The sequence below is a fragment of the Giesbergeria anulus genome, from assembly GCF_900111115.1.
Lineage (GTDB): Bacteria > Pseudomonadota > Gammaproteobacteria > Burkholderiales > Burkholderiaceae_C > Simplicispira > Simplicispira anulus.
Genome location: NZ_FOGD01000003.1, coordinates 56149 through 112424 on the forward strand (window position 1 = coordinate 56149; position 56276 = coordinate 112424).

56 protein-coding genes and 1 pseudogene (2 of these 57 only partly in view) are annotated in these 56276 nt (G+C 58.8%); 46 read left to right on the plus strand and 11 right to left on the minus strand.

The window, feature by feature from the left end; all coding sequences use genetic code 11:
* The 10 genes and pseudogenes from BMX55_RS07130 to BMX55_RS07170 all read left to right on the plus strand — a co-directional run.
* On the plus strand, positions 1-53 hold the final stretch of the coding sequence (locus BMX55_RS07130) for a cobalt-precorrin-5B (C(1))-methyltransferase (RefSeq protein ID WP_091455101.1). 1090 nt of this gene lie to the left of the window's left edge; 53 of the gene's 1143 nt are visible here — the last part of the coding sequence; the start codon falls outside the window, past its left edge; its stop codon occupies positions 51-53.
* Positions 53-1372, plus strand: a complete 1320-nt coding sequence (gene cbiE / locus BMX55_RS07135) for a precorrin-6y C5,15-methyltransferase (decarboxylating) subunit CbiE (protein WP_091455104.1) — start codon at positions 53-55, stop codon at positions 1370-1372. The genes BMX55_RS07130 and cbiE overlap by 1 nt, the downstream gene beginning before the upstream one ends.
* A complete protein-coding gene (cobI, locus tag BMX55_RS07140) occupies positions 1365-2165 on the plus strand; it encodes a precorrin-2 C(20)-methyltransferase (RefSeq protein ID WP_091455108.1) in 801 nt (266 codons plus the stop codon). Before cbiE ends, cobI begins: the two co-directional genes overlap by 8 nt.
* Positions 2162-2944: a cobalamin biosynthesis central domain-containing protein gene (locus BMX55_RS07145; RefSeq protein WP_091455112.1), complete on the plus strand. Its 783-nt coding sequence runs from the start codon at positions 2162-2164 to the stop codon at positions 2942-2944. Before cobI ends, BMX55_RS07145 begins: the two co-directional genes overlap by 4 nt.
* A pseudogene (locus BMX55_RS16555) lies at positions 2941-3342 on the plus strand (cobalamin biosynthesis protein); the annotation flags it as partial. The gene BMX55_RS07145 and the pseudogene BMX55_RS16555, both read left to right, overlap by 4 nt.
* Positions 3343-3405: 63 nt before the next feature.
* Positions 3406-4422, plus strand: coding sequence for a precorrin-3B C(17)-methyltransferase (gene cobJ / locus BMX55_RS16560; RefSeq protein WP_425432060.1), 1017 nt, complete (start codon positions 3406-3408; stop codon positions 4420-4422).
* Complete coding sequence (locus BMX55_RS07155; RefSeq protein ID WP_091455118.1) at positions 4419-4763, plus strand: (2Fe-2S) ferredoxin domain-containing protein; 345 nt, start codon at positions 4419-4421, stop codon at positions 4761-4763. The genes cobJ and BMX55_RS07155 overlap by 4 nt, the downstream gene beginning before the upstream one ends.
* The gene (gene cobA, locus BMX55_RS07160) at positions 4760-5536 is read left to right on the plus strand and encodes a uroporphyrinogen-III C-methyltransferase (RefSeq protein WP_091455120.1); all 777 of its coding nucleotides are present in this window, start codon (positions 4760-4762) and stop codon (positions 5534-5536) included. The genes BMX55_RS07155 and cobA overlap by 4 nt, the downstream gene beginning before the upstream one ends.
* Positions 5529-6074 carry a DUF2946 family protein gene (locus tag BMX55_RS07165; protein ID WP_091455123.1) on the plus strand — a complete coding sequence of 182 codons (546 nt, stop codon included), beginning with the start codon at positions 5529-5531 and terminating at the stop codon, positions 6072-6074. The genes cobA and BMX55_RS07165 overlap by 8 nt, the downstream gene beginning before the upstream one ends.
* 1 nt (position 6075) lies before the next feature.
* Positions 6076-6528 carry a DUF1877 family protein gene (locus BMX55_RS07170; RefSeq protein ID WP_177172847.1) on the plus strand — a complete coding sequence of 151 codons (453 nt, stop codon included), beginning with the start codon at positions 6076-6078 and terminating at the stop codon, positions 6526-6528.
* Positions 6529-6571: 43 nt separating this feature from the next.
* Here the strand turns inward: BMX55_RS07170 and BMX55_RS07175 are convergent, their stop codons facing one another.
* The 3 genes from BMX55_RS07175 to BMX55_RS07185 form a co-directional block, all read right to left on the minus strand.
* Positions 6572-7048 (minus strand): HIT family protein, encoded by a 477-nt coding sequence (locus BMX55_RS07175; RefSeq protein ID WP_245751319.1) that lies wholly within the window; start codon positions 7046-7048, stop codon positions 6572-6574.
* Positions 7045-10950 carry a DUF3683 domain-containing protein gene (locus tag BMX55_RS07180; RefSeq protein WP_091455692.1) on the minus strand — a complete coding sequence of 1302 codons (3906 nt, stop codon included), beginning with the start codon at positions 10948-10950 and terminating at the stop codon, positions 7045-7047. The genes BMX55_RS07175 and BMX55_RS07180 overlap by 4 nt, the downstream gene beginning before the upstream one ends.
* A 118-nt stretch (positions 10951-11068) precedes the next feature.
* On the minus strand, positions 11069-11491 hold the full coding sequence (locus BMX55_RS07185) for a hypothetical protein (RefSeq protein ID WP_091455124.1): 423 nt from the start codon (positions 11489-11491) through the stop codon (positions 11069-11071).
* A gap of 45 nt (positions 11492-11536) precedes the next feature.
* Here BMX55_RS07185 and BMX55_RS07190 point away from each other — a divergent pair, with 45 nt between their 5' ends.
* The 3 genes from BMX55_RS07190 to BMX55_RS07200 all read left to right on the plus strand — a co-directional run bounded on the left by BMX55_RS07190 (position 11537) and on the right by BMX55_RS07200 (position 15379).
* Positions 11537-11764, plus strand: a complete 228-nt coding sequence (locus BMX55_RS07190) for a hypothetical protein (protein ID WP_177172848.1) — start codon at positions 11537-11539, stop codon at positions 11762-11764.
* Positions 11765-11841: 77 nt separating this feature from the next.
* The gene (locus BMX55_RS07195) at positions 11842-14073 is read left to right on the plus strand and encodes a diguanylate cyclase (protein ID WP_091455127.1); all 2232 of its coding nucleotides are present in this window, start codon (positions 11842-11844) and stop codon (positions 14071-14073) included.
* A 178-nt stretch (positions 14074-14251) separates the two neighbouring features.
* Positions 14252-15379, plus strand: coding sequence for a GNAT family N-acetyltransferase (locus BMX55_RS07200; protein WP_091455130.1), 1128 nt, complete (start codon positions 14252-14254; stop codon positions 15377-15379).
* 99 nt (positions 15380-15478) lie between these two features.
* Here BMX55_RS07200 and BMX55_RS16110 read toward each other — a convergent pair whose 3' ends face one another.
* Positions 15479-15664: a P-loop NTPase family protein gene (locus tag BMX55_RS16110; RefSeq protein WP_143059589.1), complete on the minus strand. Its 186-nt coding sequence runs from the start codon at positions 15662-15664 to the stop codon at positions 15479-15481.
* A gap of 368 nt (positions 15665-16032) precedes the next feature.
* Entirely contained in the window at positions 16033-16965 is a 933-nt protein-coding gene (rsmI, locus tag BMX55_RS07205; protein ID WP_091455134.1) for a 16S rRNA (cytidine(1402)-2'-O)-methyltransferase, read from the minus strand.
* On the opposite strand from rsmI, the gene BMX55_RS07210 reads away from it, so the two are divergent.
* Genes BMX55_RS07210 through BMX55_RS07220 form a run of 3 tightly spaced genes read left to right on the plus strand, consistent with a single transcriptional unit; the run spans position 16965 to position 18637 of the window.
* A complete protein-coding gene (locus BMX55_RS07210) occupies positions 16965-17366 on the plus strand; it encodes a YraN family protein (RefSeq protein ID WP_091455137.1) in 402 nt (133 codons plus the stop codon). The genes rsmI and BMX55_RS07210 overlap by 1 nt on opposite strands.
* A gap of 36 nt (positions 17367-17402) precedes the next feature.
* Complete coding sequence (locus tag BMX55_RS07215) at positions 17403-17981, plus strand: SIS domain-containing protein (RefSeq protein ID WP_091455140.1); 579 nt, start codon at positions 17403-17405, stop codon at positions 17979-17981.
* On the plus strand, positions 17981-18637 hold the full coding sequence (locus tag BMX55_RS07220) for a BON domain-containing protein (RefSeq protein WP_091455142.1): 657 nt from the start codon (positions 17981-17983) through the stop codon (positions 18635-18637). The genes BMX55_RS07215 and BMX55_RS07220 overlap by 1 nt, the downstream gene beginning before the upstream one ends.
* A 35-nt stretch (positions 18638-18672) precedes the next feature.
* Here the strand turns inward: BMX55_RS07220 and BMX55_RS07225 are convergent, their stop codons facing one another.
* Genes BMX55_RS07225 through coq7 form a run of 5 tightly spaced genes read right to left on the minus strand, consistent with a single transcriptional unit; the run spans position 18673 to position 23236 of the window.
* Positions 18673-19590, minus strand: coding sequence for an NAD(P)-dependent oxidoreductase (locus BMX55_RS07225; RefSeq protein ID WP_177172849.1), 918 nt, complete (start codon positions 19588-19590; stop codon positions 18673-18675).
* A gap of 47 nt (positions 19591-19637) precedes the next feature.
* Positions 19638-20774 (minus strand): PilT/PilU family type 4a pilus ATPase, encoded by a 1137-nt coding sequence (locus BMX55_RS07230; protein ID WP_091455149.1) that lies wholly within the window; start codon positions 20772-20774, stop codon positions 19638-19640.
* 47 nt (positions 20775-20821) lie between these two features.
* Positions 20822-21466: a Crp/Fnr family transcriptional regulator gene (locus BMX55_RS07235; RefSeq protein ID WP_091455151.1), complete on the minus strand. Its 645-nt coding sequence runs from the start codon at positions 21464-21466 to the stop codon at positions 20822-20824.
* A 54-nt stretch (positions 21467-21520) separates the two neighbouring features.
* A complete protein-coding gene (locus tag BMX55_RS07240; protein WP_091455153.1) occupies positions 21521-22564 on the minus strand; it encodes a type IV pilus twitching motility protein PilT in 1044 nt (347 codons plus the stop codon).
* Positions 22565-22618: 54 nt separating this feature from the next.
* A complete protein-coding gene (gene coq7, locus BMX55_RS07245) occupies positions 22619-23236 on the minus strand; it encodes a 2-polyprenyl-3-methyl-6-methoxy-1,4-benzoquinone monooxygenase (protein WP_091455157.1) in 618 nt (205 codons plus the stop codon).
* 227 nt (positions 23237-23463) lie between these two features.
* Between coq7 and BMX55_RS07250 the strand changes: the two genes are divergently transcribed.
* From BMX55_RS07250 to BMX55_RS07265, 4 genes are all read left to right on the plus strand, one after another.
* Positions 23464-24435, plus strand: coding sequence for a porin (locus BMX55_RS07250; RefSeq protein ID WP_091455161.1), 972 nt, complete (start codon positions 23464-23466; stop codon positions 24433-24435).
* A gap of 114 nt (positions 24436-24549) precedes the next feature.
* Positions 24550-25419 carry an acyl-CoA thioesterase gene (locus BMX55_RS07255; RefSeq protein WP_091455698.1) on the plus strand — a complete coding sequence of 290 codons (870 nt, stop codon included), beginning with the start codon at positions 24550-24552 and terminating at the stop codon, positions 25417-25419.
* A 5-nt stretch (positions 25420-25424) separates the two neighbouring features.
* Positions 25425-26201, plus strand: a complete 777-nt coding sequence (locus BMX55_RS07260; RefSeq protein ID WP_091455164.1) for an enoyl-CoA hydratase — start codon at positions 25425-25427, stop codon at positions 26199-26201.
* A gap of 139 nt (positions 26202-26340) precedes the next feature.
* The gene (locus tag BMX55_RS07265; RefSeq protein WP_091455165.1) at positions 26341-27426 is read left to right on the plus strand and encodes a CobW family GTP-binding protein; all 1086 of its coding nucleotides are present in this window, start codon (positions 26341-26343) and stop codon (positions 27424-27426) included.
* 107 nt (positions 27427-27533) lie between these two features.
* On the opposite strand, the gene BMX55_RS16685 is transcribed toward BMX55_RS07265, so the two are convergent.
* Positions 27534-27809 (minus strand): hypothetical protein, encoded by a 276-nt coding sequence (locus BMX55_RS16685; RefSeq protein WP_245751335.1) that lies wholly within the window; start codon positions 27807-27809, stop codon positions 27534-27536.
* Here BMX55_RS16685 and dksA point away from each other — a divergent pair.
* The 26 genes from dksA to BMX55_RS07390 form a co-directional block, all read left to right on the plus strand.
* Positions 27757-28356: an RNA polymerase-binding protein DksA gene (gene dksA, locus BMX55_RS07270; protein WP_245751331.1), complete on the plus strand. Its 600-nt coding sequence runs from the start codon at positions 27757-27759 to the stop codon at positions 28354-28356. The two genes, BMX55_RS16685 and dksA, sit on opposite strands and share 53 nt — an antisense overlap.
* A gap of 53 nt (positions 28357-28409) precedes the next feature.
* The gene (locus BMX55_RS07275) at positions 28410-30191 is read left to right on the plus strand and encodes an STAS domain-containing protein (RefSeq protein ID WP_091455172.1); all 1782 of its coding nucleotides are present in this window, start codon (positions 28410-28412) and stop codon (positions 30189-30191) included.
* A gap of 55 nt (positions 30192-30246) precedes the next feature.
* Positions 30247-30810: an ATP-dependent protease subunit HslV gene (gene hslV, locus BMX55_RS07280; protein WP_091455175.1), complete on the plus strand. Its 564-nt coding sequence runs from the start codon at positions 30247-30249 to the stop codon at positions 30808-30810.
* A gap of 12 nt (positions 30811-30822) precedes the next feature.
* The gene (gene hslU / locus BMX55_RS07285) at positions 30823-32139 is read left to right on the plus strand and encodes an ATP-dependent protease ATPase subunit HslU (protein ID WP_091455178.1); all 1317 of its coding nucleotides are present in this window, start codon (positions 30823-30825) and stop codon (positions 32137-32139) included.
* A gap of 272 nt (positions 32140-32411) precedes the next feature.
* The gene (gene rsmH / locus BMX55_RS07290; RefSeq protein ID WP_091455702.1) at positions 32412-33368 is read left to right on the plus strand and encodes a 16S rRNA (cytosine(1402)-N(4))-methyltransferase RsmH; all 957 of its coding nucleotides are present in this window, start codon (positions 32412-32414) and stop codon (positions 33366-33368) included.
* Complete coding sequence (gene ftsL / locus BMX55_RS07295; protein WP_091455181.1) at positions 33365-33643, plus strand: cell division protein FtsL; 279 nt, start codon at positions 33365-33367, stop codon at positions 33641-33643. Before rsmH ends, ftsL begins: the two co-directional genes overlap by 4 nt.
* On the plus strand, positions 33640-35385 hold the full coding sequence (locus tag BMX55_RS07300) for a peptidoglycan D,D-transpeptidase FtsI family protein (RefSeq protein ID WP_091455183.1): 1746 nt from the start codon (positions 33640-33642) through the stop codon (positions 35383-35385). Before ftsL ends, BMX55_RS07300 begins: the two co-directional genes overlap by 4 nt.
* 29 nt (positions 35386-35414) lie before the next feature.
* Positions 35415-36887 carry a UDP-N-acetylmuramoyl-L-alanyl-D-glutamate--2,6-diaminopimelate ligase gene (locus BMX55_RS07305; protein WP_091455187.1) on the plus strand — a complete coding sequence of 491 codons (1473 nt, stop codon included), beginning with the start codon at positions 35415-35417 and terminating at the stop codon, positions 36885-36887.
* Between the two features lie 5 nt (positions 36888-36892).
* Positions 36893-38323 carry a UDP-N-acetylmuramoyl-tripeptide--D-alanyl-D-alanine ligase gene (locus tag BMX55_RS07310; protein ID WP_091455704.1) on the plus strand — a complete coding sequence of 477 codons (1431 nt, stop codon included), beginning with the start codon at positions 36893-36895 and terminating at the stop codon, positions 38321-38323.
* Positions 38317-39495 carry a phospho-N-acetylmuramoyl-pentapeptide-transferase gene (gene mraY, locus BMX55_RS07315; RefSeq protein ID WP_091455190.1) on the plus strand — a complete coding sequence of 393 codons (1179 nt, stop codon included), beginning with the start codon at positions 38317-38319 and terminating at the stop codon, positions 39493-39495. The genes BMX55_RS07310 and mraY overlap by 7 nt, the downstream gene beginning before the upstream one ends.
* Before the next feature lie 5 nt (positions 39496-39500).
* Positions 39501-41018, plus strand: coding sequence for a UDP-N-acetylmuramoyl-L-alanine--D-glutamate ligase (murD, locus tag BMX55_RS07320; RefSeq protein ID WP_091455191.1), 1518 nt, complete (start codon positions 39501-39503; stop codon positions 41016-41018).
* Entirely contained in the window at positions 41018-42292 is a 1275-nt protein-coding gene (ftsW, locus tag BMX55_RS07325) for a putative lipid II flippase FtsW (protein WP_091455707.1), read from the plus strand. The genes murD and ftsW overlap by 1 nt, the downstream gene beginning before the upstream one ends.
* Entirely contained in the window at positions 42289-43353 is a 1065-nt protein-coding gene (gene murG, locus BMX55_RS07330; protein ID WP_091455194.1) for an undecaprenyldiphospho-muramoylpentapeptide beta-N-acetylglucosaminyltransferase, read from the plus strand. The genes ftsW and murG overlap by 4 nt, the downstream gene beginning before the upstream one ends.
* Entirely contained in the window at positions 43350-44780 is a 1431-nt protein-coding gene (gene murC / locus BMX55_RS07335) for a UDP-N-acetylmuramate--L-alanine ligase (RefSeq protein ID WP_091455197.1), read from the plus strand. The genes murG and murC overlap by 4 nt, the downstream gene beginning before the upstream one ends.
* A 4-nt stretch (positions 44781-44784) precedes the next feature.
* The gene (locus BMX55_RS07340) at positions 44785-45786 is read left to right on the plus strand and encodes a D-alanine--D-alanine ligase (protein ID WP_091455199.1); all 1002 of its coding nucleotides are present in this window, start codon (positions 44785-44787) and stop codon (positions 45784-45786) included.
* A complete protein-coding gene (locus tag BMX55_RS07345) occupies positions 45783-46568 on the plus strand; it encodes a cell division protein FtsQ/DivIB (RefSeq protein WP_091455203.1) in 786 nt (261 codons plus the stop codon). The genes BMX55_RS07340 and BMX55_RS07345 overlap by 4 nt, the downstream gene beginning before the upstream one ends.
* A 33-nt stretch (positions 46569-46601) precedes the next feature.
* Positions 46602-47831 (plus strand): cell division protein FtsA, encoded by a 1230-nt coding sequence (gene ftsA, locus BMX55_RS07350; RefSeq protein ID WP_091455207.1) that lies wholly within the window; start codon positions 46602-46604, stop codon positions 47829-47831.
* A gap of 106 nt (positions 47832-47937) precedes the next feature.
* The gene (gene ftsZ, locus BMX55_RS07355; RefSeq protein WP_091455211.1) at positions 47938-49173 is read left to right on the plus strand and encodes a cell division protein FtsZ; all 1236 of its coding nucleotides are present in this window, start codon (positions 47938-47940) and stop codon (positions 49171-49173) included.
* 114 nt (positions 49174-49287) lie between these two features.
* The gene (lpxC, locus tag BMX55_RS07360) at positions 49288-50211 is read left to right on the plus strand and encodes a UDP-3-O-acyl-N-acetylglucosamine deacetylase (RefSeq protein WP_091455214.1); all 924 of its coding nucleotides are present in this window, start codon (positions 49288-49290) and stop codon (positions 50209-50211) included.
* A gap of 15 nt (positions 50212-50226) precedes the next feature.
* The gene (locus tag BMX55_RS16410; protein WP_177172850.1) at positions 50227-50403 is read left to right on the plus strand and encodes a hypothetical protein; all 177 of its coding nucleotides are present in this window, start codon (positions 50227-50229) and stop codon (positions 50401-50403) included.
* A gap of 202 nt (positions 50404-50605) precedes the next feature.
* A complete protein-coding gene (locus BMX55_RS07365) occupies positions 50606-51496 on the plus strand; it encodes a glutamate/aspartate ABC transporter substrate-binding protein (RefSeq protein WP_091455218.1) in 891 nt (296 codons plus the stop codon).
* 58 nt (positions 51497-51554) lie between these two features.
* On the plus strand, positions 51555-52292 hold the full coding sequence (locus BMX55_RS07370; protein ID WP_091455222.1) for an amino acid ABC transporter permease: 738 nt from the start codon (positions 51555-51557) through the stop codon (positions 52290-52292).
* 1 nt (position 52293) lies between these two features.
* Positions 52294-52974, plus strand: a complete 681-nt coding sequence (gltK, locus tag BMX55_RS07375; protein WP_091455225.1) for a glutamate/aspartate ABC transporter permease GltK — start codon at positions 52294-52296, stop codon at positions 52972-52974.
* Positions 52975-52997: 23 nt separating this feature from the next.
* Entirely contained in the window at positions 52998-53726 is a 729-nt protein-coding gene (locus tag BMX55_RS07380; RefSeq protein ID WP_091455228.1) for an amino acid ABC transporter ATP-binding protein, read from the plus strand.
* 37 nt (positions 53727-53763) lie between these two features.
* Positions 53764-55065 carry a Glu/Leu/Phe/Val family dehydrogenase gene (locus tag BMX55_RS07385; RefSeq protein ID WP_091455231.1) on the plus strand — a complete coding sequence of 434 codons (1302 nt, stop codon included), beginning with the start codon at positions 53764-53766 and terminating at the stop codon, positions 55063-55065.
* A gap of 48 nt (positions 55066-55113) precedes the next feature.
* A protein-coding gene (locus BMX55_RS07390; RefSeq protein ID WP_218144467.1) for a sensor histidine kinase crosses the window boundary here: on the plus strand, positions 55114-56276 show its 5' portion. Its footprint extends 757 nt past the window's final position; only the first 1163 of its 1920 coding nucleotides appear in the window; its start codon is at positions 55114-55116; the stop codon falls past the right edge of the window.

Genomic DNA, 56276 nt, shown 5'->3' on the forward strand with positions numbered 1-56276 from the left:
ACAAGGTGGCCGATGTGCTGTGTGCCCCTGCCGCCTCGACTTTGGATACCTGATGGAACCCCGCGACAAAGACCCCAACCCCTGCCGCGTGATTGGCGTGCTTGATGACGGTATCGCCAGTCTGAACGCTACCGCTTTGGCCCATGTGCGCAGCGCCGATGTGGTGATTGGTGGCACCCGTACCTTGGCGCTGCTGGCGCAAGAGTTCAAGCCCGGTGCCGTGTTGCACGACTTGACCGGCCAACTGCGTGCCGTGCCAGATTGGGTGCGTAGCGCCCGCCAAGCTCACCAGAGCAGCGTGGTGTTGGCTACGGGTGATCCCCTCTGCCACGGTATTGCACCGTTTTTGGCGCAGCACCTGTGCGTGCAAGCGCTGGATATTCTGCCCAATCTTTCTACCTTGCAATTGGCTTGTGCTCGCATTGGGCTGGCATGGCAAGATGCGCGCATTGTCTCGGTGCATAGCCAAGATGCCGGGGAGTGGGTGCGCGGCAGCACCCCCGCACATGGCCTGTATGCACTGGCGCAGGCTTTGCGCGCCCACCAGCGCCTGCTGGTGCTCACCAGCCCGGCCAATAGCCCGGATCGCATTGCCCGCTTGCTGCTGGCCGAAGGTTTGGGCGAAGACTTCCAGATGGCCGTGGCCGAAAATCTGCTGCAACCTACCGAGCGGGTGTTGGCCGAGCTATCGCCAGAGGCGGCGGCCCAGATGCAGTTTGCCCCGCTCAATGTGGTGCTGCTGTGGCGCACCCGGTTACAGCCGGAGCCAGTGCGTTTTGGGCTAGAAGATGCGGCCTACCAACAACGCCAACCCGACAAAGGCTTGATTACCAAGCAGGAAGTGCGCGCCGTCAGTTTGGCGCGGCTGCAACTGCGCGCCAACAGTGTGGTGTGGGACATCGGTGCAGGTTCTGGTTCGGTGGGGTTAGAAGCAGCGCGGCTGTGCCCACGCGGCCATGTTTATGCGATGGAGAAAAACGAGGCCGACCACGCCATTGCCGCACGCAACCATGCCGCCTTTGCTGTGAGCAACTACAGCCTGCATTGGGGCAAAGCCCCGCAAGGCTTAGAGAGCTGGCCCGACCCCGACGCGGTGTTTATCGGCGGCTCTGGTGGAGAGCTGGCCGAACTCATCACCTTGGTGCTGCGCCGCCTGCGCCCCAGCGGGCGCTTGGTGATGAACTTTGTCACGCTGGAAAACCTGAGCACCGCCATCCAAACGCTGGAATCTGCGGCCAACGTAGCGTGGGATGTTCTGCAATTGCAGGCTGCCCGCAGCAAACCGATTTTGCACATGCATCGCATGGCGGCAGAAAACCCAGTGTGGCTGGTTTGCGCACAAGCAACAACTCAGGAGGCCGTTCATGGTTGAAACCCCTACCGCAGGCCGAGGCACCTTGTGGGGCATCTCGCTCGGCCCCGGTGATCCGGGCCTTATCACCCGTGCGGCTTGGGCGGCCTTGCAACGCCGTGACACCGTTTGGGTCTATCCGGCCCGCAGCGGCAAAACCCCCAGCTACGCCTTGGACATCGTGCAGCGGGCAGAACTAGCCCCGCCCACAGAGCACGCGCTGCTGCTGTTCCCCATGACCCACGATGCCGAAAAGCTGGGCCGCGCTTGGCTTAAGGCGGCGCAGACGGTGCTGCCTTGGTTGCAAGCGGGCCGGGATGTGTTGTTTCTGGTCGAGGGCGACGCCAGCACCTACGCCACCTTTGGTCATTTGGCACGCACGGTGCGCGGCTTGGATGAGCTGGTGCCCGTGCAGGTGATTGCGGGTGTCAACTCCTTCACGGCGGCCTGCGCCGAGGTGGGCGAGCCTTTTGCCGAGCAAGACGATACCGTGGCGATTGTGCCTGCGGCCTATGGTGTCAGTGCGGTGGATCGGCTGTTGCCCGACTTTGACACGCTGGTGCTCATGAAAATCAAACCCCTGCTCGACGAGCTATTGGACTGGCTGGAGCGCAAAGAGCTGTTGGCCGGTGCTCACTTTATTGAGCGTGTCGGGGCATTGGACGAGCGCCGCCTGTCTGGCACCGATCTGCTGGCCTTGCGCGGCAGCAAAGTGAGTTATTTGTCATTGTTGATCGTAAAAAACCCGCACCGGGTGCGTGGCGAGCGCATCAAAGGCTGCCTGAAAAAAACCTCCCCGGAGAACATGGCATGAGCGTTGAAAATCCCACGGTAGTAGTGTCTGCCCCCGCCAAAGCGCAGCCCCGCATTGGCATCATTGCCATCACCAAACATGGGGCGGCACTGGCTGCCCGGCTGGCGCAAGACTTGCCCGAAGCCCATATTTGCACCGCTGGCAAGTTTGCCGCAGCCTTTGCCCACCTTTCCCAGCCGGTGCATTCCTACGAAGGCGCTTTGCGCGATGAAATAGCGCGGCTGTTTGCCGAGTACGACCAGTTGGTGTTTTTTGTCTCGCTGGGGGCGGTGGTGCGCTTGATTGCGCCGCACCTCAAAAGCAAGGACGAAGACCCCGGCATCACCGTGGTGGATGATGCGGGCCAGTTTGTCATTCCGGTGCTGTCGGGCCATGTGGGCGGTGCCAATGCCATGAGCGAGCGCGTCGCTGACCTGATGGGTGCAACGCCAGTGCTAACCACAGCGTCTGATGTGGGCAAAACCATTCCAGTGGATATTTTGGGCCGCCATTTGGGCTGGCGCGTGGAAGCGCCCAAAATCAACATCACCCGTGTCTCGGCCCATGTCGTCAATGGCGAACCGATTGCCGTGGTGCAAGAGGCAGGCCGCCACGATTGGTGGACACGCCCGACACCGCTGCCCGCCCATATCGAACTGCTAGAGCGCTTTGACCAAGTGCGCCCCGAACACCACCGCGCTGTGCTGTGGATTACCCATGCCGATATTGCCCCAGCGCAATGGCAACAATGGGCCGAGCGCTTGGTGGTATACCGCCCTCCCACCGAGGCCACACCATGACCCAGCCCACAGCATCGGCCCTAGTGTTGGGCTTAGGCTGTGACCGGGGCACGGCTTTTGCCACCTTGCAAGAGGCGGTAAGCCAAGCGCTGCACCAAATAGGCGCTCAAGTGGGCAATGTGGTGGCTTTGGCCAGCATTGACCTCAAAGCCGATGAGCCTTGTTTGCTCGCTTTAGCGCAGCAATGGGGCTGCCCTATCCATTTCTACCCCGCCGCTGTACTGGCCCCGGTGCCAGTGCCCAACCCCAGTGCCACCGTGTTGCGTTACACCGGTACGCCCTCGGTCAGTGAGGCCGCTGCCCTGCTGGCCGCAGGCACAGCGGGACAGCCCGCCCCCATCCACGCCTTGTGCCTAGAAAAACACAAATGGCGCGGCGCTGATGGCAAAAATGCCACCGTGTCTATCGCCCGCCTGCACCCTCCTATGTCGCCATCCATGCCCCCAGAAAGCCACTCCAGCATGACCACCTCCCCCACTCCAGACACCACCACGGCCCCAGCCACGGCGGGCAAAATCATGCTGGTGGGCATTGGCCCCGGCAGCGCAGCCCACATGACCGCCCGCGCCCGCGAAGCCATCATCGAGGCCGACACGGTAATTGGCTATGTCACCTATATCAAGCTGGTGGCCGATCTGCTCGATGGCAAAGAAGTCATCCGCAAAAGCATGACCGAAGAGCTAGACCGGGCCGTGACGGCGCTGGAATCGGCGCGCCAAGGCAAAAAAGTGGCGTTAATTTCTTCGGGGGATGCTGGCGTGTATGGCATGGCTGGCCCCACCTACGAAGTGCTGTTTCAAGCCGGTTGGACGCCCGATGACTCCGTGCAGGTAGAAATCATTCCGGGGGCTTCGGCGCTCAATAGTTGCGCCGCGCTGGTGGGTGCCCCGCTGACGCACGATTTTTGCGCCATCTCTTTGTCGGACTTGCTCACGCCGTGGCCCACCATTGCCCGGCGGTTGGATGCCGTGGCAATGGCCGATTTTGTCGTGGCACTCTACAACCCCAAAAGTGGCCGCCGCACCCGCCAGATTGTCGAGGCCCAGCGCCTGTTTTTGCGCCACCGCCGCCCAGATACCCCGGTGGCTATCGTTAAAAGTGCCTACCGCCGCCGCGAGAGCATTGTTTTTACTACGCTAGACCAGATGGCCGAGGCCGATATTGGTATGTTGAGCACCGTGCTGATTGGCAACAGCAATACCGTTGTCCGCCACGGCTTGATGGTCACGCCACGCGGCTACGCCAACAAATACGATTTGGAACAAAACGGCGAAACCCGCGATGGCGAAAAACGCGGGCGCTCGCTGTCCACCGGGCTGCTGGGCTGGCTAGAGACTTTGCAGGCGCAATATGCCGAGGGCATAGCCATCGAGACCTTAGCGCAACAATACCGGCTGCCCACCGACTATATTCGCGCCACCTTGTTGGAGCCGATTTCTGAGCTTGCCAGCACCGATACCGCTGAGGATGAAGTATGAGCACTGAGAGCGTAGAGAAACCCAAAATTGGTGACTACCGCCGCCACCTGCTGGTGTGTACCGGCCCGCGCTGCACCCAAGATGGCGCGGCGCAAGCCCTGTTTGATAGTTTGGGCGATAAATTCAAGGCGGCAGGTTTAGACAAGGGCGATTTGCGCGTCAAGCGCAGCCGGGTCAGTTGCTTTGCGGCTTGCAAAGGCGGCCCGGTGATGTGCGTGCAGCCCGATGGCACTTGGTACTACAACGTCACGTCCGAGAACATGGATCGCATCATTGCCGACCATCTGGTGGGTGGGCAGCCGGTGCAAGAACTCGTTTTCCATCAGGGGCCAGCGGCATGATGCCCGTGCTGTCAGAACAAGCGCCGGGCACGGTATCGCTGGTCGGGGCCGGGCCGGGCGATTTGGAACTGCTCACGCTGCGCGCTTGGCGGCGCTTACAACAAGCCCAAGTCGTGGTTTATGACAATCTGGTCGGCCCCGGCATTGTGGATTTGGTGCCCGCGCAGGCACAGCGCATCTATGTCGGCAAATCTGCTGGCAACCATACGCTGGCCCAAGAAGAAATTTGCCAGTTGCTGGTCGATTTGGCCCGCCAAGGCTTGCGCGTGGTGCGGCTCAAGGGTGGCGATCCCTTCGTTTTTGGCCGGGGCGGCGAAGAAATGGATGTGCTGTTGCAACAGCAAATTCCGGTCGAAATCGTGCCCGGCATCACCGCCGCTTTGGGGGCCGGGGCCAGTTTTGGTTTTCCGCTCACGCACCGCGACCATGCGCAAAGCTGCACCTTTGTCACCGGGCACCTCAAAGACCATACGGTAGATTTGAACTGGCAAACGCTGGCGCAACCGCACCAGACCGTAGTGATCTATATGGGCATTACCGGGCTTGCTACCATTGCCCGCGAGTTGCAAGCGGCGGGGCTGGCGGCGGATACCCCAGCCGTGCTGATCTACAAAGCCACTTGGCCGCAACAGGCCATTTACACCACTACCGTGGCCGAGTTGGACGCCACCGCCCGCCGCTATGGCATCAAGCCGCCCACGCTGTTGGTGATTGGCACCGTGGTTTCCTTGATACCGCCTTCTGCACTCGGTGCAGAATCGCAGCATGGATGATATTGTTCAACAAGCTTTGGTCAAATGGCCCCATGTGCCCCACTGCTATGGTTGGTTAGGGCTGGATGCGCGTGGGCGCTGGTTTATGCGCGACGATGCTGCCCAAGCTTTAGGCCCGTTTGTGCAGAGCAAAGGCTCGCTGTTGCAACACGAGAAGCTGATCGAGTTTATAGGCCGCAATTACGAGGCCGATGCTTTGGGGCAATGGTTCTTTCAGAATGGGCCGCAGCGCGTGTATGTGGAGTTGGAATGCACGCCGTGGGTTTGGCGTTTGCAGCCCGACCTGAGCGTGCGCAGCCACACCGGGCGTTTGGCCGAGCCGCAAGCCTGCCTGCTCGATGAAGAAGGCAAAGTCTATCTGGTGACCGATTTGGGCCTAGGGCTGGTGCATACCCAAGACGTGGCGGCACTGGCAGAAGCCCTAGAGCAATGGCAATGGGAGCCGCTGCCGGTGCAAGCCGCAGAACTGGCGCAGCACTATGGGTTTGTGCGCAGCCCCGTGGCTCCCGCTGGAGCGGCATTTTTTGAAGGACGATGAGATGAGCATTGCCGGACAATTTGTGGTCGTACCTGTCGATGTATTGCGCCAGCATTTGGCGGGGGAACAGGATTTATGTCTGTTTGTGCATGGCGAGCTGCTGGGCCACCCTCCCTTGGTGCTAGACATCGGAGACCACTGGCATGGTGTTAATGCCCTTTGCGATGCACTTGATATTGCCTATGTGACGGGCGAGCACGACATCGCGCTGGACTGCTGCGAAAGTGCTTTCTGGGTGTCAGAAACCCGTGTGCCCCTGATTGCCCATCAGCTTCAAGATGTATCTGTCGAGGATTTGCAGTCGGCCATAGACACCCTCGATTACGACAGCCTCTACCACGGCGACTATTTGCAAGAGCACCCGCAAGAAGTGGCCGACACCTTCCGCCAGATTGCTGCGTTGTATGAAAAAGCAAGCCAGTCTGCGCAGGCGGTGCTGTTTATGATTTGCTGATCTGCATTCAGCCCACTGGACGGCTATTTGTCCGTTGGTGTGCTCAGGCCAGCGGCAGTTGAATCCGCAGCACGGCTTCTATTTCCGGCAATCGCGCCCGCACGGCTTCTTCCTGCTCTAGCGCTCGCTCGCGCTGCGCGACTGCCCAGACCGGGGCGGGAAAATGGCTGTCCCAATCAAACCGGGCAATCACATGCCAATGCAGGTGCGGCACCATATTGCCCAGTGCCGCCAGATTGATCTTGGTGGGCTGCAACTGCTGGCGCAGCGTGCGCTCCACCGTAGTCACCACCTCTAGGCAATGCAGGCGCTCAAAGGTGGACAGATCCGACAGTTCAGGCAGGTGCGAGTTCCACACCACCCGGTAAAAGGCCGGAAAGCCGGGCTCGTCGGTGCGAATGACGCGCAAACGTTCATTGCGCCAGACCACCTCACCGCCATCTTGGCTGCACAGCGCACAGCGGGGCTGAAACACTGGGGGCCGGGAGGGTGGTATGGTGGACATAGCGCGTTCGGTCATACTAAAACTCTTTCTATACCGCCCTGATTGGCTTTAGCCACATACTCGGGCAACCAGTTTTCGCCCAGCAGTTCGCGGGCCATTTCAATCACGATGTAATCGGCTTCGAGCAGGCCGTTTTGCAGGTCATCACCGTAGCGGGTCAGACCTTGCAGGCAGCTGGGGCAGCTGGTCAAGATTTTGACATTGTCCTGCGCACCCACGGCACCGCTGGCGCGCAGTGCAGTTTCGCCTTTGCGAATTTCTTCTTCCTTACGGAAGCGCACTTGCGTCGACACATCAGGCCGTGTGACACCCAGCGTGCCCGATTCGCCGCAGCAACGCTCGCTCTTGAGCACCTGTGGCCCGACCAGCGCTTTCACGGTCTTGAGCGAGTCTTGCAACTTCATCGGGTTGTGGCAGGGTTCGTGGTAGAGGTAAGCACCCTTGCCTTGCAGGGTGAGGCCCTTTTCTAACAGATATTCGTGAATGTCGATGATGCGGCAGCTGGGGAAAATCTGCTCGAATTCGTATTTTTGCAACTGATCGTAGCAGGTGCCGCAACTGACCACCACGGTTTTGATGTCCAGATAGTTGAGCGTGTTGGCGACGCGGTGGAACAGCACCCGGTTGTCGGTGATCATCTTCTCGGCCTTGTCAAACTGGCCGCTGCCGCGCTGTGGGTAGCCGCAGCACAGGTAGCCTGGCGGCAGCACGGTTTGCACCCCGGCATGCCAGAGCATAGCTTGGGTAGCCAGCCCCACTTGGCTGAACAGGCGCTCAGAGCCGCAGCCCGGAAAGTAGAACACCGCCTCGGTCTCAGAGGTGGTGGTTTTGGGGTTGCGGATGATCGGGACGTAATCCTTGTTCTCGATGTCCAGCAGCGCACGGGCAGTCTGTTTGGGCAGGCCACCGGGCAGCTTTTTGTTGATAAAGTGGATCACCTGCTCTTTGATGGGTGCGGTGCCCACGGTGGCGGGGGGCTTGGCCGTTTGTTTGCGCCCCATCTTACGCAGCAAGTCCACCGCCATGCGTTGGGCCTTAAAGCCCACGCCCACCATCGCCGAGCGCATCAGCTTGATGGTGTCGGGGTTGGTGGCATTGAGCATGGCCATCGCGGCGGCATTGCCGGGGCGGAAGCTCTTTTTGCCCATTTTGCGCAGCAGGTTGCGCATGTTCATGGTCACATCGCCAAAGTCGATTTTGACCGGGCAGGGGCTTTCGCAGCGGTGGCAGACCGTGCAGTGGTCGGCCACGTCTTCAAACTCTTGCCAGTGCTTGATGCTCACGCCCCGGCGGGTTTGCTCTTCGTACAAAAAGGCTTCGACCAGCAGCGAGGTAGCCAAAATCTTGTTGCGTGGGCTGTACAGCAGGTTGGCGCGTGGCACATGGGTGCTGCACACCGGCTTGCACTTGCCGCAGCGCAGGCAGTCTTTGACCGAATCAGCAATCGCGCCAATGTCGCTTTGCTGCATGATGAGCGATTCATGCCCCATCAGGCCAAAGCTGGGGGTGTAGGCATGGGTCAGGTCAGAGAAGGCGACCTGCTCGCTCAGTGCATCGCGGTTGCCTTGTGGGGCGGTGGGCTGGTCTTGCGGGCGCAGCAGTTTGCCCTTGTTAAAGCGCCCTTGTGGGTCAATTTTGGCCTTGTATTGGGCAAAGGGCAGCAGCTCCTTGTCGGTCAAAAATTCCAGCTTGGTAATGCCAATGCCGTGTTCGCCAGAGATCACACCATCCAAGCTGCGCGCCAGCACCATGATGCGCTCTACGGCACCGTGCGCGGCTTGCAGCATCTCATAGTCGTCGCTGTTGACGGGCAGGTTGGTATGCACGTTGCCATCACCCGCGTGCATATGCAAGGCTACCCACACGCGGCCCTTGAGCACGCGCTGGTGGATGGCATTGCACTCGGCCAGAATCGGCTGAAAGGCTGCGCCGGTAAAGATGTCTTGCAGGCGGGCGCGGATTTGCGTTTTCCAGCTCGCGCGCAGGCGGTGGTCTTGCAGTTGCGGAAACAGGTTTTCCACGTCCAGCAGCCAGCCTTGCCACAGGTCGCGCACTTCTGCCAATACTGCCACGGCTTGGGCCACGCGGTCTTCGAGCATTTCTGCGGCAGGGATCTCGCTGGTCTCGTCGTGCTTGCCCAGTGGCAGATTGCCACGCAGGAAGAAGGCTTCGAGCGCATCGACCAGCTTGAGCTTATTGCGCAGGCTCAGTTCGATATTGATGCGCTCGATGCCATCGGTGTACTCGGCCATGCGCGGCAGCGGAATCACCACGTCTTCATTGATTTTGAAGGCGTTGGTGTGCTTAGAAATGGCGGCAGTGCGCTTGCGGTCGGCCCAGAACTTTTTGCGCGCTTCGGGGCTGATGGCAATAAAGCCTTCGCCGCTGCGCGAGTTGGCAATGCGTACCACTTCGCTGGTGACGCGGGCCACATCGTCGGCGTTGTCACCGGCAATGTCACCAAACAGCACCATTTTGGGTAAGCCGCCGTGCTTTTTGCTCTTGGTGGTGTAACCCACCGCTTTGAGGTAGCGGTCGTCCAAGTGCTCTAAACCGGCCAGCAGCACGCCCGAGCGCTTTTGCTCGGCAAACATAAAGTCTTTAATTTCGACAATGCTGGGCACGGCGTCTTTGGCATTGCCAAAGAATTCCAGGCACACGGTGCGGGTGTGTTCCGGCATGCGGTGGACTACCCAGCGGGCGCTGGTAATCAATCCGTCACAGCCTTCTTTTTGGATGCCCGGCAGGCCACTGAGGAACTTGTCGGTCACGTCCTTGCCCAGTCCCTCTTTGCGGAAGGTCTTGCCCGGAATATCGAGGCGCTCGGTGCGAATAAAGGTTTTGCCGTCGGCTTGGTAGTAGTTCAGCTCAAAGCTAGCCATGTCGGCATCGTGGATTTTGCCGAGGTTGTGGTCTAGGCGCGTGACTTCTAACCACTGCGCATCCGGCGTGACCATGCGCCAGCTGGCCAAATTGTCCAGCGCTGTGCCCCAGAGTACGGCTTTTTTGCCACCGGCATTCATGGCGATGTTGCCGCCAATGCACGAGGCTTCGGCGCTGGTCGGGTCTACCGCAAACACAAACCCGGCGCGTTCGGCGGCATCGGCCACGCGCTGCGTGACCACGCCCGCTTCCGTCCAAATTGTGCCCACTTCGCGCTCGACGCCGGGGAGCTTGCGCATCTCCACCTCGGTCATGGCTTCGAGCTTTTCGGTATTGATGACGACGCTCTTCCAAGTGAGGGGGATGGCACCGCCGGTGTAGCCGGTACCACCCCCGCGTGGAATGATGGTCATTTCTAGCTCAATGCAGCCCTTGACCAACGCGGCCATCTCGGCTTCGGTGTCGGGGGTGAGCACGACAAAGGGGTACTCAACGCGCCAGTCGGTGGCGTCAGTGACATGGCTGACGCGGCTGAGTGCATCAAACTTGATGTTGTCTTTGGCCGTCAGACGGCCCAGTGTGCGCCGGGTTTGGCGGCGCAGCTCGGCAATTTGGTCAAAAGCGGCATCAAAACGGCGCACGGCATTACCGGCCAGTTCCAGCAGCTCGCCTACCAACGCATCGCGGGCGGCATCGTCTTGCGGCTTGCGGCGCTTTTGCACCTCGCCCAGCCGGTGTTGCAGTGCTTGCACCAAGAGCTTGCGCCGGTCGGGGTTGTCGAGCAGGTCGTCTTGCAGATACGGGTTGCGCTGCACCACCCAAATATCGCCCAACACTTCATAGAGCATACGGGCCGAGCGACCTGTGTGGCGCTCTTCGCGCAGTTGTTGCAATACCACCCAAGCGCGCGCACCCAACAGGCGGATGACAATTTCGCGGTCAGAGAAGCTGGTGTAGTTGTAAGGAATCTCGCGCAATCGCACGGGTTCGGGGGACTGCGCCATCAGGGCGGTCAACGCGGTGGGAGCATTCATGGGGTGAACCTTAAAGGGGCGGCGCACCCGGCCAAGCCGGGAAATCGCAAAAGGCGATTTTAGAAGCGCAAGACACCATTGTTGATGTCAGGGGCAAGACGGAGCCATGCTGCACTGGTCAACAGATGCGCGGCAGGGCTGCGGCGGCCAGCCAATCGACCATGTGCCGCCTGCCCATATGGGTGTGAATCTGCATAAAACAGCGCTCGTCGGCAATGATCTCGCTAGGGCGCACCGAAATATATGCCTTTTGCAGTACCACATCGCAGGGCTGGGCATAGGCACCAGACACATTGACATCTTCGTGCAATACCCCGACGCCCGTGGTCGCGCTAAAAATACCATCGGCTTTGCTGCGCTCCACCACTTCGTAGCGCAGGGGCAGCCGAGCACCATCGTCGCTTTGGGCTAAAAAATCGTTGTGCAAGGAGCGGGAAAGCAGTTGCTCTATCAACTGCGCCATCACTTGGCTCTCAGCGCCATGTGACTGATCAATGCGGCCATGTTGCAAATCCAGCGGGGCAGCGGCAAAGGGCATCATGTTTTTTCTTGCAGAATGGAGATAAACATTTTCAATTGCTACATCATGCACCACGTTTCCACACGACTTTCTTTTTTACGCCCGGCTCTGCTGGCGCTGTTGGTTTTATCTACTTGCACGACGGGCTGCGCGGTGGTCACAGTGGCGGGGGCGGCAGTGTCGGTAGCTACTACCGCCGTCGGGGTGGGGGTGGCAGTGGTCGGCACGGTAGTCGATGTGGGTGCAGCGGGCGTGAAGGCGGTGGTGGGCAGTAAGAAAGAGAAAGAGAATTGATCGCATAGGTAGTTTGAGGGCATACCACCGGGTATCAAAGTTCGTAACAATCCAAAATTCAAAGAGAGCTTGTGTGCATGAAGAAAATTCTGGGTAGTAATCGGTACCTTTCGGAGTGGATCTTGTTGCTTGGTGGTTTGTCGATTGTGGTGGGGGTGATTGGTTTTAGTTTTTACCGAGAATATGTGAATATTGGCAATCGTGAGCGTGAGCGACTGGCGACCCAAGCTCGTGTCCTAAACAAAAATCTGGGTCAGGCTTTAGAGGTGGTAGATAACGCCTTGATTGGCATTCGTCATGACCTGCCGGGTTGGCACGGTACTGAAGGAGGAGTATCACAAGCCAGTCACCGCTTGCGCGCTTTTGCCGATGCTATGCGTGTTGTACGCACTATGTTTGTACTCGATGCAGATGGCAATATGATTGCTGCCAGCCGACCAGAGTTAATCGGGCAAAATGTTAGCTACCGGCCCTATTTCAGCGAGGCCCGCGCGCATCCTAATCCTGACATTCTTTACGTAACACCACCATTGAAGACTGTGCTTGGTGCTTGGGTTATGAATGTGGTGCGTGTGATTCAGGGCCCTGAGGGTCAATTTGCAGGTGTGATTGTGGCGGGTCTAGACCCGGAGGGGCTTAGAGAGCAATTGGGTGCTGTGGTTTACCATAAGGATATGTGGGCGGCTATTGCACATAGTGATGGCTTGCAAGTAGTAATGGAACCTAATCGACCCGGACAGGATGGTCTAAATTTAGCCCAGCCTGGTTCAATTTTCTCGCGCCATATGGCTAGCGGCCAAGTTTCACAAGTGCTCGAAGGTACCTCTGTGGCCACAGGAGAGAATAGATTAATGGCTTTACATACCATCATTAATCCGAGTGTGCCGATGGACAAGCCCTTGGTGGTTGCAGTCGGGCGCAATATAGAGGCGCTCTATGTCGAATGGTATGCGCAGCTATGGTTAACTGGTGGATTGTTAATTTTATTAGTGGGAGGATCTTTGCCTGCATTGGCTTATGTTCAGCAGCGCCGCCGGAGTGCTGACGTTATCAAGGCGCAGGCAGATGCCGCCTTAGCCCAAAGTGAGTGTTTTATGCGCTCATTGATTAATATTATTCCTGGTATGGTGGGGTACTGGACAAAAGATTTACGCAGCACTTTTGCCAATGATGCTTATTTAGATTGGTTTGGTAAAACGCAAGAACAGATGAATGGAATTCACCTCCATGATTTGATGGGGCAAGAGCTTTTTAAAGAAAATGATTCTTATATCTGTGCTGTGATGGCTGGAAAGCATCAGAGTTTTGAGCGCACCTTGGTTAAAGCTGATGGCAGTATAGGCTATACATGGACGCATTACATCCCAGATTTTATGAATGGGCAGGTACAAGGATTCTTTGTTTTGGTGTCTGATGTGACAGAGCTGAAAAAATCAGAAGCGGCTTTGCGGGAGAGTCGTCGGTTTTTGCAAGACCTGATTGAGCATAGTGGCACACTGATTTTTGCTAAAGATAAAGAGGGTCGTTATCTTCTGATTAATCAGATGTATGAGAGGTTGACTGGCCATCACCGTGACCAAGTGCTAGGTCGCACAGATTTTGAAATTTATTCTGGTGAAGATGCTCTGATATTCACAGAAAATGATAAATTTGTCATAGAGTCTATGAAAACCCGGCGTTACGAAGAATTGCTTGGCGCACATCACTTCTTAACAACAAAATTCCCTCTATTGGATGCAGACGGCAATGTGAGTGGTGTCTGTGGGATTTCTGCTGATATCACTGAGCAAAAAGAATTGCAGAAAAAAATGGAGTGGCTTGCCAATACAGATGCGTTAACCCGGCTGGTTAATCGGCGGCGTTTTCATGAGTTGGCTGATTTGGAAATATCACGAGCAAGGCGTTTCATTCATTCCTTGTCAGTATTGATGCTAGATATTGATAATTTCAAGTCTATCAATGATACTTATGGTCATGATGTAGGCGATAAAGTGATTGCTTACATTGGCGATATGTGTCGCAATGAATTACGTGATATTGATATTGCTGGGCGTTTGGGGGGTGAGGAATTTGCCATTCTCTTACCAGATACATCGCCAGAAACAGCACTACAGGTGGCAGAGCGCCTGCGCCATGAGATTGAAAATTATGAAATGGAATTTTCTGGGGGTGCTGTGCTCAAGTTTACCGTGTCGATTGGCTGCGTGAGCAGTACCGATTTGTCATTAGATGTAGAGCAGCTACTTAAAAGGGCCGATCAATGTTTGTATGAGGCCAAAAAATCGGGCCGCAACCGCGTCGTGGTGTGAGTGGAAACGTGGAGCATGACAGCCCTAAGATGAGAAGGAATCAATAACCCAAGACTTATAGCGTATGGCTGCACGGCAGCGCAGCTATCGGGGCATGATCTGTGGCGGTTTAACACGGCGCAAGGCCGTGCACTTGCTGCACCCATGCCCTTGGTGCGTATCCGATTGGAGTTTGGTCATGTCCCTCAAAATTGAAATTGTCCCCTCAGTGGGTGCGGTGCCCGCAGCAGAGTGGAATGCTCTGGCCGGGGGCAACCCTTTCACCCAGCACCATTTTTTGCACCTGTTGCAAGAAACCTCTTGTGCCACACCAGACACCGGCTGGACACCCTGCCATGTGCTGTTGCGTGAGCAGGGGGTACTACAAGGGGCGGTGGCTGCTTATCTGAAAACCCATTCGCGCGGCGAGTTTGTCTTTGACCAATCATGGGCGCAGGCGTACCAGCAGCATGGGCTCGATTACTACCCCAAACTGGTGGTATCGGTTCCGTTCACGCCAGTGGCTGGCCCGCGCCTACTGGCCTACAAGCCAGCGCATCAAGTCTTGTTGATTCAGGCACTGATGGCGCTGGCCCAGCAGGTACATGCCTCTTCCATCCATGTGTTGTTTCCAGCAGAGCAAGACCTTGCTGCGCTCAAAGACGCCGGTTTTATGGTGCGCGAGAGTGTGCAATTTCATTGGCGCAATGCCGCTTATGCCGACATGGACGCCTTTTTGGCAACGATGGCGCAAGAAAAACGCAAAAAATTCAAACAAGACCGCAAAAAGGTGCAGGCAGCAGGAATCACGTTTTCTTGGTTGGAGGCGGAGACCCTCGATTCTGAGGCGCTGCAATTTTTTTACCGTTGCTACCAGAACACCTACGAGCGCCATTGGGGCAAGCCTTATTTATCGCTGGAGTTTTTCCTGCGCCTGCATCAGCAAGAGCCCAATGCCTTGATGCTGGTATTGGCGCTGCGGCAGGGCGTGCCGGTGGCCTGTGCGCTCAATGTCCGGGGGCCAGATGTGTTGTATGGGCGCTATTGGGGCTGTGTAGAACAGGTACCGGGCTTGCACTTTGAAACCTGTTATGCCCAGTCTATCGCTTACTGCATTGATCGGGGCCTACAGTGGTTTGAGGGCGGCGCTCAAGGAGAGCACAAAATTTCCCGTGGCCTGCTGCCGGTCAAAACCTTTTCTGCCCATTGGGTGGCCGATCCGCGCTTTGCCGAGGCCATTGCCGAATTTTTGCAGCGTGAAATCCAAGCCGTGGAGGATTATGTAGAGGTGCTTGAGCAGAGTTCGCCGTTCAAGCGGCAGGGTTAAGGCAGGGGTGGCAGTGGCCCGTCCGAGGGTGTCTGCCACCATCGTCGCATCCAAATGGCAGCCCTTGTTGGTGCCCTAGTGGCACGGATGCGCTTGGCATCAAGGCTGGTTTGTTGATTGCCTTCGATCTGCCATGGGCAATTGTCCGGCAATGCGATCAATGGTTTTGACCAGTAGGGTGGTTTTGCCTGAGCCGGGGCTAGAGACTACATTGAGCATTAATACGCCCACTTGGGTAAATGTGCGGCGGTTGGTGGTGGCTTGAGCGTTGTTGTGTGCCAGCAAATTGGTGTACGTGCTCGGACTCTGGGGCGGTGTTGTGGCCGTATTATGGCTGTGCGTATGGTGGCTGCCAGCGGCAGGGTGGTGATGAGGGTGTCCGTGGTGGTGTTCTGCGGGTATTGCATATAGGGGGTTTCTCCTGATTTCATTCACCACATTTAAGTCCCGAACCTGCTTGAGCATCCGAGGCTCCACACAGGCCTGCCCCTCCCCAGCTCCAGACGCACCATCCAGATGCACCATCTACACGCTGCGGAAACCCTCGCGCTGCTGTGCCTGTTCGATCAACTGCACCATGCTTTCTGCTAAGGACAATTCATTCAGGCATAGCTGCCAGTTTCTGCGTTTTGGCTGGGCTTGTGCAGGCGGAGTTACTCCGACTCTGAATCTGGCTCGGACTGTCGCAATGCCAATGCGCGCTCATACAGAGCATTGCGCGGTGCTCCAGTGATCTGGGCGGCCAAACGCACGGCTGTTTTGAGCGGTAATTCGGGTAACAGTAGTTCCAGAACACGCTGGCTCTGGCCCGTTTCTTCTACTGCCGCGACCGGGTGCAGTACCACCACAAACTCGCCTTTGGCGCGTTGCGCATCGCCTTGCAGCCACGCTAACAATTGCTGCGCGGGTTGGGTGCTCACCTCTTCAAACTGCTTGCTGATTTCACGCGCTAGCGTGACCGGGCGCTCGCCCAGCACAGCCAAGGCTTGGGCCAAATCAGCAATGCGGTGCGGCGCTTCCAGCAGCAGCACGCAGCGTGGCTCAGAGGCCAAGCGCTGCACGCTGGCGGCGCGCTCGGCATTTTTTACCGGCAAAAATCCGGCAAAAACAAAGCCGCCATCGGTGCCTGTGGGGGCCACGGCACCGGCCACGCTCAGGGCGGCAGTGAGGCTGCTGGCCCCCGGCAAGGGCATGGCCCGCAGCCCAGCGGCCCGCACCACTGCCACCAAACGTGCCCCCGGATCACTGACGCCGGGCGTGCCTGCATCGCTGACGTAAGCGACGCGCTGACCCGCTTGCAAACGTGCCAGCACGGCTTGTGCGGCCTCGGCCTCGTTGTGCTGGTGCAGGGCCAACATTTGGGCACCGCTTTTGTCGATGCCATAGGCGCGCAGCAGGCTGTGGGTGTGGCGCGTATCCTCACAGGCCAAGGTGTCGGCCAACTGCAAGACGTGCAGGGCGCGCAAGCTGATGTCGGCCAAGTTGCCGATGGGCGTGGCTACCACATACAAAGTGCCTTGGGGATAATGCTGTGCAGCCGCCGCATCACGGGCGGCCCCTAGGGCTAAAGCGAAAGATGCGCTCAATGGAATTCCTTGGTAAAAAAGCGGCCAGCGCGCCCACAAAGTCTGCCACAGCGCAGCAAAAAGGCCAAGCCGCAGAAGCGCTGGCGCTGGCCCATTTGCAGGCAGCCGGCTTGCGCTTGCTGGCGCGCAATTATCGAACGCCCGGACGCGGCGGTGGCGAGATCGACCTGATTGTGCGTGACCGTGACGGCACGGTCGTTTTTGTCGAGGTGCGCAGTCGCAGTCGCCGCGATTTTGGTGGTGCCGGGGCTAGTATCAACGCTGCCAAGCAGCGGCGCATCATCTTGGCTGCGCGCCACTATCTGATGCGTTTGAGCACGCCACCACCCTGCCGTTTTGATGCCGTGCTGATTGACGGCGAGACGCTGCAATGGGTGCGGGCTGCCTTCGATGCCTCATAAGCAAGGCACCAAAACGATACGGGTATCATCGCCGCCATGCTAGAGCAACGCATCCAACAGCACTTTATCGACAGCGCCGACCTGCAATACCAAGCGGCGCAAGCCTTGGGCCAGCCCATTGCTGATGCCGTGCAAGCCCTGCTGGCCTGTATTACCGGGGGTGGCAAAATCCTCGCCTGCGCCAGTGGCCCCTCGGTGGGCCATGCCTTGCAGTTTGTCGGTTTTTGTCTGGCCGGGTTTGAGCGCGAGCGCCCTGAATTTGCCGCACTGGCCCTGTCCTCTGACAGCGCCTTGCTGGGGGCTACCCAGCAGCCCTTTGCCCGCCAAGTGCGGGCGCTGGGCCAAGCGGGCGATTTGCTGCTGGCTTTGTGCGTTGATGGCAACGACGCTGGGGTGCTGGCCGCCGTAGAGGCCGCCCACGAGCGTGATATGAGCATTGTGGCCCTGAGTGGCCGCAGCGGCGGGCGTTTGGCCTCAGTGCTGCGCGAGACCGATGTGCTCTTGTGCGTGCCCCACGACCGTGCGGCGCGGGTGTTAGAGGTACACAACCTTATCGTCCATTGCCTGTGTGATGGCGTGGATGCGCAATTGTTTGGTGAACAGGAAGAAAGCTGATGCAAAAATTTTCTACCCGCCGTGTGGGTGCCCTGCTGCTGGCAGCCAGCACTTTGGCGGCTACGCTGGCCGGTTGCGCCCCAGTGGTGCTGGGTGGTGTGGCCCTGAGCGGCATTGTGGCTGCAGACCGGCGCACCACAGGCACCCAAGTCGAAGACGAAAGTATTGAGTTGCATGCCGTCAATCTGCTGCACGGCCATTATGGCGACCGTATCCATGTCAACATCACCAGCTATAACCGCCAAGTGTTGCTGACGGGTGAGGTGCCTACTGCCGCTGACCGCCAACGGGTGCAAGAGTTGGTGCGCGGCCTAGAAAATGTACGCTCAGTGGTTAATGAGCTGGGCGCTTTGCCCAACACCTCGCTGGCGCAGCGCTCTAACGATACCTTTATCACGGGCAAGGTGCGCGCCAGCTTGGTCGATGCCAAAGACCTGACCGCTAACGCCTTTAAGGTGGTGACCGAGCGAGGTGTGGTCTATTTGCTGGGGCGCGTTACCCAGCGTGAGGCACAACGGGCCGCCAGCTTAGCCAGTGGCGTCACGGGCGTGGTCAAGGTGGTGCGGGTGTTTGAATCTCTGAGCGAAGAAGAACTCTCGCGCATGAGCATCATTCGCCCAGATACGGCAGGTAACGGCAATGCCAGCCCACGCTAAGCAGCGTGGTGGCCGGATGGGCGCCCAATGTCTGCTTAGTCGTCCAACCGTTTGATAAGGCTGGAGGTGTCCCAGCGCTGGCCGCCCATGCCCTGCACGTCGCCATAAAACTGATCGACCAGCGCCGTGATGGGCAGGCGGGCACCATTGCGCCGCGCCTCGGCCAGCACCAGCCCCAAGTCTTTGCGCATCCAGTCCACGGCAAAGCCGAACTCAAACTCACGCGCCACCATCGTCTTGCCCCGGTTATCGAGTTGCCAACTTTGCGCCGCACCCTTGCCAATCACGTCTAGCACTTGGTTCATGTCCAGCCCGGCGCGCTGGCCAAAGGCCACAGCCTCGGCCAAGCCCTGCACCAGCCCAGCAATGCAGATTTGATTGACCATTTTGGCTAACTGCCCGGCACCCGATGCACCCAAGTGGGTAAACGCCCGCGAAAACGCCATGGCCACCGGCTGTACGTTAGCAAACGGCGCTGCGTCGCCACCGCACATCACGGTCAGTAGGCCATTTTGTGCCCCAGCTTGGCCGCCCGACACTGGCGCATCCACAAAATGCAGGCCCAGCGTGCGCCCGGCACCATACAGCTCGCGCGCTACCTCCGCTGATGCCGTAGTGTGATCGACAAAAATACCGCCCGGCTCCATACCCGCAAAAGCACCATCAGCGCCCAGCACCACCGAGCGCAAATCATCGTCATTGCCGACGCAGCAAAACACGATGTCAGCTCCCTGTGCGGCCAAGCGCGGCGTGAGTGCATGGCGCACGGCTCCGGTGTGTGCGTATTCTTCACACCAAGCCAAAGCCTTGGCCGTGTTGCGGTTGTACACCGCCACTTGGTGTCCGGCCAGCGCCAAATGCGCTGCCATCGGGTAGCCCATGACGCCCAAACCAATAAAAGCCACCTTGCGCGAAGGCACAGCGTCGTAAGAGCGGGGGTTGGTACCAGCCATGATAAAAATCCGTAAAAAAGGGTAAAAAGAAAAACCGTGCGCTCTGCTTAAACAATCGCAAAGTCTTCGGTGCCCGCTGCCAGATCGGTGCTGCGCGCCCGCTGGCTGCCCAGCTTGATCTGCAAGCGCAGGTCATTGACCGAATCGGCATTGCGCAGCGCATCCTCGTAAGTGACGATGTTCGACTCAAACAGATCAAACAGCGCTTGGTCAAACGTCTGCATACCGAGGTTGCGGCTCTTTTTCATGATCTCTTTGATTTCGGACACTTCGCCCTTAAAGATCAAGTCTGCAATCAGTGGCGTATTGAGCATCACCTCTACCGCCGCAGCCCGGCCCTTGCCGTCTTGCTTGGGCAACAAGCGCTGCGACACCATAGCGCGCAGGTTGAGTGATAAATCCATCAGCAATTGGGCGCGGCGCTCTTCTGGGAAGAAGTTAATCACCCGATCGAGTGCTTGGTTGGCACTGTTGGCGTGCATGGTAGCCATGCACAGGTGGCCTGTTTCAGAGAAGGCAATGGCGTGTTCCATGGTCTCGCGGTCGCGGATTTCGCCCATCAAAATAACATCCGGTGCTTGGCGCAGGGTGTTTTTGAGGGCTGCTTCCCAACTTTCGGTGTCTAAGCCCACCTCGCGTTGCGTGACCACACAATTTTTGTGCGGATGGACAAACTCTACTGGGTCTTCAATGGTGATGACATGACCAAAAGAATTCTCGTTGCGCCAATCGACCATGGCAGCCAGTGTGGTGGATTTGCCTGAGCCAGTAGCACCGACCATGATGCACAGGCCACGCTTGGTCATGGTGACTTCTTTGAGCACCTGCGGTACGCCAAGGCCATCAATGGTGGGCAGAATCAGTGGAATCGTGCGCAGCACCATACCCACGCGTCCCTGCTGAATAAAAGCATTGACCCGAAAGCGCCCAATACCGGCAGGAGAGATGGCAAAGTTGCACTCTTTGGTGCGCTCAAATTCTGCCGCCTGCTTGTCACTCATGATGGCGCGCGCCAAGGTCAGGGTGTGGCCCGGCGACAGCGGTTGCGGCGAGACCTTGGTAATAGCCCCATCGACCTTGATGGCCGGAGGAAACTCTGCCGTGATAAACAAATCACTACCGTGGCGGCTGACCATCAGCCGCAGCAGGTCGTTGATAAATTTACTGGCCTGATCGCGTTCCATAGGCGGTATCCCTCACTCTGGCACCTACGCGCCAGCGCTGGTTGGTCTTATTTTTGGTTTTCGCCCAAATGGGCACTGACCGCACGCAGGCGCAGGCACAGCTTGCGCGCCAACACCGCTACCAAGGCAGCGGCTAGTTGGGGGTCTTTTACCATCATCTCATCGAGTGCATGGGCACTGAGCACGGCTATCTCGCAATCGGTCATGGTGGTACAGGCGGAAAAGCGGATGCCGCTATCGAGCAGTGACATCTCGCCAATCATGTCGCCGGGGCGCGTTTGTGCCAGCAGCAATTTCTCGCCCCAAGGCTGAACCCTGTTGACCGCCATGGTGCCTGAGAGCAAAAAGAACATGAAATTGCCATATTCATCTTGGCGCACTATTTCGCGGTCGGAGGGCACTTGGGCAAAATCAAAAAACGCGCCCATGCGTGCCGTCAGCTCAGGGGGGAGTTGGGCCATGTACTTGTTCTTGGCACACAACTCTTGCAACAGTTTGCTACTACTGTGGCCCGAGGGCAGGCGTTTGGCTCCAACCTCTACGGCACGGGCCTCCCAAGGCGCCACTGTCGCTGAGTGGTCTGTACCGTCTGAGAACGCAGTAGAAAAAAACACCGAATCTTGGGAATCAGCAACTTCTGCGGCACCTTTGGCGGGTGCCGAGGATCGCCACATATTAAAAATGCCATTCATACAAAAACTCCTGTTGCCACCCAACAGCGGGGGCTCGCACTATCAGATGGCCTATCAGCCAGGGAAGTTCTCAGGAATCTTCGCTTTGCTGCGTGCTTCAGCCGGGCTGATAATGTTGCGACGCACCAAGTCGGCCAAATTTTGGTCGAGTGTTTGCATTCCCACATTGCTGCTGGTCTGGATGGTCGAATACATCTGTGCCACCTTGGCCTCACGGATCAGGTTGCGGATGGCGCTGGTGCCAATCATAATTTCGTGGGCTGCCACGCGGCCTGAGCCGTCTTTGAGTTTGCACAGCGATTGCGAAATCACGGCCTGCAAAGACTCAGATAACATGGCCCGCACCATTTCTTTTTCTTCGGCAGGGAAGACGTCAATGATCCGGTCAATGGTTTTGGCGGCGCTGGAAGTGTGCAGCGTGCCAAATACCAAGTGCCCAGTTTCTGCCGCCGTCATGGCCAAACGGATGGTTTCCAAGTCGCGCATTTCGCCCACCAAAATGGCGTCTGGGTCTTCACGCAGGGCCGATTTGAGCGCTGCCGCAAAGGACAGCGTCATTGGCCCGACCTCGCGCTGGTTGATAAGGCACTTTTTGGACTCGTGGACAAATTCAATCGGGTCTTCTACCGTTAGGATGTGACCGTATTCGTTTTCATTCAAATAATTGACCATCCCGGCCAGCGTGGTGGATTTGCCCGAACCCGTAGGCCCTGTCACCAGTACTAAGCCACGCGGCCTGAGCGCCAAATCGGCAAAAATCTTGGGCGCATTGAGCTGCTCTAGTGTCAAGATTTTGCTAGGAATGGTACGAAACACCGCAGCTGCCCCCCGATTTTGGTTAAAGGCATTGACGCGAAAACGCGCCAATCCTTCAATCTCAAACGAGAAGTCCACCTCCAAAAACTCTTCATAGGCTTTGCGCTGGGCATCGCTCATGATGTCGTACACCATACTGTGTACGGTCTTGTGGTCAAGCGCATCGACATTGATGCGGCGCACATCGCCATGCACCCGGATCATCGGCGGCAAGCCCGCAGACAGGTGCAAATCGGAAGCCTTGTTTTTGACGCTGAATGCCAGCAACTGGGTGATGTCCACAAATCCCTCTGTCGTTTGGTTCGCTTGGCGGTCATTATGACCAGAATCGGGCGATCAGATGTAGTGCGCCGTGGTCGTCATCACCTTGGCCGCTACCTGCATCAGGGCTTTGGCGGGGGCGGGCAGTTCTAGTGCGCCAGCGGCGAGAGCATCAGCGGCGTGGCGCTCCTCATCGTCTTTCATGCGGGCGACAATGGCGCGGGAGGCTTCGTCTTCTTCGGGCAAGCGTTCTAGGTGGCTTTGCAAGTGTGCGGACACTTGGTTTTCGGTCTCGACCACAAAGCCTAGGCTGACGGCATCGCTGATTTTGGATGCCACCACGCCAATGGCAAAGGCCCCGGCGTACCACAGCGGATTGAGCAGGCTGGGCCGGTCGCCTAACTCGTCTAAGCGCTCGCGCGTCCAAGCCAGATGGTCGCCTTCTTCGCGGGCCGCCTGCCACAGGTGGGCGCGCAGTTGTTCATCGCGGGTCATGGTCGCTTGGGCGGTGTAAAGGGCTTGGGCACAGATTTCTCCCACATGGTTGACACGCATCAAGGCCCCCGACAGACGCTGCTGCGCAGGTTCCATTTCAGGCTTGGCGCAATGGCGTGCTGGGGAGGCCTCTTGGGCGCGGTGGGGTGCAAACAGGGTGCGCAGGGCGGCATCAGCAGCAGTGAGCAGGGTATCCATCAGGTTCTCCAATTAAGGGGCATGGTGCCCCGATGTTGCGGCAGTGCAACGGATTTTGCGTTTGACGCCCATTGTGGGGGAATTCCTTTGCGAAACTGGCGCGCCTCTGGTGCAATAGGAGCAACTTCCCCACCAGGAGGTTGGCCCGGGGAACCGGCGGGACTGCGCAGGCACTGCAACCGAGCCCCCCGTACCGGCGCCCTCTGTTTAACCTTGGAGTACTCGCAATGAAAAAATCCCTAATCGCTCTGTCCGTGCTGGCTGCTTCCGGCGCCGCTATGGCCCAATCTTCTGTCACCCTGTACGGCGTGGCTGATCTGAGCCTGCAAAAGTCCAATGGCATCTCCACTCAACTGAGCGGCAGCGGCATGTTGAACAACGGCAACAGCCGTATCGGCCTGCGTGGCGTGGAAGACTTGGGCGGTGGTCTGAAGGCCTCCTTCAATTTCGAACAAGGTATCAACCCTGAGTCTGGTGCCCTGACCGGTGGCGCTACTGGTGCTTGGAACCGTGCTGCCTTCTTGGATCTGTCGGGTGGTTTCGGTCGCGTACGTCTGGGTCGTGACTTGACACCTAGCTATATGGGTCTGGCTGCTTGGGAACTGACTGGCGCTGCCAACTACTCTGCCGTGGCTAACCAATTCGGCTTCGTGGCCGCTGGTGCCCGTAACGACAGCCAAATCGCTTACACCACCCCCAACTTCGGTGGCGTGACTGCCAGCTTGGCCGTGGTTCTGAAGCCCGATACCCCCGATGCAGTGGGTGACAACGCTAAGTACGACTTGAACGTCATCTACGCAAACGGCCCCATCGCTGCTGCTCTGTCCTACAACAAGGTGCAAGAGCACAAGGCCAATATGGCTCTGGGCGGTTCGTATGATCTGGGCGTTGCCAAGATCGCTGCTTCCTACCAAGACGGTTACAAGGGTGGCGTAGCTCCCTCCAACACCACTGCTATGAAGCAACGTGGTTTCACCCTCGGCGCTACTGTGCCCGTTGGTGCTTTCTCTGTGACTCTGGACATCGCTCGTGATACCAAGGCCAAAGACACCGACGTGTTGGTCGAAGGCAAGTACGCCCTGTCTAAGCGCACCTTTGCTTACGCTGCTTACTACAATGACGGCAAGCAAGACGGCGCTGCTGTCTACAAGACCGGTGCTAAGAACCACCTGGGCCTGGGCATTCGCCACAACTTCTAATCACCCGCTGGCTTAAGCCAGTCGTGATTGAGACAAAAAGCCACCAGCCTACCGGTTGGTGGCTTTTGCTTTTTCGGCGGATACTTACTGCCTGTGTCTTTTCAGGAGTTTGTTTTGAAAAAAACTACCGTATCCGCAGTGCATCCTTTAGATCAGGCGCTGACCCTGACCCCAGTGGCTAACACCGCCCATGAGCATGGCCGCGAGGCTGCGCGCCACTGGCAAGGCCAAACCCATCACGATTACATGAACATGGTGGGGCCGTTTGGTGGCCTCATCGCCGCCCAAGCCATGAATGCCGTGCTCCAGCACCCTGAGTTGCTGGGCGAACCCATATCGTTTACCGCCAATTTTGCCGCTGCGCTACAAGAGGGCAGCTTTCGTGCCGAGGCCCGGCCCGTGCGTACCAACCGTTCTACCCAGCACTGGCAAATCACCCTCTCACAAACCAACAGCGAGGGTGTGGATTCGGTGGTGCTGACGGCCACCGCTGTTACTGCCAAGCGTCGCCAGACTTGGAGTGCGGTAGATGCTGTGATGCCCGATGTGCCGCCACCGGCTACGGTGGCGCGGGCCACGCAGCCCAAGCCGGTGGCTTGGGTGCGCCGCTACGATATGCGCCCTTGCGCCGGTGAGGTGCCCACGGAGTGGAACGGCACCGAGGCTGACAGCCTAACCCAGCTCTGGATGCGCGACGACCCACCGCGCCCGCTCGATTTTTGTAGCCTGACGGCGCTGGCCGATGTGTTTTATCCACGGGTGTGGCGTCGCCGCGCCTTCATGACGCCAGTGGGCACGGTATCAATGACGGTGTACTTTCATGCCAGTGCGGCTGAACTGGCTGCCACTGGCACCGATTACCTGCTGGGGCAGGCGCGGGCGCAATCGTTTTTTAATGGCTTTTTTGACCAAAGCGCTGAGCTGTGGAACGAGTCCGGCCATCTGCTGGCCACTACGCACCAGATTGTTTACTTCAAAGAATGAACCCGATGAGTACCTCCAATACCGATATCTTGGTGCATACCGAAGCTGGCATCAGCACCATCACCTTTAATCGGGTGGGAAAAAAGAATTCCATCACCAGCAGTATGTACGCCACGCTGGCCGATTTATTCGAGGCGGCCGCCACCGATGCGGCCGTGCGCGTGGTGGTGTTGCAGGGCGATGTAGCCGTGTTCAGTGCTGGCAATGATATTGCCGACTTTTTGCAAAATCCACCCGAGACGCTGGATGCGCCGGTGTTTCGCTTGATGCGGGCCGTGGCTGCCTTTCCTAAGCCCTTGCTGGCCGCCGTGTGCGGCCCCGCCGTGGGTATTGGCACCACGCTGTTGTTCCATTGCGATCTGGTCTATGCGGGCGACAATGCCGCGTTTTCCATGCCTTTTGTCAATCTGGGCTTGTGCCCTGAGGCAGCATCGAGCTTGTTGGTGCCGCAGATGTTGGGCTACCACCGCGCCGCTGAAGCCCTGTTGTTGGGTGAGCCGTTTTTTGCCGAGGCGGCGCTGGAGGTGGGCTTGGTCAACCGCATACTGCCGCCCACCGAATGCAACGCGGTAGCGCAAGCGCAGGCGCGCAAACTGGCAGCCAAGCCACTAGCGGCGCTGATCGAGACCAAGCGCCTGCTCAAGCTGGGCCAAGCCCCCGCCGTGCTAGAGCGCATCGAGCAAGAGGGCGCGCGCTTTATCCGTATGCTGGCCGAGCCAGCGGCCCGCGAAGCCTTCAGTGCCTTTGTGGAGAAGCGGCGGCCAGACTTTCAGCAGCTTTGAAATTAGCGCCAGCCAGAGTGCTTGACATGCTCGGTACACTCTAAAAAACCTTGGTTGGTTCCTGCAAGCACCACGCCCGTTGGCGGGCGTGGGTGTTGCTTTCAGGTATTTGTATTTCCCCATCGAAAGTGCTGCTTCCATGTCTCTCATTCCTGTCACTATCCTCACTGGCTTTCTGGGTTCAGGTAAAACCACGCTGCTCAAGCGCATTCTGAGCGAGGCCCACGGCCAGAAAATTGCCGTGATTGAAAACGAGTTTGGCGAAGAAAACATCGACAACGATATTTTGGTCACGGATGCCAAAGAGCACATCATTCAGATGAGCAATGGCTGTATTTGCTGCACCATCCGCGAAGATCTGCGCGAAACGCTGCAACTGCTGGCTGCCAAAAAGCGCAAGGGCTCGCTCGATTTTGAGCGTGTGGTGATCGAAACCACCGGCTTGGCCGACCCCGGCCCGGTGGCGCAAACCTTCTTCATGGATGAAGAAATTGCCGAAACCTACCTGATCGACTCCATCATCACTTTGGTGGATGCCAAGCACGCCGCCCAGCAACTCAATGACCGCCAAGAAGCGCGCCGCCAAGTAGGCTTTGCCGACCAAATCTTTTTGTCCAAAACCGATTTGGTCACTAGCGAAGAGGTAGATGCCCTGACGCACCGTCTCAAGCACATGAACCCACGTGCCCCGATCAAAGCGGTGCATTTTGGCGAGGTATCCCTGAAAGAGGTGCTGGACTTGCGCGGCTTTAACCTCAATACCAAGCTCGATATTGACCCAGATTTTCTCAAAGAGGAACCAGCGCAACACGAGCATGACCACGACCATAGCCACTGCGGCCATGACCATGCGCACGACCACGGCGAGCACTGCCACCATCCATCGCACCAGCACAGCCACGGTCACCACCATCACCACGACGATGACGTCAAGAGCTTTGTTTACCGCTCTCCGCGCCCCTTTGACCCGGCCAAGCTCGAAGATTTCTTGGGCGCTATCGTCAACATTTATGGCCCGCGCATGTTGCGCTACAAAGGTGTACTGTACATGGTGGGTACGGAGCGCAAGGTGATTTTTCAGGGCGTACACCAGCTCATGGGTAGCGATCTGGGGCCTGCTTGGGCACCGGGCGAGGAGCGCAGCAGCAAGATGGTGTTCATCGGCATCGACCTGCCCCAAGACATTTTGTTGCAAGGGCTCGAGCAGTGCTTGGGCAGTGTTTAGCCTGAACGCTATTGCCACCGTGTATGCTTCATACTGTGGCTATGGCACCACGCTGCGCGCTGGGGCGGTGCCAGCCGATACAATCGCGCCCCGGTAAACACATGGGCTTATTGCCCCAGTGCCTCCTGGCGCGCCGCTGGCGTCGCCACAGGCGCGCCGTACTGTGAGGAGACAGCAAACATGACAGCCGACACCAGCAAATCCAAGGCCCCTGCGGCCACCACTGCTGCCGCTAAGGCACCAGCAAAGTCTGCTGCCAAAACGTCCGCCAAGGCCAGCAGCCCTGTGGCGGTGGCCGCCGCCGCCCCCGCCGGGGCAAGCCAAGAGCCTGTGCGCAGTACCCGGCCTTCCTCGCGTCTGGCCTCATTGACGGTTCCGTCCATGGCCCAAACCGTGGCCTCCACTGCTGCCAAAGCCAGCTATACCAACACCATGCCCTCTACTATGCAAGTGTCGCCGCTCGCCGGCTCTATCAAGAAAGACGCCAAACTGGCCAACAATTGGAAAATCAAGCCTCTGCCAGAGCTGACCGATGCTGACGTGCTGGCCATGCCCGACAGCGAGTACATGAACGATGTGCAGATGGCTTTTTTCCGCCTCAAGCTGGTCAACCTCAAGAACGACATGCACACCAATGCCGGTGAGACCACCGAGCACCTGCGTGAAGACACTGTGGTGGTGCCCGATCCCGCTGACCGTGCCACCATTGAGGAAGAGCACGCCCTAGAGTTACGCACTCGCGACCGCGAACGCAAACTGCTGAAAAAGATTGAGCAATCCATTGGCCGCATTGATGCGGGCGACTACGGTTATTGCGATGAAACCGGCGAGCCTATCGGTGTCGGGCGCCTATTGGCGCGGCCCACGGCCACGTTGTCCTTAGAAGCACAGCAACGCCGCGAACTCAAGCAAAAAATGTTTGGCGATTGATATGCGCACCAGCACTGCTTGATGTGCTTTAGCATCCTCCGGTCTATATTGCCATGAGCAAAGAAGAATCTCCCCCTGGTGGTCTGCTGTCCAAGGTGGTGCGCTTTGTGCGCAACCCCACCGCGAACTGGACGGACCTCGATGCCATTGAGACCGACCGTGAGAGCCAGTACAGCAAGCAGATGCTCAAGGAGATGCTCGAACGCAAGCGGCGCAACGATTTTGTGCGCAAGCGCGAGTTTGACTACCTGCGCAAGCTACGCCAGCGCGATGCGTTGGCTGGGCACCGGGTAGAAGACCCGGCGGTGCGCCCCTCGTTCTTTCAAAGCAGCCTGACTTTGCCTGACGACCGGGCTGGCACCATCAAAAAAATCGACGAAATCGAAGCCCAGATGTCGATGCAGTGGTGGAAAGGCAAACCGGCCACCCCTGAGGCTGGTTTTGCTGCCCAGCTTCCGGTCTCGCCACTGGCAAGGGCAGGCGTGCAGCCACCGGCACCGCCAGAGTCTCGGCCACACTTGGGCGCATTGCCTGGCTTGCTGGCCGATTCGGTGCCTGCGGGCAATACCAGTGCTACGCCCTTGAGTGTGTCGTTCGCCTCGACGGTACCTGTGTCTTTGCACGGTAATCTTGACCCCCAAGCTGCGGCTGAACCCCTCTTTGCCCATGACAGCATGCTCATCGCCAATTTTGGTGGTGTGGCGGCGCAGTGGTTGTCTTCGCCCCCGGATGCCCCGCTGGAGTTCTCGCCCTTGCCTGCGGCGGCACCTGTTCCCTTGGAGCCTTTCGTGCACGATCCCGACCTGGAAGAAGCCGCCATTTTGTTTGCCAATGCCGACTATGCCGGTGCCGGGGCTTGTCTGCTGGACGCGTTGGCCCAGCATCCCACCGAGGCCACGCCCGCGTTGCAAGAAATCTGGATGACCCTGTTTGACCTGTACCGGGCCACTGGCAACCAAGAAGCATTTGACAAACTGGCTATTGATTTTGCTGCGCAATTTGGCCGCTCGGCACCGTTGTGGTTTTCTATGCCTGAACAGTTGGGCTTGGCCACAGCAGCCCAAAACAGTGCCGCCGCCCCAGTGCGCCGTGATTTCAACTGGAATGCGCCGTCCAGCATGACATTGCAATCGGTAGCGGCGCTGCAAGCCTCGTTGGGGCGCACTAGCCCGCCTTGGACGATGGTTTGGAGCCGCTTGGCCTCCATTGATGAGGCTGCCCTGCCCGCCCTTACCCAAGAGTTCAACCGCTGGGGTGACCAAAAAGCCCAACTGGTGTTTGTGGGGGCCGAGCGTTTGCAGGCGCTGTTGCAGGCGCACACCCAGTCCGGCGATCGCAGCAACAACCCCGAATGGTGGCGCTTGCGCATGGCGGCGCTGCGTTTTATGGCGCAGCCCGAAGAGTTTGAGCTGGTAGCGCTCGATTATTGCGTCACCTACGAGGTCTCGCCGCCCTCTTGGATCGATCCGCGTTGTACCTATGTCGATGCGGCCCAAGGCGATACGGCCAGCCATGACCTGCTGGCCCCCAGTACGCCCGCCGAGGGGGCGCAAGCGGCTGCGCCAGTGGGTTTGGCTGGCCATATCGAGAGCGATGCCACCGAAGTCCTACAGACGCTGGAAGTATTGGCCCACCCCGGTGAGCCTTTGGTGGTGCCCTGTGACCGGCTGATCCGCGTCGATTTTTCTGCGGCAGGCTCCATCTTGAACTGGGCGGCAGAACAGCAGGCGCAAAAGCGCGAAGTACATTTCAAGAACCTGCACCGGCTGGTGGCGGTGTTGTTCAATGTGGTTGGCATCAATGACCACGCTTGGATTATTCCGCGCAAAAATTGACGCTGGCCGCAGCGGCTGGCTTGTAAATCGGGCCTTTGCTCCCAATTAGGGTTTTATGCAATCGAACAGCGAACAGGCCGTGTTTCACGGCACTACTATTTTGAGCGTACGCCGCCAAACCCCCGATGGGGTGCAGGTGGCTATTGGTGGCGATGGTCAAGTCACTTTGGGCCATATCGTGGTCAAAGGCACGGCGCGCAAAGTGCGCAAGCTCTACCACGGCAAGGTGCTGGCCGGTTTTGCCGGTGCCACTGCCGATGCTTTTACTTTGTTTGAGCGCTTTGAAGCCAAACTCGAAAAGCACCAAGGCCACCTGACCCGTGCCGCCATTGAGCTGACCAAAGACTGGCGCACCGACCGCGTGCTGCGCCGCCTAGAAGCCATGCTGGCCGTGGCCGACCACAGTGCCAGCCTCATCATCACCGGCAATGGCGATGTTTTGGAGCCTGAGCAGGGCATTGTGGCGATTGGCAGTGGTGGCGCTTATGCCCATTCTGCTGCCAAAGCGCTGCTCAACAACACCGATTTGCCCCCGGCTGAGATCATCAAAAAGTCGCTGGAAATTGCGGGCGAGCTGTGCATTTATACCAATATGCACCACACCATTGAGACGCTCTAAAAAGGTTTGCCCATGTCTTCTATGACTCCCCAAGACATTGTTACTGCGCTCGATCAGCACATCATTGGTCAGCCTGCCGCCAAGCGGGCCGTAGCCATTGCTTTGCGCAACCGCTGGCGTCGCCAGCAGGTGGCCGAGCCGCTGCGCCATGAAATCACGCCCAAAAATATTTTGATGATTGGCCCCACGGGTGTGGGCAAGACCGAGATCGCCCGGCGCTTGGCCCGTTTGGCCGATGCGCCCTTTATCAAGGTAGAAGCCACTAAGTTCACCGAGGTGGGCTATGTGGGCAAAGATGTCGATGCCATCATCCGCGATTTGGCCGAGATTGCCGTCAAGCAAGAGCGCCAAGCGCAAGTGCAAAAATTGCGTGAACGCGCCGAAGACGCTGCCGAAGAGCGTATTTTGGATGTGTTGCTGCCATCGGCACGCACCGGCGAGCCACCCGCCGACAGCACGGCGCGCCAAGTGTTTCGTAAAAAACTGCGCGAAGGCCAGTTGGACGACAAAGAAATCGACATTGATCTGGCCGATGCCCGCCCCCAAGTCGAAATCATGGGGCCACAGGGCATGGAAGAGATGGCCGAGCAGTTGCGCAGCGTGTTTAGCCAAATGGGCCAAGACAAGCGGCGCACGCGCAAGCTCAAAATTGCCGAGGCCCGCAAGCTGCTGATCGATGAAGAAGCGGGCAAGCTGGTCAATGAAGAAGAAATCAAAACCCGCGCCCTGCACAACGCCGAGCAAAACGGCATTGTGTTTATTGACGAAATTGACAAGGTAGCGGCGCGCCAAGAAACCAGCGGTGCCGATGTGTCACGCCAAGGCGTGCAGCGCGATTTGCTGCCGCTGGTAGAGGGCACCACCGTCTCCACCAAATATGGCATGGTCAAAACCGACCACATTTTGTTTGTGGCTTCGGGGGCCTTTCACCTGAGCAAGCCCAGTGACCTGATTCCAGAGTTGCAGGGGCGCTTTCCGATCCGCGTCGAGTTGGATTCGCTCTCGGTGCAAGATTTTGAGGGCATCCTGAACCAAACCAACGCCTCACTGGTAAAACAATACCAAGCGCTGTTGGCCACTGAGGGCGTGCAGCTTGAATTTACCCCTGAGGGCATCACCCGCTTGGCGCGCATTGCCTTTGAAGTGAACGAGCGTACCGAGAACATTGGTGCCCGGCGTTTGTCTACCGTGATGGAGCGCCTACTCGATGAGGTCAGCTTTGATGCCACCCAGCGCAGCGGCCAAACCGTGTTGGTTGATGCGGCTTATGTGGATGAGCGCTTAAAAGCTTTGAGCCAAGACGAAGACCTGTCCCGTTACATTTTGTAACGCCAAAGACCTCTGGATAGCTGCCCCCAAACTTGCTAAATTGGGGTATGGCCTTGGGGGGGAATGCCAATTCCTGCTACAGTGCAAATAGTTTGCGCTATGGCAGGAAAAAGCGCATTTTTCCCCGGTTTTTCGGGGCAAGTCAACGAAAAAATAGCTGGGGTGTCTGTGTTTCAAGGGCGTTGTTCGCGGGGTCGGGGTGCGAAGGGGCGGCTGTGGCTGTGCGTCCCTACAGGATGGGCACGCTTGGGCGCTCACTATGGGAGGCAGCCATGACGCTCGCTTCCCCAGTGTTGCAACACACCACGGTGCTGCTAGACGAGGCCGTGGCGGCTTTGTTGGGCAATACCGCCGCTGTGCCCCCAGACAGCCTCTGGATTGATGCCACCTTTGGCCGGGGCGGGCACTCTAGGCATATTTTGTCGCGATTACCGCCCGTCGGGCGCTTGCTGGCGTTCGACAAAGACCCCGAAGCCATCTCCGAAGCAGCGCGCATCCACGATGCGCGTTTTTCGATTCGCCATGAGGGGTTTTGTCACTTGGCCGATCTGCCTGCGGGCAGCGTGGCCGGGGTGCTGATGGACTTGGGCATCAGCTCGCCGCAGATTGACAGCCCAGAGCGCGGCTTTAGTTTTCGCTTTGATGGGCCGCTGGACATGCGCATGGACACCACGCGCGGCCAAAGTGTGGCCGACTGGCTGGCCCAAGCAGATGCGGGCCAAATTGCCCAAGTAGTGCGCGACTATGGCGAAGAGCGCTTTGCGGGCCCGATTGGTCGGGCGATTGTGGCGCGGCGTCAAGAGCGTGGCCCACTGCAAACCACGGCAGAACTGGCCGATTTGGTAGCCAGCGTGGTCAAAACCCGCGAAGGCGGCCAACACCCGGCTACCCGCACTTTTCAGGCGCTGCGCATTTTTATCAATGCCGAGCTAGACGAATTAGAGCAAGCCTTGCAGGCTAGCCTGAACGTGTTGCAGCCGGGCGGGCGCTTGGTGGTGATTAGCTTTCACTCGCTAGAAGATCGCATCGTCAAGCAGTTTATTGCCCAACATGCCAAAGAGGTTTATGACCGGCGTATGCCTTTTGCCCCGCCCCAAGCCATGCGCTTGCAGGCGCTCGAGCGCATCAAGCCCTCTGCGGCTGAAGTGGCGGCCAATCCGCGTGCGCGCAGTGCCGTGATGCGTGTGGCCCAGCGCACCGAGGTGACAGCAGGAGATGCGCGGGCATGATGCGCTTGAATTTGGTGTTGTTGGTGCTGGTCATCCTCAGCGCCATGCAGGTGGTGCGCACGCAGTATGAGTCGCGGGTGCTGTACACAGCGCTTGACCGTGCTGTGGCTGAGGCGCGGCGGCTAGAAACTGAACATGAGCGCTTGCAGGTAGAAAAGCGCGCCCAAGCCACCCCGTCGCGGGTAGAAACCATGGCCCGCGACCAATTGCACATGCACACCGCTACACCCCCCATCACGCAGTATGTGGCGTTACCAGCTAAGGGGCAGCCATGAGCCGCAGTGTGCTCTATACCTCCAGCCCGCTGCTGGCCAGTAAGACGCCCGCTTGGCGCAGTCACTTCATTGTGGGCATGATTGCGTTGGGCTTTGTGGGGTTGGGTGCGCGGGCCGCCTATGTGCAGGTACTAGACAACGATTTTTTCTTGCGCCAAGGCGAGGTGCGCTTTGCCCGTACGCTGGAGTTGCCTGCCAACCGGGGCAAAATTTTGGATCGCAATGGCCTGATTTTGGCCTCTAGTGTGCCGGCGGCCAGTATTTGGGCCATTCCAGAAGACGTAGAGCTTGATAACCCTGAAGTGCGGGCCAAGCTGCCAGCTTTGGCCAAGCTGCTGGAGATGCCGCTGCCTGAATTGCAGGCCAAGCTGGCCGATGAAGACAAAACCTTTGTGTGGATCAAGCGCCAGCTCGATTGGGATATCGGGCAAAAAATTGCCGCCTTAGACATCAAGGGCGTGTACCAACGCAAAGAATACAAGCGCCAATACCCTGAGGGTGAATCTGCCGCGCACGTCGTAGGCTTTACCAACGTCGAGGACAAAGGCCAAGAGGGCATGGAGCTGGCCTTTGACAAGTTGCTGTCAGGAAAGGCCGGTTCGCGCCGTGTGATTAAAGACCGGCTGGGTCGGGTGGTCGATGGCTTGGGCGAAGAGATTCCGCCGCAAGATGGCCGCGATATGCAGTTGTCCATTGACAGCAAGGTGCAGTTCTTTGCCTACCAAAAGCTGCGTGACCAAGTAGAAGCGCACAAGGCTAAGGCGGGCAGTGTGGTGGTACTCGACGCCAACACCGGCGAGGTGCTGGCGCTGGCTAACTACCCCAGTTATGTGCCAGACAAGCGTAAAAACCTCACTGGCGAACAATTGCGCAACCGCGCCATTACCGATACCTTTGAGCCGGGCTCGACCATGAAGCCCTTTACCATCGGCATTGCACTAGAGACCAAGCGCGTGCGTCCCGAAACGGTGATCGATACCAACCCAGGGCGCATCACTATCACTGGTTCCACCATTTCAGATACGCACAACTACGGCGCATTAACGGTCGAGGGCGTGATCCAAAAATCGAGCAACGTGGGCACCACCAAGCTGGCGATGCAGATGCCCGCTAAAGAGATGTGGGAAACCTTCTCGGCAGCCGGTTTTGGTCAAAAGCCCCAAATTGCGTTTCCGGGGGCCGTTAGTGGGCGCTTGCGGCCGTACAAAACATGGCGTCCGGTGGAGCAGGCCACCATGTCGTATGGCTATGGCCTCTCGGCCAGCCTGTTCCAGATGGCACGTTCGTACACCGTGTTTGCCCACGATGGCCGCATCATTCCGGCCACCATGCTCAAGAGCAGCGAGCCTGCGGTGGGCGTGCCGGTGTTTTCACCCAAAACGGCCAGCCAGATTCGCAAGATGCTGCAAATGGCCGCTGGCCCCGGTGGCACCGGCCAGCGCGCACAAACCCAAGGGTATTCGGTGGGTGGTAAGTCGGGCACGGCGCGCAAGCAAATTGGCAAGAGTTATGCCGCTGGCAAGTACCGTGCTTGGTTTACCGGCATGGCCCCTATCGACAAGCCGCGCATCATCATTGCCGTCATGGTCGATGAGCCGAGCAACGGCCAAGTCTATGGCGGCTTGGTGGCAGCCCCGGTATTCAGTGAGGTGGCACAGCAAACTTTGCGCATGATGGGTGTGCAGCCCGATATTGACGTCAAGCCGCAGATTGTGGCCAACCCAGTAGAGGAGTCTCTGTGATCGTTCATCTCGCTTCGCCTCAGGAGGCCATGCACTGGCTGCGCGCCCGCGTCACCGGAACTTTGCACACCGACAGCCGCCAAGTGCAGCCCGGTGATGGCTTCATCGCTTGGCCCGGAGCCAGCAGCGATGGCCGTGCCCATGTGCGCGATGCCCGCGCCCGTGGGGCGGTGGCTTGTTTGGTAGAGCTGACCGGGGTAGAGCCCTTTGCCCTAGAGGGCGAAGATGTAGCCACTTATGCTGGCCTGAAAATGGCTACCGGTTTGATCGCTGCCGATTGGTTTGCAGCCCCTAGCAAGGCGCTGGATGTGGTGGCTTTTACGGGCACCAATGGCAAGACCAGTAGCGCTTGGTGGTTGGCCAATGCCCTGAGCGGGTTGGTGCGTGAGCCGGAACACGATACGCCCATTCCTTGCGCCCTCGTGGGCACTTTGGGCATGGGTATTTTGCCGCGCCTGACCATGACCGGCCTGACCACCCCTGACCCGCTGCGCCTGCAACGCGCATTGCGCCAGTTTGTGGATGCTGGTGTGCGTAGCTGTGCCATTGAGGCCTCGTCCATCGGGCTGGCCGAGCACCGCCTTGAAGGCACCCGCATCCGCGTGGGCGTGTTTACCAACTTCACCCAAGACCATCTGGATTACCACGGCACTATGGAAGCCTACTGGCAGGCCAAGGTGGCGCTGTTTGACTGGTTGGGCATGGAAGCGGCGATCATCAACATTGATGACCCGCATGGAATGCAGCTCCATGCCTCGCTGGAAGGGCGTGGGCTGGACTTGTGGAGCGTGTCCATGCACCAAGAGGCCCGTTTGCAGGCACAAGACTTGGACTTGGGCGGCGATGGTCTGCGCTTTGTGGTGGTAGAAGGGCAAGAGCAGTACCTGCTGCAAACAGCACTGATTGGTGACTACAACGTTTCTAATTTGCTGGGGGTGATTGCTGCACTGCGCACCTTGGGTATCCCGTTACAAGCGGCGGTACAGGCGTGCGAGCACTTGGAGCCGGTGCCGGGCCGGATGCAGCGCATTGCGGCCCCCGGTGTGCCCTTGGTGGCCGTGGACTATGCCCATACCCCCGATGCGCTGGCCCAAGCCTTGCGCGCATTGCGCCCTGTGGCCGCTGCCCGTGGCGGCCAGCTGTGGTGCATTTTTGGCTGTGGTGGTGAGCGTGATAGCAGCAAGCGCCCGCTGATGGGTGCTGCGGCCCAGCAAGGGGCCGATTGGATAGTAGTGACCAGCGACAACCCGCGCAGCGAGCCGCCTGAGCACATCATCCACCAAATTTTGCAGGGCACGATTGCGGGCACCACCTTACTGGTCGAGCCAGACCGGGCCGCTGCCATCTCCGAGGTGCTGGCCGAAGCCGATGCAGCTGATGTGGTGTTGATTGCCGGTAAAGGCCACGAAGATTACCAAGAGACCGCAGACGGGCGTCGGCCCTTTTCCGACATGGCCCAAGCCCAAGCGGCCTTGCAACGTCGGGGAGGCGGTGCTTTATGAACAGCATGATGAAACTCGCCCAAGCACAGGGCTGGATAGGCTCGTGGCAGCCGCAGGCCAAGCTGGTGGGGGATGGTACGGTGGCGGTAGCCCGCGTGCATACCGATAGCCGTACTTTGCAGCCGGGCGATTTGTTTGTTGCCCTCAAGGGTGAGCGCTTTGATGCCCACGATTTTCTGGCCCAAGCCCGTGCTGTGGGGGCGGTAGCAGCCATTGCCCACGCTGGCTTGGCAGAGGTGGGCCTGCCCGGCATTGAGGTGCCCGACACCCTTGTTGCCTTGGGTGCCTTGGCTGCCGGTTGGCGCAGCCAGTTTGCCCTGCCACTGATTGCGGTGACGGGCAGCAATGGCAAAACCACCGTGACGCAGATGGTCGCCTCCATCTTGCGCGCCCATGCGGGCGAGGCCGCGTTTTTTACCCAAGGCAACCTGAATAATGCCATTGGCGTGCCACAAACGCTGCTCCGCCTCACGCCTGCCCACCGCGTTGGTGTGGTGGAGTTGGGCATGAACCACCCCGGCGAGATCGCCGAGCTGGCCCGCATCGCCCAGCCCACGGTGGCGCTGGTGAATAACGCGCAGCGTGAGCACCTCGAATTTATGGGCACGGTGCAAGCCGTGGCTGAAGAAAACGGCTCCGTGCTCACGGCGCTGCCTGCCGATGGCGTAGCGGTGTTTCCCGCTGATGAACCCCATACCCCGCTTTGGCAAGGTCTGGCTGGGGCGCGCCGCTGCCTGACCTTTGGCGGCACAGGTGCGGATGTGCAGGTGCTGGCTGCCGACTGGCACGCTGGTGCTTGGCAAGTACAGATCACCACCCCGCAAGGGCCGTTGGCTTGTGCCTTGCATATTGCGGGCCGCCACAATGTGCGCAACGCGCTGGCCGCTACTGCCTGTGCGCTGGCAGCTGGGGTGCCGCTGGCGGCGATTGCGCAGGGCCTAGAGGATTTTGCGCCGGTCAAGGGGCGCTCACGCGCTTTGGACGTGGTGCTGGCTGGGCGCAACGTTACCGTGGTGGACGACACCTACAACGCCAACCCCGACTCGGTGCGCGCCGCCATTGACGTACTGGCCGATTTGCCCGGCCCGCGCCTGCTGGTGCTGGGCGATATGGGCGAGGTGGGCGACGAGGGGCCGCAGTTCCATACCGAAGCGGGGCAACACGCCCGCGCCAGTGGCATAGCGCAACTGCTGGCGCTGGGGACACAAACCAAGCACGCTGTGGCCGCCTTTGGCCCCGGCGCGCAGCATTTTGACAACATGGCGCAACTGCAAGCCGCAGTGCGCGCAGCCCTGCCCACGGTGGGCAGTGTGCTGATTAAGGGATCACGCTTCATGAAGATGGAACAGGTGCTGGAGGTGCTACCAGCGCCCGCACAAACACAAACCGTAGCCACGACTATCCAAGCACCAGCCACCATGGGGGTTGCATGCTGATTTGGTTAGCGCAGTGGTTGCAGGGCTTGTCGCCCGATTTTGGGTTTTTCCGGGTTTTTCAGTATTTGACGTTTCGCGCCGTGATGGCGGCCTTGACGGCGCTGCTCATCGGCTTGGTGGCCGGGCCAGCGGTGATTCGCCGCCTTACTTCTTTAAAGATCGGCCAGCCCATCCGCACCAACGGCATGGAAACCCACCATGTCAAGAGCGGCACGCCCACGATGGGCGGTGTGTTGATTTTGATGTCGATTGCCGTCTCTACTTTGTTGTGGTTTGACTGGGCCAATCGCTTCGTTTGGATTGTGCTCATCGTCACTCTGGGCTTTGGAGCCATCGGCTGGGCCGATGATTGGCGCAAGGTAGTGAACAAAGACCCTGAGGGCATGCCCTCGCGTGAGAAATACATGTGGCAGTCCATCATTGGGCTGCTGGCGGCGTTGTATTTGGTGTTCAGCATTTCTGAGAGCAACAACTACAAGGTACTGGAGTTGTTCATGTCGTGGGTGCGCTCAGGCTTTGATGTCAATTTGCCCGCGCAGGCCGGGCTGCTGTTGCCCTTCTTTAAAGAAGTGAGTTACCCGCTGGGCGTGCTGGGCTTTGTCATCATGACCTATCTGGTGATTGTCGGGGCTAGCAATGCCGTCAATCTCACTGATGGCCTCGATGGCTTGGCGATCATGCCGGTGGTCATGGTGGGGTCGGCGCTGGGGGTGTTTGCCTATGTCACTGGCAATGTGTTTTACGCCAAGTACCTGTTTTTGCCGCATATTCCGGGGTCGGGCGAGCTGCTGATTTTCTGCGCTGCGATGGCTGGGGCGGGGCTGGCATTTTTGTGGTTCAACACGCATCCGGCGCAAGTGTTTATGGGCGATGTGGGGGCGCTGGCGCTGGGCGGCGCGCTGGGCACGATTGCCGTCATCGTGCGCCAAGAGATCGTGCTGGCCATCATGGGCGGCATTTTTGTGGTCGAGGCGCTGTCGGTGATGGCGCAGGTGACTTGGTTCAAGTTCACCAAAAAGCGTTACGGCGAAGGCCGCCGCCTGCTAAAAATGGCCCCACTGCACCACCACTTTGAAAAGAGCGGCTGGAAAGAGACCCAAGTGGTGGTGCGCTTTTGGATCATCACCATGCTGTTGTGCTTGGTCGGCCTGTCCACCCTGAAACTGCGGTAAACGCCATGTCCTTGCAAGAGCAGCATATTCTGATTTTGGGCCTGGGAGCTTCTGGGCTGGCCATGGCGCGTTGGTGCGCGCGTGCCGGTGCCCACGTCACGGTGGCCGATACCCGCGCCCAACCGCCGCAGTTGCCAGCCTTGCAGGCCGAGTGGCCGCAGGTGGCCTTTGTGGCTGGGCCGTTCAGTGCTGATCTGGTGCAAGGGCGACCTGTGCAGGCGGTGTACCGCTCGCCGGGGTTAAGCCCAGAGGCGGTGGCCCCAGTGCTGGCGGCAGCCCAGGCCAGTGGCATCGTGACCGGGGGAGAACTCAGTTTATTTGCGGCCGCCTTGCAGGATTTGCAGACTGCCCAAGGTTATGCCCCAGCGGTACTGGCGATTACCGGCACCAATGGCAAAACCACCGTCACTTCTCTGACTGGGCAATTGGTTGAGCGGGCCGGTAAAACAGTGGCCGTGGCGGGCAATATTGGCCCCACGCTGCTCGATACGCTGGCGGCGCGGCTAGAGGCTGGTGTTTTGCCCGAGGTTTGGGTGTTGGAGTTGTCCAGCTTCCAGCTCGATAGCGTGACTGGCTTTGAACCCACCGCTGCAGCGGTGCTCAATGTCACGCAAGACCATTTGGATTGGCATGGCAGCATGGAGGCTTATGCCAGCGCCAAGGCGCGCATCTTTGGTGCCAACGCCCTGATGGTGCTCAACCGCGAAGACCCAGCGGTAATGGCGATGCTGCCCGCGCCCGTGCGTACCAAGTTGCAAAAGCCCCAGCAGCGTGCCCATGTCACCTTTGGTGGCGACCTGCCCCGGCGTCCCGGCGATTTTGGCATCGAAACTGTGAGCGGCATGGCGTGGCTGGTGCGTGCCGCTGAGGCCGACGAGACGCGCCAGCGCAGCCGCAGCCAAGAGCCAGAGGAACTGCATATCCAGCGCCTCATGCCCGCCGATGCCCTGCGCATCCGGGGCCGGCACAATGCCATCAACGCCTTGGCAGCTTTGGCCTTAGCCCAGTCGGCTGGATGTGCGCTGGCCCCGATGCTCTACGGCCTGCGCGAGTACCAAGGTGAGCCGCACCGTGTGGAGTCCATCGGCTTAGTCAACGGTATTGAATACTTTGACGACAGCAAAGGCACCAATGTGGGTGCCACGGTGGCGGCGCTCACCGGTTTGGGGGCAGATCGGCGCTTGGTGGTCATTTTGGGTGGTGATGGCAAGGGGCAAGATTTTTCTCCGCTGGCCGTGCCAGTGGCCCGCCACGCCCGTGCTGTGGTGCTGATCGGGCGTGATGCGCCCCACATCACCGCTGCCCTGCAAGACACCGGCGTGCCTTTGTTACAAGCCGCGACCCTGCCGGAGGCCGTGCAACTGGCCACGCAGCAGGCCCATGCTGGCGATGCCGTGTTGATGTCACCCGCCTGCGCCAGTCTGGATATGTTTAAAGACTACGCCCACCGCGCCCAAGTATTTTGCGCTGCGGTGCAAACTTTGGCCGATGAGTGCGGCCAAACACTGGCAGGGGGGCTGTGATGGACGCCGCAGCTGCACCGATGGGCTTGCGCCACCGCATTCGGGGTTGGTTTCACCCTGCCCAAGGGCAGGCGTTCGATGGTCTGCCGGTGCGGGTGGGGGGTATGGAGTACCGCCAGACGTCCACCACCCCAGCCAGCGTGCTGGGGTTCGATCAGGCGCTGCTATGGGTGGTGGTGGCTTTGTTGGCTTGGGGGCTGGTGATGGTCTATTCGGCCTCCATTGCGCTGCCCGACAACCCACGCTTTGGCAAGATCACACCCATGCACTTTTTGGTGCGCCACATGGTGGGGCTGGTGCTGGCCTTTGTGGCTGGGCTGATGGCTTTTCAGGTGCCGATGGCGATCTGGGAGCGCTATGCGCGCAGCTTGTTCTTATTGTCTTTGTTCTTGCTGGTGCTGGTGTTGGTGCCCCATGTGGGCACAGTGGTTAATGGGGCGCGGCGTTGGTTGTCGTTGGGGGTGATGAATTTTCAGCCCTCTGAACTGGCCAAGTTTGCCGTGCTGATCTACGCCGCCGACTACATGGTGCGCAAGATGGAGGTCAAAGAGCGCTTCTTCCGCGCGGTGCTGCCTATGGGTGCTGCCGTTGCCATCGTCGGGGCCTTGCTTCTGGCCGAGCCAGACATGGGGGCCTTTATGGTGATTGCCGTCATTGCAATGGGCATTCTCTTTCTGGGCGGCGTCAATGCGCGCATGTTTTTCCTGATTGCCGCCATCTTGGTGCTGGCGTTTGCCGCCATGGTTTGGTTTTCTGACTGGCGGCGCGAGCGCATTTTTGCCTACCTTGACCCGTGGAGCGAGAAGCACGCCTTGGGCAAGGGCTATCAGTTGTCGCATTCACTCATCGCTATTGGCCGGGGTGAGATTTTTGGCGTGGGGCTGGGCGGCAGTGTTGAAAAGCTGCACTGGCTGCCCGAAGCGCACACCGACTTTTTGTTGGCAGTGATTGGTGAAGAGTTTGGCCTGATTGGCGTGTTGGTACTGATTGGCCTGTTTTTCTGGCTCACTCGGCGCATCATGCATATTGGCCGCCAAGCCATTGCCCTAGATCGGGTGTTTGCCGGGCTGGTGGCCCAAGGGGTAGCGATGTGGATGGGCTTTCAGGCATTTATCAATATGGGCGTGAACCTTGGGGCTTTGCCCACCAAGGGGCTGACCTTGCCTTTAATGAGTTTTGGTGGTTCGGCCATTTTGATGAATCTGGTAGCACTGGCGGTGGTGTTTCGGGTCGACTATGAAAACCGCTTGTTGATGCGTGGGGGCCACGCATGAAGCAAAGAACAGCTCTCATCATGGCCGGTGGTACTGGCGGACATATCTTTCCAGGGTTGGCCGTGGCGCATGCGCTGCGCGAGCGCGGCTGGAAGGTGCATTGGCTGGGTGCGCCCGCCAGCATGGAAGCGCGCTTGGTGCCGCCGCAAGGCTTTGCACTCGAAACCATTGATTTTTCTGGTGTGCGCGGCAAGGGCCTCAAAACTTTGGCGTTGGCACCGCTGCGCTTGCTCCGTGCCTGTGGGCAAGCGCTGGCCGTAGTGCGGCGCGTGCAGCCTGATGTGGTGGTCGGGCTGGGGGGCTACATCAGCCTTCCGGGTGGCCTGATGGCGCGGCTGGCAGGCAAGCCGCTGGTGCTGCATGAGCAAAACTCTGTGCCGGGCATGGCCAACAAGCTGTTGGCCCGCGTGACCGATCAGGTGTTTACGGCCTTTCCGGGTGTGTTTGCCCAAGGGCATTGGGTGGGCAATCCCTTGCGTGCCCCCTTTTTGCAGCAAGCCGCACCGCAAGAGCGCTTTGCTGGGCGCAGCGGGCCGTTGCGCCTGTTGGTGGTGGGGGGCAGCTTAGGGGCCAAGGTACTCAACGAGGTGGTGCCCCAAGCGCTGGCCCTGTTGCCGCCGGGGCTGCGGCCTTTGGTCACGCACCAAAGCGGCGCGGCACAAATTGATGCTCTACGCCAAAACTATGCTGCTGCCGGGGTGGAGGCCACCCTGACGCCATTCATTGACGATACTGCCCAAGCTTTTGCCGACGCCGATGTCATTGTTTGCCGGGCCGGGGCTAGCACTGTCACCGAGATTGCTGCCATTGGTGCCGCTGCCATTTTTGTGCCCTTTCCGGCGGCAGTCGATGACCACCAAACCGCCAACGCCCGCTTTTTGGTAGACGCTGGTGCCGGTTGGTTGCTGCCACAGCCCGAATTGTCAGCGCAGATGCTGGCCAAAATGTTACAAACCCTAGAGCGCCCAACGCTGTTGCAGCGCGCAATCAAGGCAAAAGAAATGCAGAAAACAGAAGCGACGCTGATGGTCGTCAGTGCGTGCGAGGCGCTGATCGCATGAAGCACGCAGTACAACATATCCATTTTGTTGGCATGGGTGGCTCTGGCATGAGCGGCATTGCCGAGGTGCTGCACAACCTGGGCTACACCATCTCTGGCTCCGATTTGGCCGATAGCGCCACGCTGCGCCGCTTGCAAGGGCTGGGCATTGCCACCCACTTGGGCCACGATGCCGCCCACATTGCCGGGGCCGATGCTGTGGTCACGTCCACCGCTGTGCAGGCCGACAACCCTGAAGTGCAGGCCGCCCGCGCCAAAAAAATCCCGGTGGTGCCCCGCGCCCTGATGCTGGCCGAGCTGATGCGCATGAAGCAGGGCATTGCCATTGCCGGTGCCCACGGCAAAACCACCACCACCAGTTTGGTCACCAGCGTGCTGGCCGAAGGCGGCCTTGATCCCACTTTTGTCATTGGAGGCCGTTTGAATAGTGCTGGGGCCAATGCCAAATTGGGCAGTGGCGATTACATCGTGGTCGAGGCCGACGAGTCTGATGCCTCGTTCCTGAACCTGCTGCCGGTGATGGCCGTGGTGACCAACATCGATGCCGACCACATGGAAACCTACGGCCACGATTTTGGCCGTTTGAAAAAGGCGTTTGTTGATTTTCTGCACCGTATGCCGTTTTATGGCACGGCTATTTTGTGCATCGATAGCCCCGCCGTGCGCGACATCTTGCCGCAAGTCACCTGCCCCATCACCAGCTATGGCTTTGCCGAAGATGCCCAAGTGCGTGCCGTTAACGTGCGCGCCCAAGCCGGGCAAATGCACTTTACCGTCCAGCGGCGCAACGGCGTTACTCTGCCCGACTTGGAGGTGGTGCTTAACTTAGCGGGCGAGCACAACGTCCTCAATGCCTTGGCTGCCGTGGCCGTGGCGGTAGAGCTCAATATCCCCGATGAAGCCCTGCTGCGCGCATTGGCCGGTTTCCGGGGCGTTGGGCGGCGCTTCCAACATTATGGTGACTTGCCCTCCCCCGCCAGTAGTGGCATTTTTACCCTGATTGACGATTACGGCCACCACCCGGTAGAGATGGCCGCCACACTGGCGGCGGCGCGTGGGGCTTTTCCGGGGCGGCGCTTGGTGCTAGCCTTTCAGCCACACCGCTACACCCGCACCCGCGACTGCTTTGAAGACTTTGTCAAAGTCATTGGCAGTGCCGATGCCGTGCTGCTGACTGAGGTCTATGCCGCCGGTGAGGCCCCCTTGGTGGCCGCCGATGGCCGCGCTTTGGCCCGTGCTTTGCGTGTGGCCGGGCGCATTGAGCCGGTATTTATCGACAATATCGCTGATCTGCCGCACACCATCCTCAACCAAGCCCAGCCGGGCGATGTGGTGCTGTGCATGGGCGCAGGCTCCATTGGCGCTGTGCCAGGTAAGGTGGTCGATTTGTTAAAGAAGCAAGAGCTGCCCAGCGCAGCGTCGGAGTAAAGGCATGAGCCTTCAGGATAACAACATAGATACAGCGGCCCTAGGCAAAGTGGCCGTATTGATGGGTGGCAGCTCCGCCGAGCGCGATGTCTCGCTCATGTCGGGCAGCGGTGTTTTGCAGGCACTGCGGGCGCGTGGTGTCGATGCCCATTCCTTCGATCCTGCCTACAACAACTTGGGTGATCTGAAACGCGATGGCTACAGCCGCTGCTTTATTGCCCTGCATGGCCGCCACGGCGAAGACGGCACCGTGCAAGGCGCGCTAGAACTGCTGGGTATCCCTTACACCGGCTCAGGCGTGCTGGCCTCCAGCATTGCCATGGACAAAATCATGACCAAGCGCCTGTGGCGCGCCGAGGGCCTGCCCACCCCCGATTGGCGTTTGGTAGCCAACGCCACCGAGACCGAACAGGCCCTGCAAGCGCTGGGCGCGCCCATGATCGTCAAGCCCGCCCGCGAAGGCTCCACCATCGGCCTGACCAAAGTCACTGATGTGGCCCAATGCGCCCAAGCGTACGCGCTGGCCTCACGTTACGACCCTGAAGTGCTGTGCGAGCAATTTATTGCTGGTGATGAGACCACCTGCCCGGTGCTGGGCGAGGCCGCCAGCGCGCAGGCCTTGCCCGTGATTCGGATCGTCGCTCCCCAAGGCAACTACGACTACGAGCACAAATACTTTACTGACGACACCCAATACCACTGCCCCAGCGGCCTGCCCGAGGCAGAGGAACAGGCCATCCAAGCGCTGGTGGTGCAAGCCTTTCGCACTTTGGGTTGCCGGGGTTGGGCGCGTGCTGACATCATGATCCGCGCCACCGACCGTCAGCCTTTTCTGCTAGAGATCAACACCTCGCCGGGCATGACCGGGCATTCTCTGGTGCCTATGTCGGCTCGTGCTGCTGGTGTCAGTTATGAAGACCTGTGCTTGCGCCTGCTGGCCCAGGCCACCCTCGACACCCCGTTGCCAGACCGCGATACCGCCGCGCACTCCGGAGATGCTGCATGACAGACACCCTGCCCGCACCGCTGGACGTCCGGCTCATGAACCTGGCCGCCTCGGTCTTGTTCTTGGGCTGCGTCGTACTGGTGTTGGCAGCCGGGGCCTGGTGGGCATTACGCCACCCCGCCTTTGCCATCGGGCGCATTGTGGTGCAGGGCGAGCTGGTGCACAACAATGCCGTGACCTTGCGTGCCAACGTGGCCCCTGAGCTGACCGGCAACTTCTTTACCGTCGATCTACCCGCAGCGCGCAAAGCGTTTGAGCAGGTGCCGTGGGTGCGCAAGGCGCAAATCCGACGTCAATACCCGCGCACCTTGCAGGTAGTGTTGCAAGAACACCACGCTGTGGCCCATTGGGGCAAAGAGCCAGGCGAAGCAATGGTCAACACCGAGGGCGAGGTGTTTGAAGCCAATGGTGAAGATGCCGAGTTAGAAAGCCTGCCACGCTTACATGGCCCCGAAGACCAATCAGCCCAAGTCTGGCAGATGTACCAGCAGTTGCAGGGCCTATTGGCTACGCCCATCAAAACACTCGAGCTGTCTGGCCGTGGTGGCTGGAAAGTCACCCTAGAGGGCGGTGCCGTGGTGGAATTGGGGGGAGGAAGCGCGCAGGAGGTACGCCAGCGCGCCCAGCACTTTGTCAGCACACTGGGGCAGGTGGCAGCGCATTATGGCCGCAAGCCCGAGACCTTAGAGTCGGCAGACTTGCGCCACAGCAACGGCTACGCCGTGCGCTTGCGCGGCGTGACCACGGTGGCACCGGGCACACCAACAGTAGCGCGTAAGTAAAGCGGCACAGCACAACAAAAGGCAGACACGGATATGGCAAGAGAATACAAAGATGTAGTGGTTGGGCTGGATATCGGTACCGCCAAAATCATGGCGGTGGTGGCTGAAGTGTTGCCCAACGGTGCCCTCAAGTTGGTGGGTTTGGGTGTAGCGCCCAGCAATGGACTCAAGCGCGGGGTGGTGGTCAATATCGACGCCACCGTGCAAAGCATCCAGTTGGCGCTCAAAGAGGCCGAGTTGATGGCCGACTGCAAAATCCAGCGCGTCTATACCGGCATCACTGGTAGCCATATCCGGGGCCTCAACTCTAGCGGTATGGTCGCTATCAAAGACAAAGAAGTTACCGCCGCCGATGTGGCCCGCGTGGTCGAAACCGCCAAGGCCATCAACATCTCGAGCGACCAGCGTCTGCTGCTGGTCGAGCCGCAAGAGTTTGTCATTGACGGCCAAGACGTTAAAGAACCCATAGGCATGAGTGGCATTCGCTTAGAAGCCAAAATTCATATCGTTACCGGCGCGCAAAGCGCTGCTGAGAACATCATCAAATGTGTGCGCCGCTGTGGCTTAGAGGTTGAGCAGCTCATGCTCAATCCGCTAGCTTCTAGCCAAGCTGTACTCACCGACGACGAGCGCGAACTGGGCGTGGCGGTGGTGGACATTGGTGCTGGCACCACCGATGTGGCTATTTTTACCGGCGGTGCTATCCGCCACACTGCCGTAATTCCGGCAGCGGGCGATTTGATTACCAGCGACATCGCGATGGCCTTGCGCACGCCCACCAAAGACGCAGAAGACATCAAGGTCGAAAGCGGCTATGCCAAACAACTGCTGGCTGACCCTGAGGCCCAAGTGGAGGTGCCCGGTTTGGGTGACCGTGGCCCGCGCATGCTTAGCCGCCAAGTGCTAGCAGGTGTGGTGGAGCCGCGCGTAGAAGAAATTTTCTCCTTAGTGCAGCAGGTGATTCGTGAATCTGGCTATGAAGAAGTGCTGTCTTCGGGTATCGTACTGACTGGCGGCAGTTCCGTCATGCCCGGCATGGTGGAGTTGGGAGAGGACATCTTCCTAAAACCCGTGCGCCGGGGCATTCCAAAATATTCCAGCGCCCTGGCCGACATGGTGGCTCAGCCGCGTGCTGCTACCGTGATGGGCTTGCTCGAAGAAGCACGATTGGCGCGCATGCGCGGCTTCAAGGTAGCACAAAAAACCGGTACGGTGCAAACCGTTTTTGGCCGGTTCAAGGATTTCATCGTAGGAAACTTCTGATCGTGGCGCTGCGCGAGAACTTACATTGCGCGGCAAAAAAACACAGCTTTTATCTTTTATTTACTTTTGCCAGCGCATACCATTCAGGGACAGGAGCACCAACAACATGCCAATTGAGATCATCGACGTTGAAGAGTTCAACCAAGGCACACAAATTAAGGTCATTGGTGTCGGTGGTGGTGGCAGCAACGCGGTAGAACACATGATTGCACGTCATGTGCAAGGTGTCGAGTTTGTCAGTGCCAATACCGACGCACAGGCACTCAACCGCAGTTCTGCCCACCGCATCATCCAACTGGGCCAAAGTGGCCTAGGGGCGGGAAGCCGCCCCGAAAAAGGCCGCGACGCCGCCGAAGCCGCCATTGATGACATCCGCGCCGCTATCCAAGGCGCACACATGCTGTTTATCACGGCGGGTATGGGTGGCGGTACCGGCACGGGTGCTGCGCCCGTGATTGCCCGCGTCGCCAAAGAAATGGGCATCCTGACCGTCGGCGTGGTCACCAAGCCCTTCGATTGGGAAGGCAACCGTCGGATGCAAAACGCCGACAACGGCTTGGCCGAGCTCGAATCGAATGTTGATTCGCTCATTGTGGTGCTCAACGAAAAGCTGCTTGACGTGCTGGGCGACGAAGTCACCCAAGACGAAGCCTTTGCCCATGCCAACGATGTGCTGCGCAATGCCGTGGGTGGTATTGCCGAAATCATCAATGAGTACGGCCAAGTCAACGTGGACTTTGAAGACGTGCGCACCGTGATGGGGGAGCCGGGCAAGGCCATGATGGGCACCGCCACTGCCAGCGGCCCCGACCGTGCCCGCATTGCCGCCGAGCAAGCCATTGCCTGCCCACTGCTAGAAGGCATTGACTTGTCGGGTGCTAAGGGCGTGCTGGTGCTGGTCACGGCCAGCCGGGGCAGCCTCAAGCTGTCTGAGTCGCGTTTGGCTATGAACACCATCAATGCCTATGCCTCACAAGATGCCCATGTCATTTTTGGTGCCGCTTACGACGAAACCTTGGGCGAGGCTATCCGCGTGACTGTGGTAGCCACTGGCCTATCGCGCCAAAATGCGCGCCGCCAAAACATCCAAGTGGTGCAAGGTGGCCTGCGCACAGGCACCGACAACGTGGCCTATCAAGTGGCGGGCTTGGGTGGCAATATGGGTTCCAGCTCTGGCTTGGGGGTGGGCAGTGCTTCGGGCACCGACTACCACAGCGGTATGGCTGTACCCAGCGTCTGGCGTAACAACCGCAACCAAGCGGCAGCGCGGGTGGATGCGTTGTCGTCGGGTGGCATGGACGACCTCGAAATACCCGCCTTCCTGCGCAAGCAGGCCGACTGATCCTGTGCGGCGCGGCATACCGCGCGCACAGACTGTAGTAGCGTTGGTTGCCATAGCCCATGTTTTGGGGGCCGGGCCTGTGCATTGCTGCCCCCAAAAAACTAAAATCGGCCTATGCTCCAGCAACGTACTCTGAAAACGCTGACCCGTGCTGTCGGCGTCGGTCTCCATAGCGGCCAGCGGGTAGAACTGACCCTGCGCCCCGCCCAACCCAACACCGGCATCATCTTTCGCCGCATTGATCTGCCAGAGCCGGTAGATATTCCGATCTCGGCCACTGCTGTGACCGACACGCGCATGGCCTCCACCATCTCGGTGGGCCAAGCCAAGGTGCATACGGTCGAGCATTTGATGTCGGCCTGCGCCGGTTTGGGCATCGACAACCTGTATGTGGACATCACTGCCGAAGAAGTTCCCATTTTGGATGGTTCTTCGGCTTCTTTTGTCTTTTTACTGCAAAGCGCCGGTATTGCCTTACAAAAAGCGCCCAAGCGCTTTATTCGTGTTAAGCGCCCAGTACAGGTAGCCCAAGGTGAAGGCGCACAGGCCAAATGGGCCACGCTAGAGCCTTACCACGGTTTCAAACTACGCTTTGAAATCGACTTTGCCCACCCGGCGGTAGACTCTACCGGCCAGTGCGTCGAGTTTGACTTGGGCACCGGCAACTACAGTCGCGATATTGCCCGTGCCCGCACTTTTGGCTTTACCAAAGATGTGGAGATGATGCGTGCCAACGGGCTGGCCTTGGGCGGCGGCTTGGACAACGCCATCGTCATGGACGACTACAAGGTGCTCAATGCCGATGGCCTGCGCTACGACGACGAGTTTGCCAAACACAAAATTTTGGATGCGATGGGCGATCTGTACCTGATTGGACACCCGTTGCTGGCCGCCTACAGTGCCTTTCGCTCCGGACATGCCTTGAATAACCTGCTGCTGCGCGAGTTGCAAGCCCAGCCCGACGCTTGGGAGTGGGCCAGCTTTGAGAGCGAACGCCAAGCGCCCAAGGGTTTTGCCCTGCCAGCGCGGGCTTGGTAAAGCGGCTGCTGCGCCATGCTGTTGTTTCGTGGGCTGGTCATTTTTCTGCTGTTGGTGGCCGCCGTGTGTTTTGCCTTTTATGTGGGCACGGGGCGGCCTTACTACCAGCGGCTGGGTTTCATGGTGCTCAAGTGGACGTCGATTGCTGCCGCGCTGTTTTTTGCGGTGCTGATTGCCGAACGGGTGTTCTAAGGCACCTGCTATGTCGGAAATCCGATGGCCTGTAGTGCCGCATTGCCGAAAATCCGATGGCGCTGGGTATTGGTTGCTAAGTTAATATATAAAAATCAATAGGTTATATGCATTGATTGGGGCAGTGCAAGCTGGCACAGTGTTTGCAAAATGAAGAGCGTGAAGCCGACAGTCGGCACTCACCTGTTTTGGAGACAAACCCATGAAAAACATTGCCCTCATCGCTACCTTGTTTGCTGCCACCTTGGCCTCTGGTGTTCAGGCGCAGGAGTCGCCCACGCTCAAGAAGATCAAGGATAGCGGCACCATCACGCTCGGCCATCGTGAATCCTCCATTCCCTTCTCCTACTATGACGACAAGCAGCAGGTGATTGGCTATTCGCAGGAGTTGATGCTCAAGGTGGTAGAGGGCGTCAAGGCTGAACTCAAGCTCGCCAAGCTCGATACCCGGTTGATGCCCGTCACCTCGGCCAACCGTATCACCCTGGTGCAAAACGGCACGGTAGACATTGAATGCGGCTCCACCACCAACAACAGTGAGCGCCAGAAGCAGGTCGCATTTTCTAACAGCATCTTTGTCGTCGGCACGCGCTTGATGGCAAAGAAGACCTCCGGCGTCCAAGATTTTCCAGACTTGGCGGGCAAAAATGTCGTCTCCACGGCGGGCACCACGTCTGAGCGTCTGATTCGCAAGATGAACGAGGACAAGAAGATGCGCATGAACATCATCTCGGCCAAAGACCACGGCGAATCCTTCCTGACACTGGAGAGTGGCCGTGCAGTTGCCTTCATGATGGACGATGCCCTGCTCTACGGTGAGATGGCTAAGGCCCGCAAGCCCGATGACTGGGCCGTGGTGGGCACCTCGCAATCGAAAGAAGCTTATGGCTGTATGTTGCGCAAAGACGACCCCGGCTTCAAGCAGGTTGTAGATGCCGCGCTGGCCAAGGCCATGACCTCTGGCGAGGCCACCAAAATTTACGCCAAGTGGTTTACCAGCCCGATTCCTCCCAAGGGACTCAATCTCAATATGCCCATGTCGGAAGACATGAAAGCGTTGCTCAAGGCTCCTAACGACAAGTTCTTCGATTAACAGCCAACTGGGTGGCCCGCAGCCTTAAAAGTTGCGGGTGCCTAGATAAGGAGATCGCATGAGCTATCAATGGAATTGGACGGTCTTCCTGCAGCCGAGTGCCAGCGGGGATGACACCTATCTGGGCTGGATGTTGGCGGGTCTGCAAATGACCGTCTCGCTGTCATTAGCAGGCTGGCTGCTGGCGCTGCTGCTGGGTGCGGTGGTGGGGGTGCTGCGTACGGCACCCAACCGCGTGCTGGCGGGCATCGCGGCGGCCTATGTGGAGCTGTTTCGCAACGTGCCGCTGTTGGTGCAGTTGTTTGGCTGGTACTTTATCTTGCCCGAACTGTTGCCGCCTGCGCTGGGCGATGCCTACAAGCAATCGAATCCGGTGCTGCAACAGTTTTTGGCCTCGATGATCTGCTTGGGACTGTTTACCAGCGCCCGCGTGGCCGAACAGGTTCGGGCCGGTATTGAGTCTTTGCCACGCGGCCAGCGCAATGCTGGATTGGCGCTCGGTCTGACGCTGCCACAAACTTACCGCTTCGTGATTTTGCCAATGGCCTTTCGCGTCGTGGTGCCACCGCTGACATCGGAGTTTCTCAACATCTTCAAGAACTCGGCGGTGTGCTCCACCATCGGCTTGCTGGAGTTGGCAGCCCAAGGGCGGCAGTTGGTCGATTACACAGCGCAGCCCTATGAGTCCTTCATTGCGGTCACGGTGGCCTACCTGCTGCTGAATGTGACGGTCATGACGGTGATGAAAAAAGTCGAGAGCCGCATTCAGGTGCCCGGCTACTTGGGAGGAAAGTGACATGCATGAATTTGATTGGTCTTCCATCCCCGGAGCGCTGCCTTTTCTTTGGGAGGGTATGCAGACCTCGCTCAAGATCACCTTCATTGCGATGGTGGTCGGCATTGTCTGGGGTACTTTGCTGGCGATGATGCGCCTGTCGTCGGTGCGCTGGTTGTCACTTTTTGCGGCCAGCTATGTCAATTTGTTCCGTGCCATCCCATTGGTGATGGTGTTGCTGTGGTTCTTTTTGATCGTGCCGCGCTTCATTGAGGAGTTGTTTGGCCTGCCTCCGGGCACCGATTTGCGTCTGGCGTCGGCGATGGCCGGGTTTGCCCTGTTTGAGTCTGCGTATTACTCGGAAATCATTCGGGCTGGTATTCAGAGTGTGCCTAAGGGACAGTTGAGTGCTTGCTATGCGCTGGGCATGAACTACCCACAGGCGATGCGCTTTGTCATCTTGCCGCAGGCGTTTCGCAACATGGTGCCGCTGCTGTTGACACAAGGTGTGATTTTGTTCCAAGACACCTCGTTGGTTTACGTGTCGGCGCTGGCGGACTTCTTTGGCGCGGCCTACAAGGTGGGCGACCGCGATGGCCGTTTGATTGAGCTGTTGCTGTTTGCAGGGGTGGTCTATTTTGTGATCTGCTTTGCGATTTCGATGCTGGTCAAGCACGTACAGAAAAAACACCGTCCGGCCTAAGAGCCGCACTCTAGGAGACTTTCATGATCCAGATTTCTAATGTTGGCAAGCACTATGGTGCTTTCCAGGTACTGAAAAATTGCACCACCACGATCAACAAGGGTGAGGTGGTGGTGGTGTGCGGCCCCTCCGGTTCGGGCAAATCAACGCTTATCAAGTGCGTGAATGGGCTGGAGCCGTTCCAGTCGGGCGATATCGTGGTCAACGGCACCTCGGTGGGGGCGGCGGGCACCAATTTGTCTAAGCTGCGGGCGCATGTGGGAATGGTGTTTCAGCATTTCGAGCTGTTTCCCCACATGAGCATCACCGACAACCTGAGCTTGGCCCAAGTCAAGGTGTTGGGTCGCTCCGAAGACGAAGCGCGTGACAAGGGCCTCAAATTGCTCGAACGCGTGGGGCTCAAAGCCCATGCCCACAAGTTTCCGGGCCAGCTTTCGGGCGGTCAGCAGCAGCGCGTCGCCATTGCACGGGCGCTGGCGATGGACCCGATTTGTATGTTGTTTGATGAGCCCACCTCGGCACTCGACCCCGAAATGGTCAACGAGGTGCTGGACGTAATGACCGAATTGGCCCAAGAGGGCATGACCATGATGTGTGTGACCCACGAAATGGGCTTTGCCAAGCGGGTGGCAAACCGGGTGATCTTCATGGATCAGGGCAGCATTATTGAAGACGACCAGAAAGAAGCCTTCTTCAGCAATCCGCAGTCGGAGCGGGCGCGCCAGTTCCTTGCAAAAATCTTGCAACACTGAGCCGCAAGACGACAAAAAGTAACTATAGGAGACAAAAATGAACCAGACCACCACCAACCACCAAGCCAAGGACAGTCTGTCCTTTCTCAACCCTGCTGCACCGGAGCCGTGGGCCAGCTTTATCGAGCAAATTGACCGCGTAGCTCCACACCTAGGCCCACTGGCCAAGTGGATCGACACCCTCAAGCACCCCAAGCGCATTTTGATTGTGGATGTGCCTATCGTGCGTGACGATGGCACGGTGGCCCATTACGAAGGCTACCGCGTGCAACACAATATGTCGCGTGGGCCGGGCAAAGGTGGGGTGCGCTACCACCCAGCGGTCACGCTCAATGAGGTCATGGCTCTGTCGGGTTGGATGACGGTGAAGAACGCGGCCCTCAACCTGCCCTATGGCGGTGCCAAGGGCGGTATCCGGCTTGATCCGCGTGCCCATTCGCGCGACGAGTTGCAGCGCATTACCCGCCGCTACACCTCCGAAATTGGCGTCATCATCGGGCCAGAAAAAGATATTCCGGCCCCCGATGTCGGCACCAATGACCAAACCATGGCGTGGATGATGGATACCTACTCCATGAACGTCGGTTGCACGGCCACCGGCGTGGTCACAGGCAAGCCGGTGTCACTGGGCGGCTCCTTAGGCCGCCACGAGGCTACTGGGCGCGGCGTTTTTATCGCCGCGCGTGAGGCGGGCCAGCGTATGGGCGTTGCTATTGCTGGTGCGCGGGTGGTGGTGCAGGGCTTTGGCAATGTGGGCGGTATTGCGGCACGCATGTTCCATGAGGCGGGCGCGAAAGTAGTGGCCTTGCAAGACCACTCGGCTACGCTAGCCAACGAGGCGGGCATTGATGTGCCTGCTGCGTTGGCCTATGTCCAAGCCCACGGCGGGTTGGCAGGCTTTGGTGGTGCAGCCCCGATCTCTTCGGACGATTTTTGGCTGTTGCCCAGTGATTTTTTGGTACCAGCAGCCTTAGAAGGCCAAATTGTGCCAGAGCGCGCCCAGCAGTTGCGCACCAAAATCATTGTGGAAGGTGCTAATGGCCCCACTACCCCAGCCGCCGACGACATCTTGCGCGAGCGTGGCATTTTGGTGGTGCCCGATGTCTTGGCTAATGCCGGGGGCGTCACGGTGTCTTATTTTGAGTGGGTGCAAGACTTCTCTAGCTTCTTCTGGAGCGAAGAAGAAATCAACAGCCGCTTGGAACGCATCATGGTCGGGGCTTTTGATGGCATCTGGAAGATGGCTACGGAACGCGGGGTCTCGCTGCGCACCGCCACCTTCATCATCGCTTGCCACCGCGTGCTGGCAGCCCGTGAGCAACGTGGCCTCTACCCCTGACAAGCTGCACGGCTGGATGCGCTCACGCCCTAAGATGCCGCTGTAGCCATGCCAGACCCCCACCACGCCCACCCGTCTTCTTTGCCACCGGGGCGACGGCGTGCGGCGTGGCTGTTGTTGGCTACGGTGCTGATTGTGGTGGTGGCGGGGCTTGTTTTTCGGTACTCCGAGCGCTTAGAGGTGGAGCGTATGCGGGGAGTAGCCAGCCACGAACTGAATGTCCGTGCCGCTGCCATTGATGGGGTTGTGACCCGCCATGCGGCCATTCCGGCAGCCATCCAGCTCCACCACGGCGTGCTCGATCTGCTGCGCGCTCCGGCATCGCAGCAGACGGTGTTGGTGCAGGAGGTGAACCTCTTTTTGCAGCAACTAAACGACCATTTAGGTGGGCCAGCCATCTTTGTGCTGGATGCTCAGGGCCGGGTGGTGGCCTCTAGCGACTGGATTTTCTCGGACAACCTGTTGGGTACCGACCTGTCTTACATGCCATTTTTTCGCAGTGCCATCAGCGGGATGCCTGCGCGCCACTATGGCATTGACCCTGTTCGGCCAGAACCGGGCTACTATTTTGCCCAGCCGATTCGCGATGAAAAACACGGCTGGCGCGTGATGGGGGTGGCGGTGGTCAAGTCCAGCATCCGCGAGTTGGAGCGGCGCTGGCTGCAACAGGATGCCCCAGCAGTGATTGTGGACAACAATGGCATTGTGCTACTGTCGTCCCCACCCGAATGGCGCTATGCCAGTTTGCAGCCGTTGTCCGGTGAGGCTTTTGCCGATATTGACCCGCGCCACTTTTCGGGGCAAGAGGTGGGGCAGCATAGCCTGAACATCTCGATTGATGGCTCGGACGAGGGCGTGGTGGTGCGCTTGCCCAAGGATTTGCGCGACGATGTGCGCCAGTTCTCTGGCATTGGCCCCTATTTGGCGTTGTCGCGCAACCTGCCTGAAACTGCGTGGAAAATCGTCGTTTTTGCCGATTTACGGCCTGTGGCCCTGCTGGCTGCCACCCATGCCGCGCTGGCGGTGGCAGCATTGGGTTGCATGTTGCTGGGGGCCTTGTATTGGAGCCAGCGCCGCCGCTTGGCCTTGAGCCGCGAGCAGGCCCGTGTGCTGATGGAGCGCTCACACCAGCAATTGGAGCGCATGGTGCAAGAGCGTACCGCAGACCTCAGCCATGCCATTACCTCGTTGCAGCACGAAGTGCTGGAGCG

Bases quoted from the DNA above. Each gene is read 5' to 3' on its own strand.
- ftsA (WP_091455207.1), top strand. From the start codon at position 46,602: ATGGCAAGAGAATACAAAGATGTAGTGGTTGGGCTGGATATCGGTACC.
- BMX55_RS07195 (WP_091455127.1), top strand. From the start codon at position 11,842: ATGAAGAAAATTCTGGGTAGTAATCGGTACCTTTCGGAGTGGATCTTG.
- ftsZ (WP_091455211.1), top strand. From the start codon at position 47,938: ATGCCAATTGAGATCATCGACGTTGAAGAGTTCAACCAAGGCACACAA.
- BMX55_RS07310 (WP_091455704.1), top strand. From the start codon at position 36,893: ATGATGAAACTCGCCCAAGCACAGGGCTGGATAGGCTCGTGGCAGCCG.
- BMX55_RS07380 (WP_091455228.1), top strand. From the start codon at position 52,998: ATGATCCAGATTTCTAATGTTGGCAAGCACTATGGTGCTTTCCAGGTA.
- BMX55_RS07300 (WP_091455183.1), top strand. From the start codon at position 33,640: ATGAGCCGCAGTGTGCTCTATACCTCCAGCCCGCTGCTGGCCAGTAAG.
- murC (WP_091455197.1), top strand. From the start codon at position 43,350: ATGAAGCACGCAGTACAACATATCCATTTTGTTGGCATGGGTGGCTCT.
- BMX55_RS07345 (WP_091455203.1), top strand. From the start codon at position 45,783: ATGACAGACACCCTGCCCGCACCGCTGGACGTCCGGCTCATGAACCTG.
- BMX55_RS07250 (WP_091455161.1), top strand. From the start codon at position 23,464: ATGAAAAAATCCCTAATCGCTCTGTCCGTGCTGGCTGCTTCCGGCGCC.
- BMX55_RS07155 (WP_091455118.1), top strand. From the start codon at position 4,419: ATGAGCACTGAGAGCGTAGAGAAACCCAAAATTGGTGACTACCGCCGC.
- murD (WP_091455191.1), top strand. From the start codon at position 39,501: ATGTCCTTGCAAGAGCAGCATATTCTGATTTTGGGCCTGGGAGCTTCT.
- BMX55_RS07365 (WP_091455218.1), top strand. From the start codon at position 50,606: ATGAAAAACATTGCCCTCATCGCTACCTTGTTTGCTGCCACCTTGGCC.
- BMX55_RS07190 (WP_177172848.1), top strand. From the start codon at position 11,537: ATGCACCACGTTTCCACACGACTTTCTTTTTTACGCCCGGCTCTGCTG.
- BMX55_RS07385 (WP_091455231.1), top strand. From the start codon at position 53,764: ATGAACCAGACCACCACCAACCACCAAGCCAAGGACAGTCTGTCCTTT.
- BMX55_RS07200 (WP_091455130.1), top strand. From the start codon at position 14,252: ATGTCCCTCAAAATTGAAATTGTCCCCTCAGTGGGTGCGGTGCCCGCA.
- BMX55_RS07275 (WP_091455172.1), top strand. From the start codon at position 28,410: ATGAGCAAAGAAGAATCTCCCCCTGGTGGTCTGCTGTCCAAGGTGGTG.
- gltK (WP_091455225.1), top strand. From the start codon at position 52,294: ATGCATGAATTTGATTGGTCTTCCATCCCCGGAGCGCTGCCTTTTCTT.
- ftsW (WP_091455707.1), top strand. From the start codon at position 41,018: ATGGACGCCGCAGCTGCACCGATGGGCTTGCGCCACCGCATTCGGGGT.
- BMX55_RS07260 (WP_091455164.1), top strand. From the start codon at position 25,425: ATGAGTACCTCCAATACCGATATCTTGGTGCATACCGAAGCTGGCATC.
- lpxC (WP_091455214.1), top strand. From the start codon at position 49,288: ATGCTCCAGCAACGTACTCTGAAAACGCTGACCCGTGCTGTCGGCGTC.
- BMX55_RS07220 (WP_091455142.1), top strand. From the start codon at position 17,981: ATGCAAAAATTTTCTACCCGCCGTGTGGGTGCCCTGCTGCTGGCAGCC.
- cobA (WP_091455120.1), top strand. From the start codon at position 4,760: ATGATGCCCGTGCTGTCAGAACAAGCGCCGGGCACGGTATCGCTGGTC.
- cbiE (WP_091455104.1), top strand. From the start codon at position 53: ATGGAACCCCGCGACAAAGACCCCAACCCCTGCCGCGTGATTGGCGTG.
- hslV (WP_091455175.1), top strand. From the start codon at position 30,247: ATGCAATCGAACAGCGAACAGGCCGTGTTTCACGGCACTACTATTTTG.
- BMX55_RS07235 (WP_091455151.1), bottom strand. From the start codon at position 21,466: ATGAATGGCATTTTTAATATGTGGCGATCCTCGGCACCCGCCAAAGGT.
- BMX55_RS07230 (WP_091455149.1), bottom strand. From the start codon at position 20,774: ATGGAACGCGATCAGGCCAGTAAATTTATCAACGACCTGCTGCGGCTG.
- BMX55_RS16410 (WP_177172850.1), top strand. From the start codon at position 50,227: ATGCTGTTGTTTCGTGGGCTGGTCATTTTTCTGCTGTTGGTGGCCGCC.
- BMX55_RS07370 (WP_091455222.1), top strand. From the start codon at position 51,555: ATGAGCTATCAATGGAATTGGACGGTCTTCCTGCAGCCGAGTGCCAGC.
- rsmH (WP_091455702.1), top strand. From the start codon at position 32,412: ATGACGCTCGCTTCCCCAGTGTTGCAACACACCACGGTGCTGCTAGAC.
- BMX55_RS07145 (WP_091455112.1), top strand. From the start codon at position 2,162: ATGAGCGTTGAAAATCCCACGGTAGTAGTGTCTGCCCCCGCCAAAGCG.
- BMX55_RS07215 (WP_091455140.1), top strand. From the start codon at position 17,403: ATGCTAGAGCAACGCATCCAACAGCACTTTATCGACAGCGCCGACCTG.
- cobJ (WP_425432060.1), top strand. From the start codon at position 3,406: ATGACCACCTCCCCCACTCCAGACACCACCACGGCCCCAGCCACGGCG.
- BMX55_RS16685 (WP_245751335.1), bottom strand. From the start codon at position 27,809: ATGGACGGAACCGTCAATGAGGCCAGACGCGAGGAAGGCCGGGTACTG.
- BMX55_RS07180 (WP_091455692.1), bottom strand. From the start codon at position 10,950: ATGAATGCTCCCACCGCGTTGACCGCCCTGATGGCGCAGTCCCCCGAA.
- cobI (WP_091455108.1), top strand. From the start codon at position 1,365: ATGGTTGAAACCCCTACCGCAGGCCGAGGCACCTTGTGGGGCATCTCG.
- ftsL (WP_091455181.1), top strand. From the start codon at position 33,365: ATGATGCGCTTGAATTTGGTGTTGTTGGTGCTGGTCATCCTCAGCGCC.
- hslU (WP_091455178.1), top strand. From the start codon at position 30,823: ATGTCTTCTATGACTCCCCAAGACATTGTTACTGCGCTCGATCAGCAC.
- mraY (WP_091455190.1), top strand. From the start codon at position 38,317: ATGCTGATTTGGTTAGCGCAGTGGTTGCAGGGCTTGTCGCCCGATTTT.
- BMX55_RS07185 (WP_091455124.1), bottom strand. From the start codon at position 11,491: ATGATGCCCTTTGCCGCTGCCCCGCTGGATTTGCAACATGGCCGCATT.
- BMX55_RS07175 (WP_245751319.1), bottom strand. From the start codon at position 7,048: ATGACCGAACGCGCTATGTCCACCATACCACCCTCCCGGCCCCCAGTG.
- coq7 (WP_091455157.1), bottom strand. From the start codon at position 23,236: ATGGATACCCTGCTCACTGCTGCTGATGCCGCCCTGCGCACCCTGTTT.
- BMX55_RS07210 (WP_091455137.1), top strand. From the start codon at position 16,965: ATGGAATTCCTTGGTAAAAAAGCGGCCAGCGCGCCCACAAAGTCTGCC.
- BMX55_RS07225 (WP_177172849.1), bottom strand. From the start codon at position 19,590: ATGGCTGGTACCAACCCCCGCTCTTACGACGCTGTGCCTTCGCGCAAG.
- murG (WP_091455194.1), top strand. From the start codon at position 42,289: ATGAAGCAAAGAACAGCTCTCATCATGGCCGGTGGTACTGGCGGACAT.
- BMX55_RS07265 (WP_091455165.1), top strand. From the start codon at position 26,341: ATGTCTCTCATTCCTGTCACTATCCTCACTGGCTTTCTGGGTTCAGGT.
- BMX55_RS07305 (WP_091455187.1), top strand. From the start codon at position 35,415: ATGCACTGGCTGCGCGCCCGCGTCACCGGAACTTTGCACACCGACAGC.
- BMX55_RS07340 (WP_091455199.1), top strand. From the start codon at position 44,785: ATGAGCCTTCAGGATAACAACATAGATACAGCGGCCCTAGGCAAAGTG.
- BMX55_RS07170 (WP_177172847.1), top strand. From the start codon at position 6,076: ATGAGCATTGCCGGACAATTTGTGGTCGTACCTGTCGATGTATTGCGC.
- BMX55_RS07165 (WP_091455123.1), top strand. From the start codon at position 5,529: ATGGATGATATTGTTCAACAAGCTTTGGTCAAATGGCCCCATGTGCCC.